We start from the raw sequence: 57671 nt of genomic DNA on the forward strand, positions 1-57671 counted from the left end.
GCGGCGGCAGCGTAAGATGAGAAGAAGGGGCAGGTCAGGGGCCTGTCCAGCGCGGGCCTCCATGGCGTGGGAGAGCCAGGGCTTGAGCAGGCGGGGCAGGGGGACGTCCTCCCAGGCTGCGAGCCCCAGGGCGGCGAGCGCGGCGGGGATGAGGGCCTTGCGAAGCGCGGGCGGCACGGTGAAGCGCCGGGAGGAGGCGGTGCGACGGGGCCGGGTGCGCGTCTTCGGGTTCATGGCAATCCCCTACTGCGACCGGTGTGCCAACGGATTTCCCCTCGGGAGGCCGGCGGGTGTGTCCCTGGGGCCACAGGCGCGAGGGGAAAAGCGTGGCAGGGGCGTGGGCCGCGTGCGACGGTCCGCGCCGCATGCGAATCGCGACCTGGAACGTGAACTCGGTGAGGGCTCGGCAGCAGCGGTTGGTCAACTGGCTGAAGAGCGCCCAACCAGACGTGCTGTGCCTGCAGGAACTCAAGTGCACCGACGCGGACTTCCCCTTCGACGTGGTGAAGGAGGCGGGCTACTTCGCCGCGGTGCACGGGCAGAAGACGTACAACGGCGTGGCCATCCTGGCGAAGACGGAGCCCACGGATGTCATCCGGGGCCTGTCGGACGGGGTGGATGACACGCACGCGCGCTTCATCTCCGCGACGGTGAACGGCATCCGCGTGGTGAGCGCGTACGCGCCCAACGGGCAGCAGGTGGACTCGCCCGCGTACGTCTACAAGCTGGAGTGGTACCGGCGGCTGCGGAACTACCTGGACACGCGCCACAAGCCGGACGACCTGGTGGTGATGGGCGGGGACTGGAACATCGCGCCGGAGCCCCTCGACGTGTACGACGTGGCGCAGTGGGAAGGGCAGACGCTCTTCACGTTGCGCGAGCGGGACGCGCTCCAGCAGGTGTGTGCCTTTGGCCTGACGGACGCGTTCCGCAAGCTGTACCCGGACGTGCAGAAGTTCTCCTGGTGGGACTACCGGATGCTGATGTTCCCCAAGAACAAGGGCGTGCGAATCGACCACCTGTTCCTCACGGCGCCGCTGGTGCCCCGGCTCACGGCGTGTGACGTGGACCGCGAGGAGCGCAAGGGACAGCAGCCGTCGGACCACGCGCCGGTGTGGCTGGAGTTGAAGGACTGAGTAGAGTCGGAGGCATGTCCGTCCTCCGACTTGAATGCACGAAGTGCGACCAGACGTTTACGCCGGGCAAGGTGTGGAACCTGTGCACGGCGTGTCAGGCGCCGCTGTTCGCGCGCTACGACCTGGAGCGCGCGGCGAAGACGTTGCGCAAGGAAGCGCTGCCCGGACGTGAGCGCTCCATGTGGCGCTACCACGAGGTGCTGCCGGTGGATGACCCGGCCCAGCGCCTGACGTTGGGGGAGGGCTTCACGCCGCTGCTCCCCACGCCCCGGTTGGGCTCACGGATGGGGTTGAAGCACGTCCTGGTGAAGGACGAGAGCGGCAACCCGACGGGCTCCTTCAAGGCGCGGGGCCTGTCCGCCGCGGTGTCCATGGCGAAGGCGCTGGGCGCGAAGGCGGTGTGTCTGCCTTCCGCGGGGAACGCGGGCAGCGCGCTGGCGGCGTACGCGGCGCGGGGCGGGCTGGAGGCGCACGTCTTCGTGCCGAAGGACATCGCGTCGCTGTTCCTGATGGAGACGCGGGCCTACGGCGCGCACGTGGAGACGGTGGACGGACTCATCTCCGACGCGGGCCGGGTGTGCGCGGGGCTGGCGAAGGAGCATGGCTGGTACGAGTGCGCCACGCTGAAGGAGCCCTACCGGGTCGAGGGCAAGAAGACGATGGGCTACGAGCTGGCGGAGCAGCTCGGGTGGACGCTGCCGGACGTCATCCTCTACCCGACGGGCGGGGGCACGGGGCTCATCGGGATGTGGAAGGCCTTCGAGGAGATGGAGGCGATGGGGCTGATTGATTCGAAGCGGCCCCGGATGGTGGCGGTGCAGGCGGAAGGTTGCGCGCCCATCGTGAAGGCGCACACGGAAGGCAAGCCGGACGCGCCCATGTGGCAGGGCGCGACGACGCACGCGCACGGCCTGCGGGTGCCCAAGGCGCTGGGGGACTTCCTCATCCTGCGCGCGGTGAAGGACAGCCACGGCACGGCGGTGTCGGTGACGGAGGAGGAGATCGTCCAGGGCACGAAGGACGCCGCCGCGGCGGAAGGGCTGTTCATGGCGCCGGAGGGTGGCGCGTGCGTGGCGGCGCTCAAGAAGCTTCAGGCCGCCGGGGACGTGAAGCCGGAGGAGACGGTGGTCGTGTTCAACACGGGCACGGGCTTCAAGTACGTGGAGAACATGGCGCCGCTGTGGTGAGCACGGGTTTTGGGATGGCTGGGATTCAAGAATGAGAATCCAAGAACCTGGTTGGCGCGCCGCGAAAGAGTTCATGTGTCGCAAGGTGTTGGCGCATTGTGTTGTTTGAAATCCGGATGTGTTGCTTGTCTTTGTGAAGGCGACCCGTACGATGCGTGACATGAACTTCGTTCAGATTGAGATGAGCAACGAGCGGTTGGCCGAGGACGTGAAGTACTCGGTGCTGTCCAACAAGCTGGCCCGGACGGTGACCGTCGTGGGCGGCACCCGGAGCTTCAACGTGGAGCACGGTATCAAGGACGTGAAGTCCTTCGTGGTGACCTTCCAGACGGAGAAGCTGGATGAGATCAAGACCATGATGGCGGACCCGTCGTTGAAGGCCGCGTCGATGTCGGCCTGGGAAATGAAGGACTGAGGGGCACGGTGAGCAATCCCCTGGGACCGCCGCCGCGACCGCCCGGAATGCCTCCTCCGCCGGAAGTCCCGGAGGAAGAGCCGGTGGGGTCGGCGCACATGCGGTTGGATGGCACGCTGGAGCTCCGGATGTCCGCGCGGGGCCCCGGCGCCATCGCGGGCGAGGCGCTGTTCATCCTCAAGCCGGATCATCCCCGCTACGACGGCGTACGAGACCACCTGGGACCGATTGAGCCCGGTGGCTACGCGAGGGTGATGCCGTTTCCCCCGGGCGTGTTCTGACTGGGGATTGATATGAAGACGCTCGCTGCGAGCAAGCGTCTTCGTATGGTTCGTGCTGCTGACGTCCTTGCTTGGGGGCTGCGCATCCGCCCCCTTGCCCGCCCTGGAGGATTGGGGCGCGGCGGAGGATGACGCCTGCGAGGGGCATGACCGGTGCGTGGCACTGGTCTGTGCCGACGACCTCTGTGGGCTCTATCGCTGCGAGGACACCGGTGTGTTGCTGGCGCGAGGAGGCATCCGGCCTCCCGTGTCGTCAGCGGCACCCGGTTCAGGTCCCCGGCGCAACTGGGGCAGTGCCCAGTCGCTTCCGGGTGACCGCGAAGCCATCTTCGTCATCCGCTGGTACAACCATCCCGCGCCTCCTCCTCCACCGGATGGCAGGAGGCCCTCCGGATCGGGGTGGGTTCGGCATCACCTCTATCCGCAGGCCGAGGACCTCGCGTTGTTCTTCCGACGACAGGGGAAAATCAACGTGCATGACTTCACGATGATCATTCCTCGCGCGGAGCACGTGCGGCTGCACGGCGTCGGAGGACGCGGTGGTCCCTGGAATCAGGCGTGGCGAGATTTCGCTCGCAACAACATCAATGCGACCCCGAAGGAAATACAGGATCAACTGGCTCGGATGATCGTTGACTTCAACATCATGGGTCCCATTGTTTCCTACTATCAGCTTCGCTAGTCGCCGGGAGGGACCGTGAGGTTCTTTGAAGTGCATCCAGCGGAAGGTCCTCGCTTCACTGGCTTCATCAATGGTGTGCACCGGTGGGGATTGCCCGGAGGACTGTGTCCCGTGTGCGGGGCCAGTCCCGGTGGACTAGGGGAGGCCTATCCCTCCGTGGATCTCTCGGGTTGGGCCCACCGGCAAGAGCTCGTGGAAGCAAGGCAGGAACCGCTCGAGGAGTACGAGCGACTGCGGGAGTTGCTCCGGCCCCAGGTGCCCTTCGAGGCGCCATTGCGTCCAGGGGCTGAATTCGGGCCCCTTACAGGAAAGGCCTCGGGCAAATGGAGCGCACTCGACCTCCCGAGTCCCTGGACCCTGGTGATGCGGAGCGAGATCGTGGATGTGCTGCGTGAGGAAGGCATCGCCCTTCGCGCGAGCAAGATGGACCTGCGCTTTCGGAGCAAGGTCGAGGTGGAGCTGCGGGAGGTCGAGATCCATTGCCGAGGCCGACTGCACGACAGCTGCTTCCCGGGCGGACGGGAACGGCCCTGCGAACGGTGCGGGCGGCAAGGAGGGAGTTACCCAGACGCACCCATCCTCGACGGGAGCGCCCTGACCGGCGACCTGGACCTGTTTCGCCTTTGCGACTACACGACCATCATCATCGCCACGGAGCGCTTCGTGGACGCCGTGAACCGCTTCGGATTCGAAGGCGTCGTGTTCAAGGAGATACCCGTCCTCTGATCTACGGAGCCACGTCCAGTCGCGTCCAGTCCGCGGCGACCTGGAGCTCCAGCACACCGTCTTCAAAACGGTGTGATTGAGCTCCGGTCACCTTCCGCACCGACGTCAACCCATACACCCGGAGGGTCTCCTCCGTCCGCGCCCGCGCGATCGTCCCTGTCTCGCTCCGCTCCAACTGAAACACCCCCGCCGTGACTCCGCCGCGCAGCTCCGTGAGCCGTGACTCTCCGTAGCCGTCTCCCGCGTCCTCGTAGAGCCGGCCGTGGATCTCCGGCGCCGCGTGCACGTGCCACTCCAGGTGCTTCCAGTTCGCGTCCGTGGTGTGCATCGCGGGCCGTGTCAGCGCCACCGCGCCTCCCGCGCGCAGCCACACCGGCACCGTGTCCAGCGGCCCGTCCGCGATGACGTGCTGTCCTCCCTCGCGCACCTTCCCTGTCCACTCCAGTCCTGGCCACTCCAGCCATGCACCCGCTGGCAGGTACGCCAGTCGCTTCGTCTGCCCGGGCCGCACCACCGGCGCCACCAGCAGGTCCCTTCCGAACAGGAACTGATCGAACGCGCCCGCCGCCTCCGCGTCCCCGGGCGCCTCCATCAACAGCGGCCTCAGCGGCGCGATCCCCGTCTCCGACGCTTCGTGCATCAGCGTGTACAGCGTGGGCAGGAGCCGGTACCGCCGCTCCAGCGCCGCTCGCGCCAGCGTCAGGTAGGGCTCTCCGAACCGCCACGGCTCCTGCGGTGACGTTCCCTTGCCCGCGTGGTTGCGCATCAGAGGGTAGAACGTGCCCGTCTGCATCCACCGCACCAGCAGTTCACCGTTCGCCCGGCCGATGAAGCCCGGGATGTCCACCCCCGTAAGCGCCACCGCCGCCAGGCCCAATCCCATCAACATGGGCAGCGACGTCTCCAGCTGCGTCCAGTGGCTGGAGTTGTCCCCCGTCCACACCGCCGAGTAGCGCTGGATGCCAGCGAAGCCCGCCCGCGTCAGCAGGAACGGCCGGGCCTCTGGACGCAGCTCTCGCAAGCCTTCGAACGCGCCCTTCGCCATGCCCAGCGCGTAGACGTTGTGCACCTCCAGGTGCCGCTTCTCCCCGTGACGCGCGTCGTACGGCAGCGTCTTGCCCTCCACCTGGCCAATGCCTTCCGCGCGCTCGCTCGTCAGCGTGAGGATGCCCACGTCCGGCTGCACCCCGAAACACGACGGCTCGTTCATGTCGTTCCAGAACCCCGCCACGCCCATCGCCACGAAGTCACGATGCAGGCCTCCCCACCAGCGCTGCACCTCCGGCCGCGTCAGGTCCGGGAACACCGCGGGCTTGGGCCACACCTCGCCCACCAGCACGCCGCCCCGGTCGTAGCGCACCAGGTAGTCGCGCGCCTTCGCGTCCTCGTACACGTTCCAGCCCGGCTCCAGCTTCAAGGCCGGGTCGATGATGGGCACCAACCGCACGCCCTGCGCCGCCGCCTCGCGCACCAGGCCGGCCGGGTCCGGGTAGCGCGCGCTGTCCCAGGTCCAGACCTTGTACCCATCCATGTAGTCGATATCGAGATACACGCAGTCCAGCGGCAGGTTCCGCTGCCGGTAGCCCTGGATGACGCCCCGGATGTCTTGCGCGTTCTCGTAGCCCCAGCGGCTCTGCTGCGCGCCCAGGCTCCACAGCGGGGGCAGGGGAGGCCGCCCCGTCAGCGCCGCGTACCTTCGCACCACGTCCGCGGGCAGGGGCCCCGCGAAGAGGTAGCAGTCCAGCTCCGGCCCCCACGACTCCCACGCCACCCGCGACGCGTCCGCCAGCGCCACGTCCACCTCCGAGCGCCAGGACTCGTCCAGGAAGAACCCCCACGCCACGCCGTCGCGCAGGCCCAAGAAGAACGGGATGGACTGGTAGAGCGGATCCGTGTCCGGGTGGTGCGGCACCACGTCCGTGTTCCAGAACGTGAAGTGCATGCCGCGCTTGTCCAGCGGCCCCACCTTCTCGCCGAACCCCAGGTAGCGCTCGCCTTCCGGCGCCCGCAGCTTCAGCCGCGCGCGGTGCCGGCTCATCGGATACGCGGCCTGCACCTCACCGGACACATCCACGCAACGCGCCAGCTCCCGCCCCTTCGCGTCCTGGAAGCGCCACGTCCCCGACTCCGTGTCCACCTCCAGTGACACGCCCTCAGCCGTCACCCGCGCGCGCTCGCCGTCGCGCTCGACCTTCAAGGGGTGGCCTCCTTCGGCGATGACGGACCAGGACCGCTTGCCGGGCAGCTCGGGATGGAGGAAGCCGATCTCCGACGACACCGGCGCGTGCCTCAGCCGCAGCACTCCGGGCAGCGGACACGACACCTCCAGGACGGCATGCCGGCCGGACAGGCGCAGCCGGTGGGGTTCGACGTGGGCGTCAGTGACGTGCATGCCTCGCAATCTAGGAAGCGCGCGCGGCCCGCACCCGCCTTTCCTCCCGGGCCCGTGCGATGCTGTGCACTGCCATGACGCCGCCCCCTGAACCGCTGCCGTTCCCGGACAGCCTCTGCCACCGCTGCGCCGCGCCACCCCGCTACGTCCAGACGCGGACCTCCACCTTCATCATGTGTCCGCTCCTGCCCCAGAAGTACGCGCCCCAGCCCGTGCGCGCGTGCTCTCTCTTCCGTCCCAGCGAGCCCGGCGCCACACCGGCGTAGTCCCCGAGCAGGCAGCGGGGCGGCAAGGCCATTCCCCGCGAGGCATCCGTACCTTTGTCACAAGCAAAGGAGCCTTCATGGCCAGCCGTCGGAAGACCCACGCCGCCGCCACGCCCGCGAAACGCGCCGCGCGCAAGAGCCACGCTTCCGCCAGCGCCAGCGGCCGGTATACGAACCCCGCGCTGCGCGAGCGCCTCAAGAAACGCATCATGAAGAGCGACAAGGGCGGCCGCGCCGGCCAATGGAGCGCGCGCAAGGCCCAGCTCCTCGCCGCTGAATACAAGAAGGCCGGCGGTGGCTACCGGGGGGCTCGTGGCACCTCGCAGCGCCACCTGTCGTCATGGACGAAGGAGAAGTGGGGCACCCAGGACGGCGGTACCCGCGCCCGCCACGGCCGCACCACCGCGCGCTACCTGCCCAAGGAGGCCTGGGCCCACCTGAGCCCGGCCCAGAAGAAGGCCACCGAGCGACGCAAGCGCACCGGCTCCCGGGCCGGCCGCCAGTTCGTCGCCAACACGCCCGCCGCACGCCGGGCGAGGAGGCAGGCCACGAAGCGCTAGCCCGCGCCTCCTGGCCCTCCCTTCATTCCGGAGGCGTGCGACAGGTCCCGCCAGGCCGGCTCGCGCTCGTGGCATAGAGTGCGGACCTCCTGGAGGCGGGAAGCTCACACGCTCCGGGAGACGGAGAGGACGTCATGGACTGCGACTGGCTCATCATCGGCTCGGGGTTTGGCGGCAGCGTCAGCGCGTTGCGGCTCGTCGAGAAGGGCTATCGCGTGGTGATGCTGGAGAAGGGCCGGCGCCTCCAGGGCCAGGACTTCCCCAAGTCCAACTGGAACCTGAAGCGCTGGCTGTGGATGCCGCGGCTCGGGTGGCGTGGCCTCTTCAAGATGACCTTCTTCCGCCACGTCACAGTGCTGTCCGGCGTCGGCGTGGGCGGCGGCTCGCTCGTCTACGCCAACACGTTGCCCATCCCGCGGGACGACTTCTTCGACGCCGCCTCCTGGGGCCACCTGGCGCCGTGGAAGGAGGAGCTCGCGCCGCACTATGTGACCGCGCGCCGCATGCTGGGCGCCACCGTCAACCCGCTCAACACGTTCCCCGACCAGGTCCTGCGTGAAGTGGGCGAGGACCTGGGCCGCCCCGACTTCCAGTCCACCACCGTGGCCGTCTACTTCGGCGAGCCCGGCGTCACCGTGAAGGACCCGTATTTCGGCGGCGAGGGCCCGGATCGCACCGGCTGCAACGCGTGCGGCGGCTGCATGCTGGGCTGCCGCAACAACGCCAAGAACACGCTCGACAAGAACTACCTCTACTTCGCGGAGAAGAAGGGCCTCACCCTCCATGCGGACACGGAGGTGACGTGGGTGCGCCCCCTGCCCGGCGGCGACGGTTACGAGGTGACGGCGAAGCAGGGCACCGGCTTCTTCAAGAAGACGCGCCGCTTCACCGCGAAGCACGTCATCTTCGCGGGTGGCGTGCTGGGCACCCTGGACCTGCTGCTCAAGCTCAAGGACGCGCCAGACGGTCTGCCCAGGCTCTCCGAGCGCGTGGGCGACGGCGTGCGCACCAACTCCGAGGCGCTCATCGGCGTCATCAGCGGCAAGAAGCAGAAGGACCGCGACCTGTCCCGGGGCATCGCCATCGGGTCCATCCTCCACACCGACGAGCACTCGCACCTGGAGCCCGTGCGCTACCCGGCGGGCTCAGGCTTCTTCCGCCTGCTCATGGCCCCCCACGTCCCCGGCGCCACCGCGTGGTCGCGCGTGGCCCGGCTGGTGGGGCTGCTCGCGCGCCGTCCCGTGCGCTTCCTCCAGGCCTTCTTCGTCCCGGACTTCGCGCGCCGCTCGATGATCCTCCTGTACATGCGCACCATGGAGGGCCACCTGCGCATGCGCCGCGGCCGCGCGCTCACCACCGGCTTCCGCTCCGGCCTCACCACTGGCCTGCAGGAAGGTCCCGCGCCCACCGCGAACATGCCGGAGGCCTTCGACCTGGCGAAGCGCGTGTCCGACAAGCTGGATGGCTACCCCATGACCATGGTCAGCGAAACGCTCATGGGCATCCCGACAACCGCGCACATCCTGGGCGGCGCGTGCATGGGGGACTCGCCAACGACAGGCGCCATCGACGCACGCCACCGCTTGTATGGCTATGAAGGGCTGTACGTAGTGGATGGCGGGGCCATCTCCGCCAACCCAGGCGTGAATCCCTCACTCACCATCGCCGCGCTCGCCGAGCGCGCCATGACCTTCATCCCCGCCGCCCGGGAGCTGCCCCGGGGCGACACGGACGCCACGCTCGAAACACCCTCGCGCGCCCACGCCGCCATCTCCTGACACGCGCCCGCGGGGCGTGTACGCGAATGCCCCCTGTGCCCCCTTGGGACCTGGGGGCGGGCACCATTGGTCAGACGTGAGCGCAGGACTCGTCCTCCGGTCCTGATTTCGGCGTGTCCGGTGGACGCGGGAATGCCCCGCTTGTCATTGTTGGCTGCGAATGCACGGGCTGGCGCCACCCTGGCGCTGTCCCTCTCCGTCGGTATTGGAGCCGACAGTGTTCAGGCACCGGCACTTCACGTGCCCCCAGGCAGCATGGCTGGCCTGGAGAGTTCCGTGTAGTTCATATTTTACATGATTATCCGTTTTTGCCACCAGTCCGGTCAGGTGAAGAGATGACTCCGTTCATGTCAGCCTTTTCCATTCATGTTCCGGTGAATGTCTCTCCAGGCCTGGAGGACCGGGCCGCGGCGCTGCTGGCATTGCAGTTGCGTGAGTCGCGCAAGCGGGTGGATGGCCTGTTCACCTGGCTGATGTTGGGGCAGTGGACGGCGGCGGTGCTGGTGGCGGTGTTCGTGTCTCCTTATGGGTGGGAGGGCAAGGTGCGCGCGTTGCACCTGCACGTGCAGACGGCGGTGCTGCTGGGCGCGGCGCTGAGCGTGTTCCCGGTGATGCTCACGCGGCTGCACGCGGGGGAGACGGCGACGCGCCACGTGGTGGCAATCAGTCAGATGCTCTGGTCCGCGCTGCTCATCCACCTGACGGGGGGCCGCATCGAGACGCACTTCCACATCTTCGGCTCGCTGGCGGTGCTGTCGTTCTACCGCGACCCGAAGGTGCTGCTCACCGCCAGCCTGGCCATCGTCGTGGACCACTGCATGCGGGGCGCGCTGTGGCCGGAGTCCGTCTACGGACAGCTGCACCCGGAGTGGTGGCGCTTCCTGGAGCATGCGTTCTGGGTGGCCGCCATCGACGTGGTGCTGGTCGTCGCCTGCCGGGACGCGCTGCGCGAGCTGGGAGAGCGGGCCGGGCGCCAGGCCCTGGCGGAGGCCACCATCGAGGAGGAGTTGGCGCTGCGCGTGGGGCAACTGGACGCCGCCGTGCGCGAGGTGCACGCCGTCCGCGGCCACGTGGAGCAGATGGAGCGGCTGGCGTCGCTGGGGCAGCTCACCGCCAGCGTCAGCCACGAGCTGCGCAACCCGCTGGCGGCCGCGCGCACCGCGCATGCGTTCGTCCAGCGCCGGCTGCGCAGGGTGGAGACCTCCCCCACGGATCCGCGCGTCGCGCGCTTCCTGGACATCATCGACCGGGAGCTGCAGGCGTGCTCGGTCATCATCTCCGACCTGCTGGACTACGCGAAGGGCCGGCCTCCGCGCCGCACGCCCTGTCCGCTCAAGCCATTGGTGGAAGAGGCCATCAGCGTGGTGCCGCGCCGCGAGGGCGTGCGCGTGAACAACCAGGTGCCGGACGGGCTGCCGGTGCCGCACCTGGACCGCGAGCAGTTCCGCCAGGTGCTGGTCAACCTCATCCAGAACGCGGTGGAGTCCATTCCGGCGGAGCGCTCCGGGACGGTCTGCGTGCACGCCGATGCGTTGGGGGATGGCGGCTGGAGCCTGCGCGTGATGGACGACGGGCCGGGCATCCCCGCGTCGCTCCTGGAGCGCATCTTCGAGCCCATGTTCACCACCAAGCTGCGCGGCACCGGGCTGGGGCTCGCCATCGTGAAGCGGCTGGTGCAGGGACATGGCGCGCGCATCCAGGCGGAGAGCGACTTCGGCCATGGCTCGCGCTTCACCGTCCTCTTCCCTGAGGCGTCTCTTCCCTGAGGCGTACGCGCCGGCTGCCGCGGCGCATCCCTGAAGAGAGCAGCAGCACGTTGGCGATTCGCATGTGGGTCGTGGGCTCACGCGATAACGGAGGCAGGCATGCAGGCACAGGCGAAGCCGTACCCGGAGGCGGGTGCGGTGGATGCGGACTGGGCAGTGCGGCGCATGGCGGCGACGGAGCTGGACACCGCCCGGGGGATGTTCTTTCTGGGGGTGCTGGAGACGGTGCGCACCGGCGCGGGTGAGGAGGCGGTGGCCGCCTGCCGGGCGGTCACCGACGAGCGCCGCTTCGTGGGTTTCTTCAACTACCCGGTGGCCACCTTCCTCAAGCTGGCGCAGGTGGCGGCGCGGCAGTTGTCACCCCGGTGGGGCGGGGTCGACGAGGCGCTGCGGCAGATGGGGATGCAGGCCACGCGAAGCTTCCTGGAGTCCGCGGTGGGGCGCACGTTCCTGCTCCTCGCCGCGGGTGACCCTCGCAAGCTCGTGACGAACCTGCCGTCCGGCTACCAGATGGCGGTGAGCTACGGGGAGCGCACCGTCGACTGGAAGGGAGAGGGGGACGCGCTGTTCGTCATGCGGCGTGACTTCATGCCACCGGCGTATCACGAGGGGGTGCTGCGCGAGGTGCTCGCCATGGTGGGGACTCGGAACCCGCGGGTCCACGGGCGCAAGCTGGGCCTGCTGGACACCGAGTACCACATCACCTGGGAGGTGCCCGTCGTGCTGCCCACGGAACCCCCCAAGGCGTCCCGCTGGCGGGTGTTCCAGTAGGGCGCGCGGGGGACCGGGAGTTGGGGCCCGGTCCCCCAGGCGTCGCGCTCTGGATGGCGCGGGAACTTGCGCCCCCGGTGCGGGGGGGCACGATGGCGGGGCTCTCCTCGCACCGGGAGGTCTCTTCCTCGTGAGCAGCAGTGACAATCAGGAACGGACGGAGCGCTGGCGGCGGCTCCTGTCGGACACCCGCGTCGGGTCGGGACCTCGCTCCTCGCAGGCGGAGGATGCGCACCGGCAGCTCGACGAGCGCAACGACTACTCGCGGGACTACGACCGCATCGTCTTCTCCAGCGAGTTCCGCTGCCTGCACGACAAGACGCAGGTGTTCCCGCTGTCGACGAGCGACTACACGCGCACGCGCCTCACGCACAGCATCGAGGCGTCCTGCGTGGGCCGCTCGCTGGGCCATCAGGCCGGGCTGCGGTTGAAGCTGCAGGGCGTGGAGTTGGACCCATCGCACCTGGGCACCATCGTGGCGGCGGCGTGCCTGGCGCACGACATCGGCAACCCGCCGTTCGGCCACTCGGGAGAGGCGGCCATCCAGCACTGGGTGGGCCAGCGGCTCGCGCAGCCAGGGGCGGGGACGAAGAGCCCGTTCGCCACGGAGGCCGAGTGGCGCGACCTGTGCGACTTCGAGGGCAACGCGCAGGGCTTCCGCATCCTCAACCGGCTCCAATCGCGTGAGCGCCGGGGCGGGCTTCGCTACACCGCCGCGACGTTGGGGGCCATGAGCAAGTACCCGCGTCCGTCGGTGCTGCCCGGCTCGCGGCAGAAGACGAAGGGCGTCGTGTCGGAGAAGAAGTTCGGTTACTTCCAGGACGACGTCGACCTGGCGCTGGAGGCGTACCGCGCCACGGGCCTGCGCGAGCGCGAGCCCGGCGTGTTCAGCCGCCACCCGCTGGCCTTCCTCGTCGAAGCGGCGGACGACATCTGCTACGCGGTCATCGACCTGGAGGACTCCGCGAAGCTGGGGCTCGTGTCCATGGAGCGCGCGTGCCAGCTCTTGGAGTCGGTGCTGCCGGAGCCCACGGTCCGCAAGCCGCCCCGGCACCTGGAGACGCGGATGGCGCAGGCGCGGGCCCGGGCCATCGGGAAGCTCATCCCCAAGTGCGTGGAGGCCTTCGTGGAGCACGCGCACGACCTGGAGGCGGGGCGGACGGAGACGTCGCTCACCGGGCTCAAGCCCGACGTGCGCGCGCAGCTGGAGGAGATCACCGACTTCACCCGCGAGCACGGCTACTGGAGCGAGCGCGTGCTCCAGATTGAGAGCGCGGGCTTCAAGACGCTGGGCGGCCTGCTGGACATGTTCGCCCTGTCGGTGGTGGCGGAGTCCCCCAACGCGGAGGAGAAGAAGCTGCGGCAGCTCCTACCCATGGAGTGCTTCCAGCGCCCGGAGTTCGCGGCGGCGGATGAAGCGGCGCCGAGGCCGCCGCGCAGGGACGAGGCCATCCAGCGGCTCACGCCGTACCAGCGGCTCTTGTGCGTGACGGACTACATCACCGGCCTGTCGGACAGCCGCGCGGTGGAGCTGTACCAGCGCCTGTCCGGCATCCAGCTGCCCACGTAGGCCCTCGGGCGTCCGGAACGTGCGGCGCCGGCCGCCGGGCGCTACGCTTCATCCCCATGTGTGGCCGAGTCACCGTCCGGACCTCCCCCGCGCAGCTCGTCGCCGAGCTGGAGCTCGCGGGCGCGCGCGCGACGCTGGAGCGCGAGCGTTTCAACCTCTGTCCCACGCAGCTGTTGCCCGTGGTGCCCAACGACGGCGCCCGGCTGCTGGACGTGTTCCGCTGGGGGCTCATCCCGTCCTGGGCGAAGGAAGCGTCCATCGGGAACAAGCTCATCAACGCGCGCGGTGAGACGGTGGCGGAGAAGCCCAGCTTCCGCTCGGCGCTGAAGCGCAGGCGGTGCCTGGTGGTGGTGGACGGCTGGTACGAGTGGAAGCAGTCCACGAAGCCCAAGACGCCGTACTTCTTCCACCACCGCGACGGGAAGCCGCTGGCGCTGGCGGGCCTCTGGGAGGAGTGGACGGCGCCGGACACGGGCGAGGTGCTGCGCACCTGCACCATCATCACCACGAGCCCCAACGCGTTGATGGCGCCCATCCACGACCGGATGCCCGTCATCCTGTCGCCGGAAGGTCAGGCCGTGTGGCTGCGCCCGGAGCCGCAGGAGGCTTCCGTCCTGCTGCCGCTGCTCGTCCCCGCGACGGACGCGCCGCTGGACGTCCACGAGGTGGCGCGCGGGGTGAACTCGCCCGCCAACGACAGCCCGGAGTGCGTGGCCCGCGTCGCGGCCTGAGCCGCGCTTTCTATTCTCCCGTGGGCGCGCAGTAGGGCGCCACCGCCTCCTTGAACAGCTCCATGTGCAGGGGCTTCTGCAAGGTCCCGACGACGCCGGCCATGTGCTCCGTCTGGAAGCTGGCGGTGAGCACGAAGACGGGCAGCCCACACAGCGTCGCGTCGTCGTTCATCCGGCGGAGGAAGCCGTGTCCGTCCATCACCGGCATCATCAAATCCAGCAGGACGATGCAGGGCTTTCGGCAGGACGCCAGCGCCAGTAATCCCTCCTCACCATTGGTCGCCGTCAGCACGGAGTAGCCTTCGAATTCGAGGTAACGGGCCATCACTTCCAGCTCCGGCTCGTCATCGATGAGGAGGATCAAGGGCGGGGTTGTCGCGTCGGGCACGGCTCTCTCTTCCGTGTGGTCAAAGGAAAGCTAGGTCGCCCGAACACCGCACTGCCCAGGGCCCACCATTGATTCCGGGCCGGCGGTTCCATCCACGGCCAGTGAGGCAGGGGGCTGGCTGGCCGTCTGCCCTGAAACAGTGGCGCGGCGGCCCGGGACACTTCCTGGGTGCTCTGGAAAAAGCCCTCTAGGATTCGCGTCATGACGTCCTCCGACAGGGTCGCGCCAGGCAGGCGCCGGCGCATCGCCGTGGCTTCCCTGACGGGGCTCGCTGTACTGGCCGGTGCCGGCCTGCTGGCAGCGGAGGCGTGGTTCCAGGGGAGGTTCGAAACCCCGCTGCGTCTGCACCGCGAAGCGCTGGCCGCGAACGTGGACGCCTACTGCGCCGAAGAGGCCATGCTGGGCGCCGACCCCTGGTTCCACGAAGGCCGGACGGAAGGGGACGCGGGCCTGCTGCTCAACGCCTGGCTGCCCTGGTCGCGCGACCTGAAGCGGCCCCCTCCGGAAGGCTCGCCGCTCGTCCTTCCCGAGTCGCTTCGCGAAGAGGCCCTGGACCTGAAGCAGGGCCGGTGGCTCACCACGAAGGTCGACGTGTCCCGCCTGGACTTCGACTGGATGGTCCGGCTGCTGGCCTATGACCGGTGGGACCTGTTCAACGGCAGCCCGCTGAGCGCCGAGGGCCGCTTCAACTGGGCCGCCGGTGAGGTCCCCGACCTCTTCCTCCTCCAGCGCTGGGCGAAGTTCCGCATGCTCCATGGCCTGAGGACCGGCCACCCGCTGGAGGCCGCGCAGCAGGTGCGCCACCTGGCGTGGCTGAGCCTGCGCACGGACTCGCTCGTGGGCGGCTCGCTCGCCGTCAACCTGCTCGACATCGAGCGGCTCGCGCACGACGCCATGCCTTCGCCCCCGGCGGACTGGACGCCCATGCCCGCCGAGCAGACGGCCCGGATGAACGCCCTGCTCCAAGCGGCTCCCCAGTTCGCGGGACTCGCCGCGCCCCCGGACGTGGCCCGGAAGGCCCGCGGCTGCGCGACGGAGGCGAACCGGTGCATCGGCTTGACGGAGACCGCCTTCCACGCGCGGCTGCTGGAGTCCTTCGCGGCCCCCTCCCTGGAAGAGGCCACCGCCGCGCTCGACCGCGACCTGGCGGACGCCGGCTGCCCCACGCTCGCAGCGCATGAGGTGCGCACGCGAGGTGTGACGTTGGAGGACCCTGCATCAGAAATGTCCTCCCTGGCCTCCTCCGTGGCATGGATCCCCTGGACCCCCGGCCAATGGGCCCGCTCACGCATCGCCCGGGGCGTCCTCGCCAGCACCCTGGGTGACCTCACGCCGCTGCATGGAAACAGACCGAAACATCCCGCCCCCCTGCATGGCCAGGCAGGCCTTCCAACCCCCTGAATCGCCGTCCCGGGAGCACCGGGAAAAGGCCTGCGCCTGCCCACCTCCACGGTTTTCCGTGGATGACATGGAACTGGCGCCTCGACTGACCTACAGTTCTTGAACGGAGGGGGAAGTTTGCCCGAACTGCCACCCAGCGCGTATCCGGCCTTGTTCGAGCACACGCGTGACGGCGTGCTCGTCCTGGACCCGACCCTGCGGGTCGTGGCCGTGAACCGCGCCGCGGAGGCGCTGCTGGGCCCTCGCGACCTGTGGGTGGGGCGGTCCGTGGAGGGCGTGCTGCCGGGTTGGACGCCCCCCCAGGTCTCTTCTCCGGGTGACGCTGCCCTGGAAACAGAGCTCCCGGTGGGCCCGGTGCGCTCCGTGCGGGTGCAGGCGGTGCCGCAGGACGGCGGCTGGCTGCTGCTGCTGAGGGGCCTGGACGCGGCCCTGGCGGCCGAGTCCATCCTCCGGCAGCAGAAGGAGTTCTTCGAGGCGGTGGTGCGCCACAGCCCGGTGGCCATCGTCACCATCAGCCGCGCCTTCGAGGTGCTGTCCTGGAACCCCGCCGCGGAGCGGCTCTTCGGGTATGCGCCGCAGGAGGCGCTGGGCCGCAACATCCTCAAGCTCGTGGCCAACGTGGACGACATCCGTCCGCAGGCCGAGGAGACGTCGCGCGAGGTGCTGAGCAAGGACCGCGTGCACGTCGTCACCAAGCGCGTGCGCAAGGACGGCACGGTGGTGGACGTGGAGCTGCGCGCCATGCCGGTGACGGTGGCGGGCCAGTCCATGGGCTTCATCGCCATCTACCATGACGTCACCGACCTCCAGCGGGCGCGCCAGTCCGCCGAGGACGCCAACCAGGCCAAGAGCCTGTTCCTGGCCACCGTGAGCCACGAAATCCGCACGCCGATGAACGCCATCATCGGCATGGCGGGGCTGCTGATGGACACGGCGCTCACGCCCGAGCAGCGCGACTTCGCGTCCACCATCCGCCAGAGCGGGGACGCGCTGTTGGGGCTGCTCAACGACATGCTGGACTTCTCCAAGATCGAAGCCGGCCGGGTCGAACTGGAGCAGCAGCCCTTCAACCTGCGCCAGTGCGTGGAGTCCGTGTTGGATCTGCTCGCCATGCGCGCGAGCGAGAAGTCCCTGGACCTGGGCTACCACGTCACGGACGAGACGCCCGTCAGCGTGGTGGGCGACGGCGCGCGCCTGCGGCAGGTGCTGCTCAACCTGGTGGGTAACGCGGTGAAGTTCACCGAGCGCGGCGGGGTGTCCATCTCCGTGGACACGCCGCGCCAGCCGCTCGCGCCGGGCGGCCTCTTCGAATTGCACTTCTCGGTGCAGGACACCGGCCTGGGCATCACCGAGGCCGCGCGCGCGGGCCTCTTCCAGCCCTTCAACCAGCTGGACGAATCCGTGTCGCGCCGCTTCGGAGGCACGGGGCTGGGGCTGGCCATCAGCAAGCGGCTGGTGGAGGCGATGGGCGGGCGGCTGTGGATGGAGAGCGAGGGCGTGCCGGGCAAGGGCGCCACGTTCCACTTCACCTTCCAGGCGCGCGAGGCCCCGCGCGGCGCGGAGGCCCTGCGTCCGGACGCGCTGAAGCTGCACGGCCGGCGCGTGCTGGTGGTGGACGACAACGCCATCAACCGCAAGCTGCTGGGCCGCCAGCTGGCCGCGTGGGGCATGGCCATCGTGGAGGTGGGCTCCGGCGCGGAGGCGCTGTCCAAGCTGGAGTCCGGGGCCCGCTTCGACCTGGCCATCCTGGACCACCGCATGCCGCTGATGGACGGCCCCACGCTGGCGGCGCACATCCGCCAGCAGCGCGACGCGCGCGAGCTGCCCCTGCTGCTGCTCACCTCGTTTGATCAGCGCGACGCGCAGCCGCCCGGCCTCTTCACGGCGGTGCTGCCCCGGCCGGTGAAGGCGTCGCAGCTGCATGACGCGCTGATGACGTGCCTGGCCCAGGACCTCATCTCCGCCCGGCCCATGCCCGTCACGCCCGCGCCCGCCACGCGCGAGCGCTCCGTGTTCAACTCGCGCCCCGGCGAGCAGATGCCGCTGCGCATCCTGCTGGTGGAGGACAACCCCACCAACCAGAAGCTGGCGCTGCTGGTGCTGGACCGGCTGGGCTACCCGGCGGACACCGCGAACAACGGCCGCGAGGGGCTGAACCTCCTGGCGCGAAAGCGCTACGACGTCGTGCTGATGGACGTGCAGATGCCGGAGCTGGACGGCCTGGCGACGACGCGCCAGCTGCGCAGGGACATGCCCCTCAGCGAACAGCCGTGGGTCATCGCCATGACGGCCAACGCGATGACGGCGGACCGCCGCGAGTGCCTGGAGGCGGGCATGGACGACTTCCTCAGCAAGCCCATCCGCGTGGAGGAGCTCATCTCCGCGCTGCGCCGCGCCTGGGAGCGCCTGCAGCGCGAGCCCGGGGCCGCCCCCTCCACCCGTGCACCCGCGGGCCCGCGCATGGGCGCCCCGCGCATCCGGGGCCTGGAGTCGGGCGCCTTGGAGCGGCTGTGGCAGTCCCTGGACGGGCAGGTGGAGCGGATGCTCCCGGAGCTCGTGGACACCGCGTTGGAGAGCATGCCCCGGCTGATGGAGGACGCGCGGGGTGCGCTCGCGCGCGGCGAGCTGGAGAACCTGGCGCGCGCCGCGCACACCCTCAAGTCCAACGCGGCCTACTTCGGCGCGGCCATGCTGGAGTCGCTGTGCTGGGACATCGAGCAGCGCGCGGACGCCCGGGTGCTGGACGGGATGGAGCCGCTCGTCGCCCACTGCCAGAAGGCGCTGGACGAAAGCCGCCAGCTCCTGGATCAGCTCAAGGGCACCGTGGTGTCCAGGCCCAAGGCCTGACGCCTTCTAGGCCTGTTGGGGCGCGTTGGGGTCGCTGATGGTGAGCGGCTGCCGCTGGCCATCCTTCGCGACGAGGCTCGCGGTGAGGGAGAAGTCCGGCCCCATGCGCAACTCCAGCGTGGTGGGGCCCGGGTGGGCCACGCGCCAGTCCGGCTCGATGCGCACGGTGCCCAGGAGCTCGCGCTCCACGGTGGTGCGGTCCAGCGCTTCAAACAGCGCCACCGGCACGGGGCCCGGCCAGGGCGGCAGCTCCAGGTCCACGGAGCGAGTGCCGGGCACGGGCGTGTTGGCGGGGAGCACCTCGTGCTGGCCGCCGCCGGGCACCATGGCGCCAATGGGCATGGGCACCACGTCCGACAGGCCGCTGATGCCGCGCGCCAGGTTGCGCCCCAGGATGGCCGCGCCCACGGCCACGCCCAATTCCGGGTGCACTTCTTTTTCCGACGACAGCTTCTTGAAGTGGGCCAGGCGCTTGCGGATGGCGGGCATGCGCGTCTGGCCGCCCACCATCACCAGCTCGTCGATGGCGTCCGGCTTCAGGCCCGCCTTCTCCAGCACGTCGTCGCACGCGGCGGCGGTGCGCTCGATGAGCTGGAACACCATGGCCTCCATCCGCTCGCGGGTGAGCGTGACGTTGAAGTCCACGAAGGCGCCGTCCTTCTGCGTGATGCAGGGGATGCGGATGGGGACGGACGCGCCGCTGGAGAGCGCCATCTTCGCGGACTCGGCGGCGAACACCAGGCGCTGCATCACGACCTTGTTGCCGCGCAGGTCGATGCCGTGCTGCTTCTGGAAGTCGTCCACCAGCGCTTCCACGATGGCTTCATCGAAGTTGGCGCCGCCCAGGAACGCGTCGCCGCCGGTGGCCAGCACCTTCACCACGCGGTTCTGCACGGACATGAGGGTGACGTCGAAGGTGCCGCCGCCCAGGTCGAACACCATCACCGTCTGCTCGGGGTTGCGCAGGTTGGCGTAGTAGAGCGCCGCGGCGGTGGGCTCGTTGACGATGGCGCGCACGCGCAGGCCCGCCTTCTCCGCGGCGCGGCGGATGGCCTCCCGCTGGCGGATGGTGGCGTGCGCGGGCACGGTGAGCACGCACTCCTTGAACGGGGCCCCGGCCGCGTGCGTGGCCAGCGTGTTGAGGTGCTTGAGGATGAAGTGCGCCACGTCGATGAGCGGCGTCACCTTCCCGTACACCTCCACGGCGGTGTAACCGTCCGGGCCCTCCACCAGCTCGAAGGCGAAGCGGTTGCGGTGGCGCGCCACGTACTCGGACTGGAAGCGGCGGCCCAGGAAGCGCTTGGCGCCGAAGATGGTGTGGCGCGGGTCGTCGATGATCTGCCGCCGCGCCGCGGGGCCGACGATGGCCTTGTCGCCCGCGTGGAACCACGCGATGGAGGGCAGCGTGAGGCTCTTGTCCGCGATGGGCACCACGCGCAGCTTGTTCGCCTTGTCGAAGAAGGCCGCCGCGGTGTTGGTGGTCCCGAAGTCAATGCCGAGGATGGGGGCGGCGCTCGTGCTCATGTGGGGCCTCCATCCTCGCACGTCCCGCCGCGCCGGGGCACCCGGCACGGCATGGACCCGGGGGCAGGGCCACTACGAGTGTTCCAGGACGACGCCCTCCACCACCTGGGCCACCTCCACGCACCGGTCCAGGGCGGTCTCCAGCAGATCGTAGACCCCCTTCCACTTCATGACGGTGAAGGGCGGCAGGTCGCCGCGGTAGAGGCGACCCAGGCCCGTGCCCAGCACCGCGTCCGCTTGGCCGCGCAGCCGCCGGAGCGCTTCACACCCCGTGAGGATGCGTTCGGGCTGCTTGATGGCGCGCAGGCACGTCACCACGTCGCGGACCTGTTCGGCGCACAGCACGAGCAGCCGGGCCAGCTCCGTGGCCTCTGGCAGGCACTCCGGTAGTTCGTACGCGTGCAGGCGGGAGGCGGCCGCGTGCGCAAGGTCCAGCACCTCGTTGATGCGGGACACGAGCGCGTGGATGTGGATGCGCTCGAAGGGCGTGATGAACTCGCGGTGGAGCCGGGTGAAGGCGGCCTTCGCCACCGCGTCGCCCCGGTGCTCCACGGCCTGGAGCGCCCGGACCCGGTTGCCCACGTCCCGGTAGTCGCTGAGGAGCGCGTGCAACATGCGCGTGCCCTCCAGCGTGGTGGTGCACTGCGCGTCGAAGTCGTCGAAGAAGCCGTCCGACCTTGGCATCAGTCGCTGCAACATGGGGACTCCAGGCGCGGGTGGGGAGATGGGGGGCTACTCGGGGTCGATGGAGGCGGAGCGCACGCCGGGCAGCGTGCCGCGCAGCTTCTCCAAGAGGAGGAAGGTGTCGGTGCGCTCCGGCACGGCCAGCTCCACCACGGCGGTGCCGCCCGGGGTGGCGTTGGCCTGCTCCAGGGTGAGCACGCGCGAGTCGGGGTGCAGCTGGCGCAAGGGAGGCAGGGCGGCGCCCAGGTCCTCCACGTCCAGGGAGAGCTTCAGCCGCTGCGGGTGGCGCTGGAGGGTGGAGTCCAGCGCGAGCAGCACGGCGCCGAAGAACAGCGTGGCGCACACGGCGATGGGGAAGGCGCCCAGGCCGCAGGCCATGCCCACGCCAATCATCACGAACATCACCGCCGCGTCGCGCGAGTCCTTGATGCCGGAGCGGAAGCGGATGAAGCCGCCCAGGCCCACCAGCCCGAAGGCGCGCGACATGCTGTCGCCAATCACCGTGCTCATCACCGCCCCGGCGATGGCGATGAGCAACTGCGTGTGCATGGTCTCCTGCGCCATCACCGGCGCGCGAGGCATCCACCGGCGCCAGGGCCGGAAGGCCAGGAGCGACCCCAGCACCAGCGCGAAGCCCAGCCGCTCCAGCACATCCAGGAGCGGCAACCCGTGCACGGACGCCTGCGCGCCCGCGGTGAAGACCTCATGCGACGCCATGGCGATGCTCCTCTTCCATCTGCGAGGCCGTCCGCGCCGCCTGGCGCAGGAGGGCGAAGTCGTGGGGGTGTCGTTCCAGCAATTCCAGCGTGAGGGCCTGGCCCCGCGCCGTCGTGGCGAGCAGGCCCAGGCTCTTCACGGTGGCGGAGGGCCACGTGTCCGCGAGCACCGTGCGCAGCCTCCACGCGGCGGGCACGTCCATGTCGGTGAGCGAGTCCAGCACCTCCTCGCACGTCACGCCGAAGGTCTCGCGCAGCTTCCACGCGGCGGGCACGTCCAGTCCGGTGAGCGAGCCGATGACCGCCTTGGGCGCGCGCGCCGCGTGTTGTTCACGCAGGGCCCAGGCGCGAGGGCTGTCCAGTCCCTCCAGCGAGCGCAGCACGGCGTCTGGTGCCACGGCCATCGCGCGCTCGCGCCACTCCCAGGCCCGCTCGCTGTCCACGCCCCGGAGTGAGCGGCACAGCGCGCGCGCCACGCCCTCGTCCGCGAAGGCCGCGTCGCCGCCGCGAGAGGACAGCCACCGCCAGCGCTCGTCCCAGGCCCGGGCGCTGTCCAGGCCGGAGAGCGACACCATCACCGGCTCCGGCGCGAAGCGTGCCAGCCGGTCGCGCATGAGCCAGGCGCGCTCGGAGTCCAGGCCCGTGAGCGACGTGGCCACGGCCTCCGGTGCGCGGGTCTCCCACCGCTCTCGCAGGTGCCAGGCCTCGGGTGCATCGCTGGCGGCGTCGGTGAGGGACGCGAGCACCTGTTCGGGCGCGGCGGCCTCCAGGCGGTGGCGCCACTCCCAGGCCTCGGGGTGGGTGAGGCCGGCGAGTCCGTGCGCGATGAGCTCCGGGCACCGCTCCGCCAGCAGCGCGCGGCGCGCCTCGACGTCCTGGCCCTCCATGCCCGCGAGGAACCACGCGGCGAGGCCCGGCTCGTCCACGGTCCAGCCGTCCAGCCGGGAGAGGAACCGGCCGCGCGCCTCCGGCAGCGAGCGCACGGGGGCGGTGGGGCGCGTCAGGCCCGGGGAGTGGAGCGGCGCCTCACCGCGGCGCACGCGCAGCACGTCCTCCACCAGCCGCGTCACCTGCTCGTCCAGGGGGACGTCGGTGTTCTCGATGATGCTCCAGCGTTCCGGGCTCGCGGCGGCCAGGGCGCGGTAGCCGGCGCGCAGGCGGGCCTGGAGTCCGGCGCCGGTGAGCCCCTTTCGCGACGGCGTGGAGCGGTCCTTCGCCAGCAGCTTGGATGCGCGGCGGCGGGCGCGGGCGATGGCGGGGTCCACGTCGATGAGGAAGACGCGGTCCGGCTGGAGGCCGCGCTGGCAGGTGTCCAGCACGGACCGCACCTCCGCCTCTGTCATGCCGCGGCCGAAGCGGGCCAGGACCTCGGCGGTGTAGAGGAAGCGGTCGGCGATGACGACGTCGTGCTCCGCCAGCGCCGGCCGCGTCACCTCCTCCAGCAGCTGCGCCTCGCGCGCCGCGTACAGCAGCAGCTCCGCCACGGGGGTGAGCGCCAGGTGCAGCGGGTCGCGCGTGAAGCGCCGCAGCCCCTCCGACACGGGCGAGGCCAGCCGGCCGTCCTCGCGCACGTGGCGCACGGTGAGCCCGGCCCGGCGCAGCTCGCGCGCCACGCGGTTGGACAGCGTCGTCTTGCCCGACCCGTCGATTCCCTCGAACACGATGAACATCAGAAGGAGACCTCCATCTGCAGCAGCACGGCCTTGCGCGAGGCCAGGTTGTCCTCCAGGGACGTGACGACGGCGGGCACGGCGTCGCCGGCCTCGCGCACCTCCGCCTGCGCCTGGAGGCGCCAGTGGCGGAACTGGCCGACGTTCAGGCCCGCGGCGCCCTCCCACACCAGGTCCTGGTGGAGCGTGCGGTCGGGGTCCAGCGCGGACAGCATCACGAAGGGCTCCACGAACAGCGCGCCCCGCGCCCCGCCGCCGATTCGCCAGCCGGTCAGCGCCCGCGCGGTGAGGAAGGGGCCCTCCAGGCCGGTGAGCAGCTCGGTGCGGCCCACCAGCACCTCGCCCCAGGTGCGCAGCGCGCCGCGTCCCACGGGCAGCTCGTGCTGGACGTCCAGCCCCGCCGTCCAACCCGTGTGCGAGCCTCCGTCGATGGAGCCCGCGGGCTGGAGGAGCGCGGACGCGCCCAGCTCCACGGTGCCCAGCGTGAGCGTGCCGCGGAAGGCGGGCACCACGCCCAGGCCCTTGGATAGGTCCACCTTTCCGGTGTCATTGCCCGTCTGCCACACGCCCGCGCGCAGCTTCAGGTCCACCGCGCAGTCCTTGCACTTCCACTCCAACTGGGCGCCGGGCCTGCGGCCGGTGAGCACCAGCGCGTCGCGCAGCACGTCCCGCAGGAGGCCCCGGCGCGCGAGCGGCAGCGACCGGGACGACTCCAACTCGATGAGCGAAAGGGGGACCTTGAACTGGCCCGCCCGGATGGCGAAGCCGTGGGGCAGGTCCAGCCACGCGTAGGCGTCCTTGAGGCCGTCCTGCACGTCGAACTCGACCACCGCCTTGAGCTTCTTCTTGAAGCGGTAGGTGGCCTCCAGCCGCGTCGCCGGCAATGACAGCCGTCCGGACCAGACCTTGTCCGGGCGCGAGTCCACCGTCTCCCGCACCGACAGCCGGCCGCCCACTTCGATGACGCCGGCGCCCGCCGGAAAACTCATGGTGGGCGGCGGTACGTCCGAGCCCGTGACGTCGTCCGGCGGAGGCGGCAAGGGTTCGGCGGCGGGAGGTGGCTCCGGCAGCGACGGCGCGGAGGGCGTGGCGGATGCGTCGCCAGGAGCGGCGGGCGTCGTGCCCGTCGGAGGGGCCGCGCCGGCCTCTTGCGCGTTCGCGGATGCGCAGAGCAACAGTGAGGTCAGCAGCAGCCCGCGCGCGGGCATGGCACGGCCAGAAGGGGGGTGGAGAATCGGTGGCACGGGAGGGGGATTCCTTCGGGGGGATTCACTTCGTGGGACGCGCGTCCTCCAGGAGCGCGCGCATGCCCTGCTCGAACTTCGAGGCGGCTGTCTCATGCGACGACAGCCCCCACAGCGCTTCCTCCAGCCAGGAGGGAGCATCGCGCTTCCACTTCACCTCCACGACCGTCGCGGGCGGCGCCCGGCCCACGAGCCGCGTGGGGACCGCGAGCGCGCCGTCCGAGGACGTGTCCGGCGGCCGCGCGAACACCAGGCCTTCATCCAGCGTGATGCGCACGTCGCAGGACACCGTGGCCAGCGTGGTGCGCCGGTACCATGCGGTAACCCAAGGGCGCACCGGCGTGAGGCTCGCCTGTCGCAGCAGCCGCGCGGCGGCGCCGTCCACCGGCAGGGGCTGGCCGTTGAGCACCTCGCGGGCTTCCGCTTCCGTGATGGGCAGCCGGACCTTGGTGCGCCGCTCGCCGTGGTTGCGCTTCAGCTCCAGGAAGCGCTTCCCGGTCAGCACCGGCGCCTCCGCGAGGTGGGCCGCGCCCGCGTACTCCCGCAGACGCAGCCGCTCCGCCTGGCCCGAATGACAGGTGCCCAGGAAGTCCAGGCCGTCGGTGTCCAGGTAGGTCGTGCGCGTGTAGGCCACGGGCAGGCCCGGATCGTAGAGGTGGCGGGACGTCCAGCACTGGACGGAGCCCAGGAAGGACGCCAGCGCCTCGCGCGACGGTTGGAAGCGCCGCTCCCGGTCCTGCTCCGCGCAAGGCGCGGGCCTGTCCTCGTCCTGCACCCGGGCCGTCGCGGTCATGGGCTCGTACCGAAGATCGCGTGCACCTCGGCCTGCCGCTTCGTCGCGAAGTCCACCAGTCCGTTGGCCCCGGTGAGCGCGTCCTGGAACGCCTGCGGGCTGCTCAGGAACGTGAAGCCCGCCTGCTCCGCGTTCTCACCCACCACCCACGGGGTGATGAGCGCGTGCTCCTCGCGGAAGCGCGCCTCCAGCGGGCCGGGGGCGAGCAGGCCATCCACCGCCTCCAGTGCGTACTTCTCGTAGACGGGCCGGTAGACGGGGTCGTCCATCAGGTAGCGGATGAGCGGCCAGGTCGCGTCCACCGACTCCTGCGACAGCGACGTGGCGCGCATGCCGTCCTGGAACGACCGGTCATGGTCCCACGTCACCCAGTGCAGCCGGCCGTTCTCTCCGGGGTGCGAGTACAGGAGGTAGTTGTGGGCCATGCCGCCGTACGCATCCCAGTTCTCGATGACGGTGTTGTAGGCCAGCCACTTGAGGAAGCCGTCCACGTCCAGCGTGGCCTCCAGCCGCGAGCGCCACGCGACGGAGTCCGCGCGGTCCGAGTTGAGCTGCGTGATGAGCGCCTGCACGCTGCCCCAGCCCGCCTTCTCCGCCGCCTTGTTGTCCGGCTCGAAGGAGGCCTCGTCGAAGCTCTGGAGCCGCGCGCCGGTGCCGTCCGCCTCGTAGAGCGGGCCGCTGTCGTCACCGAAGGAGCGCGCGAGCAGCGGATCGCCGGGGTCCTCCGCCAGCGTGTAGAGCCCCCAGTACCGGGGCCCATCGCCATGGTCCAGGTAGACGGCGGCGAAGGCGGTGTAGCTGGCCGGGACGCCCGCCTCGCGGAACAGGTCCGTGGCCACCTTGTTGCGGATGAGCGACGCGTCCGCCACCGCGTTGGACAGCGACAGCTTGCCGAAGCCGTAGAAGTGCTGGCCCTCGATCTCCGGGTGCTCGTCCTCGAACTTGTCGAAGTTGAAGCGCAGCGGCATCTTGCCCACGCCGCTGCTCCACGCCTGGGACAGCGACGAGTTTCCCTTGTAGCGAAGCCCCACGTAGTTCCACGCCTTGCCCTCGAACTTCACCGTCGCGGGCACGTACACCGGCGTGTTGGGGATGAGGTCGCCACCGCCACCGCCCGGAAACCCGCCACCGTCGGGAGTCCCGCCGGGGCCGCCGGGGCCGCCACCGCCCATCGTCGGCAGGCACGCGAGCGCGCCGCCCATGGGGGACGTGCCGCAGGTGCTGGTGAAGGTGTTGCCATTGAAGGTCGCGGTGCAGGCCTCACCGGACTGCTTGCCCACGCAGGCCGCCTCGAACTCCGCGGGGAAGCCGCCGCCCCCTCCCGGGAACCCGCCGCCGTCGGGAGCCCCACCGGGCCCGCCAATTCCACCTCCCGCGCCGAACTCGCCGAGCATGGACGTCATGTCGTCCTGCATCGCCGTCCAGTTCTCCGGCGTGACGACGATGTCCAGGCGCTGCACCTTCCCCTGGGGGAAGACGACGTCATAGGCCGGTGGAGCGTTCTTCCCGTGCGAGGCGTCGGTCCAGGTGTCGGGGCGGTCGGTGCCACAGGCTCCGAGGGCGAACGCCAATAACGCGAAGGCGCCGGACAGGCGCGGACGAGGCAAGGCCATGGGGGTCCCTTTTCGGGTGTGGGGGAGCACGGCCACGGTGGAGAGGGGGCTCCGCCGTGGCACTGCGATTCCGGACCTTGAAGGGACGACGTGACTTCTTCGTTACACGGCTGTGACGGATTGTTTCCGGGAAGGTGACTTGTGTTCCGGCGCTCAGGGCCTGGGCGGCGTGTTGTAGCCGGCGTCGCCGTAGGGCTTCAGGCGCTCCAGCCACATCTCCTCCAGCACCTTCAACTCCTCCACGGGCGGAGGGCCGCCGGGCTCCTCGCGAGGTGGGAGCTTGTCCAGCACCTCGAAGGAGAAGGCCGCTTCGCCGTGGCGCTCCCAGTCCGCCTGCAACTCGGGGACGCGATGCATGCGCTGGGCGAACTCGAACCGGATACGGTTGAACATCGCGGTCAGGTTGAGGGCATGGCCCACGAACAGCTTGCCGTTGGCGTGGCAGCGGATGGCGTAGATGCCCATGGGCACCTCCGCTTCCTTGTACGCGCGCTTGCGTTCCGCGCGGGCCGCGCGCGAGTCGTCACCGGACGCCATGGTGACCTCCGAAGCCCAGCGAGACGAGCTTCGCCTCCAGCCGCTCCTTCGCGGCAAGGTCGCGCGGGCGCACCCAGTCGCGGCCCATCCGTTCCCAGTCCGCGTCGCGCGAGTCGATGCCCAGCGCCTGGAGGAAGTCGGCCTCGCAGATGAAGCACTGGTCGCGGAAGGGGAAGAGGAAGCCGCCCTGCGCGTCCAACGAACGCGAGGCCTCCTCGTAGGTGGAGAACCACCGGTTGAGGAACGGGCTCTGGCCCTTCTGGAAGAAGGCGCGCGTGTCCAGCGCCCGCGCACCGCCCGCCAGGGCCTGCTTCAGCTCCGTCCAGGTGGTGTGCCCCGCTTCGCGCGCGACGACGGCGAGCCCGTGCTTGTGCTGCACGGCGTCCCGGCGCGCGAGCACCTCGCCCAGGGACAGGGCCGCGAAGAAGGGCAGGGCGCGCATCCGTTCCGCGGCGCGCGTGGCGCGGGCGGTGTCGGACGAGTCCAGGTCCTTGAGGAGCAGGGACGCGCGGACCTTGTATTCATGAAGCGTGACGGGGAGGGTGCTGCCGGTTCCCATGACGAATCCTCCGGTGCTGGCCCTCACCCGTTGGGGGACCGTGGAAGGACTTCATCGGGGCTCTGGCGACAGCGGGTGAAGCGAGGGTGACGTCGTCTTTCCGGGCGGCGGGCACCCCTCGGCACCCGTGGGACGAATAGAGCAGACGCGTCCCACGGCCGTCAAACGCGGCCACGGGCGTGCGGCCAGGGGGCCGCGTGCCAGGTATGTTCTGGCGGTGATGTCCGAACGCGCACGAACAGCCCCTTCCGCGAACGAACTTGCTGCCTCCGAACAGGAGGCCGTGCGGATCCTGGAGGGCGGTGCGGAGATCATCTCCGGGGCGATGCGTCCCCATGCGGAGCTGGAGGCCATGCTGTCGGCCCGTGGCTGGAAGCGCCGCGTCCTGAATCAGTTGGAGCAGGTGTCCGCGTTCGTGGCTGGGTCCGAAGGGGCGCGGGAAGCACTGGCGCGTGTGCACCGCCGCGCGGCGGTGGAGGCGTGGACCGCGGACATGCCCGTCCTGCGGCAGGCACGGGCGCTGTCCACGCAGCGCGAGCGACTCACCCGGCTCGCGCGACAACGGTTGGACACGTTGACGGTCGCGCCTCCGGACGTGACCCTCGAGGAGGCGCTGACGCGGTTGGAGGCATTGCTTCGCCAGCCTGTCAGCCAGGCGCTGAAAGAGGGCGAGGTGCTCGTCTTCGAGTCCGACCACGGCCGTTCGAAGCAGCCGGGCCCAGGCGTGGGCGGCTCGAACGTGCCCACTCCCTATCTCCTGATGCTGCCGTTGGTCATCTTGACCTTCATCCTTCTCATGGCCTCTGGGGCCCGGGAGCTGGGGGCGGCCTTTCTGGGGCTCTTCATTGGAGGTTCCCTGCTGTGGCCCCTGCTGCGCTCCGGCAGGGTGCGGATCACCAGCGAGCGGCTCCTCTGGTCGCCCGTGTTCGGTGAGGCGCAAGCGGTGCGTCTGGACTCGATCGCGGATGACGGCGTCCACCTGGATCGGAGCCAGTTCGACCTGGAGGTGAAGGGCGACCGCCGGCTGCGCGCGCGCAGCGTTCCGAATCCCCTGAGACTGATGCTCACGCTGGAACTGCATCGTCAGCCGCCGCTCCTCGGCGCGGCGCGGTCGGGCGTTCAACTGGAGGACGTCGCCCTCTTCCCCGCGAAGATGGGGGACGCCGAGGGGGTCTGCGTCCTGCGTCCCCACGCGTTGGCGTTCATCCCCGACAGGCGCGGCCCTCAGGCGCTTCAGGCCGTCACCGGAAAGCCCACGTCGCTGAATGGGTTCGAGGCGGACTGGGTGTTGGAGGCGTTGCGCTGGCTGCCCGCGGCGGAGTTCGACGCCAGTGTCTCACGCGTGGTGAAGGCCACGGGGGGCCTTGCCTGGGCCGCGGGAGATGCGCATTTCGTTCCGGGCCTGCCGGTATGGCTGGCGATCCGGATCAGGCGCGGTGAGCAGGTGCTGCTCGGGCGGGCGGAGTGGCTCTATATCGCCGCCGCCGAGAGGCTTCTTCAGGGATGGCGCAAGCGCCCCGAGCTTCCGCCCCCAGCGTAGGGAGCGGTCGATGCGGGCACTTACGACTCGGACTGACCGCGGCGCAGGCCCAGGGCCTTCATTTTTTTATAGAAGTGACCCCGCTCCAGGTCGAGGATCCGAGCCGCCTCCGTCACGTTGTCATGCGTGTGGGCGAGCACTCGTTGAATGATCTCCCGCTCCGCGTCCTCCACCTGCTCGCGGAAGGTCTGATCCACGCGAGGCTTCCAACCCCCCGGGCTCGCGGTGGCGGGCTCGGGCGCGGCGAGCGCGGTGGGCGGGGGCGCCGCGACGGGAGGCACGTCACCGCCCACGGTGGGCTCGGGCATGGGGGGCAGGGGACGGCCCCGGGGCAAGAGCTCCAGCGCGTCCGTGCGCGAGACGACCGGCCCCTCGCAGAGGATGGCCAGCCGCTCCACCAGGTTGCGCAGCTCACGCACGTTGCCCGGGTAGTCATACGCGCTCATCACCGCGAGCGCGTCCGGCGACAGTGCCAGGGGCCGCCGCCCGTTCTTCGAGCACGCCTCGCGCAGGAAGGTGTCGATGAGGTCCGGCAGGTCCTCGCGGCGCTCACGCAGCGGCGGCGAGTGAATCTGCACGACGTTGATCCGGTAGTAGAGGTCCTCGCGGAAGCGCCCCGCGGCGATCTCCTTCTCCAGATTCTTGTTCGTCGCGGCGATGACGCGCACGTCCACCTTGAGCGTCTCCGCGCCGCCCACGCGCTCCAGTTCACCCTCCTGGAGCACGCGCAGCAGCTTGGACTGCATGGCGGCCGGCATGTCGCCAATCTCGTCCAGGAAGAGGGTGCCCTCGTGCGCCAGCTCGAACTTGCCGCGCCGCACGCTCACCGCGCCGGTGAAGGCGCCCTTCTCGTGGCCGAACAGCTCGCTCTCGATGAGGTCGTGCGGCACCGCGGCGCAGTTGAGCTTCACGAACGGCCCGCCCTTGCGCCGGGAGTTCTGATGCAGCGCCCGCGCGATGAGCTCCTTGCCGGTGCCGTTCTCCCCGGTGATCAGCACGCGCCCCTCGCTGGGCGCCGTGCGCTGGATGAGGGAGAAGATGCGCTGCATCGCGGGCCCGCCGCCCACCATGTCGAAGCGGCCCAGCTGCGCGCGCAGCTCCTCCAGCTCCTCCATCGCGGCCTGGTGCTTGAGCGCGTTGCGCAGCGCCACCAGCAGCCGGTCGCGCGCCAGCGGCTTCTCCAGGAAGTCGCGCGCCCCCAGCTGCGTCGCCTTCACCGCCGTGTCGATGGTGCCGTGGCCGGACATCATGATGACGGGCAGGTCCGGCTTGAGGGCCGTGAGCTTCGCCAGCACCGTGAGGCCGTCCATGTCCGGCATCTTCACGTCCATCAACACCGCGTCCACCGGCCGCGCGCTCACCACGTCCAGCGCTACCTGCCCGCTGCTGGCCAGCTCCGTGCGGTAGCCGGCCAGCTGCAACGACTGGCTCAGGGTGAGGAGGATGTTCTTTTCGTCATCAACGATGAGGACCGCAGCGGGCATGGGCAAACCGTTCACACTCTCACGGAAATAATCGGGGCATCAAGGGTCTCGTGTTGCCCCCAGGGCCGAGGAAAAGACAAATCTTTTGACTCTCCCCGGTGGGTCCGACTACACGCGAGAGCCTTGGCCCGCTCCCTGTGGGCCTCTCTTTTCCCGTGGTTGCTGTCGGAGGAATGATGCGTCGGATTTCGCTTTGGGCCGGGTTGGCCCTCGCCGTGGCCGTGCTGACCGGGTGCCCGCCCACCTACCCCAAGTGCAACAACGACGAGCAGTGCCAGGAGAAGGGCGAGGTCTGCGTCCAGGGCCAGTGCCAGGAGTGCGCGACGGACGCGAACTGCCGCGAAGGCTTCACCTGCCAGGCCAACAAGTGCGCGCCCAAGCCGCCCGAGTGCACCACGGACGCGGCCTGTGGCACCGGCCGCATCTGCGAGGCCGGCAAGTGCGCCGAGGCCCAGTGCAAGGACGACTCCGCGTGCAACGGTGGCAAGTGCCAGGCCGGCCGCTGCCAGGCGCCCCGCGACACCTGCACCGCCAGCACCGACTGCGGTGAGGGCCAGGAGTGCCAGTCCGGCAAGTGCGTGACGGCGGACGCCTCCTCGCGCTGCGACTACTCGGCGGTTCGCTTCGGCTTCAACGAGTCCACCCTGGACTCCAGCGCGCAGTCCCGCCTGGGCGACCTGGCGGCCTGCATCAAGGCCAGCCAGGGCAAGATCACCCTGGGCGGCCACGCGGACGAGCGCGGCACGGAGGAGTACAACCTCCAGCTGTCCAACCGCCGCGCCGCGGCCGTGAAGCGCTACCTGGTCGACCTGGGCGTGCCGTCCAACCGGCTGTCCACGGTGGGCTATGGTGAGACCCGCCCGGTGTCCAGCGCGGCCACCGAGGAAGGCTGGGCGGAGAACCGCCGCGTGGAGTTCCAGCGCTAGTTCTGGGGTAGGCTCTGGCGCGCATGGCCGCCCTAGAGTCGGAAACGCGTCAGTCCTACCTTGTCTTCGCGTGTGGAAGCAGTTGGTACGCGGTGCCTGCGGAAGCCGCGGCGGAGGTCGTTACCTTCCCCGAGCTGACGCGGGTACCGGGTTCCCCGCCCCACCTGCTGGGTGTGTTCGCGCACCGGGGTGAAGTCATCCCCGTCGTGGACATGAGCCTGCTGGTGGGCGGGGTTACCGCCGGGTCCCGCCGCGCCGTCCTGGTGCGGCTGTCCCGAGGCACCCTCGCCCTCACCGCCAGCAGCGTCGCCGGTGTGTCCGCGCTGATGGGACCGCTGGAGCCCCTGGGCCCCTCGGGCGTGCACGTCCACCTGCGCGGCCCCGTGAAGAGCGGCTCGCGCGACGTGGCCGTCATCGACCCGGAAGGCCTCTTCGACCACCTCAGCCAGGGCGGCTAGCCTCATGCTTCCCGCGGGCCGGGTCGAGGGGACGCTCCTGTGCCACGTGGGGCCGCACCGCATCGCCTTCGAGGCGGGCGAGGTGGCCTCCATCGCCGCGCCGGACGCGGGCACCGTGTCCGCCCACCGGGCCTTCCTGGGGGCCGGGGGCGCCCAGCGCGTGCTGGTGACGGCCACCGGAGGGACGGTGGGCGTGGACGGGCTGGAGATCGACTCGGAGGTGCTGTCCGTGCTGCCGCCCTCGCCGGTGGTGGCGGGGTCCTCCGGAGGCAGCCTGCGCGGCTTCGTCATCACGCGCGGGGTGCTCTGGCCGCTGTTGAGCCTGGACGCCTTCCAACGCTACCTGCGCGGGCTGGACGGGGAGGGCGCATGATGGCGCCGCTGGAAGTGCGCGCCCTGGGCCGCTGGACGACGCGGCCCCGCATCCCGGGCAGTTGCCTGGGCGTGGGCATCGCGTTCCTCCACATCCACCTGTCGCACACGCTGCCGGAGACCGGGCGCACGCCGCTGACGTGGCTGATGTTGGGCGCGCTCGTGCTCTTCATCAGCGTGGGGTACGCGCGCGACACGCGGGCCCTGCGCACGCTCTTCGCGCTGGGCGAGGGCCGGCTGCCCGCCACGTCCGAGCACCTGCTGGTGGCGGTCCAGGAGGTGGCGGCGATTCCTGGCCGCAGCTTCTGGTTCGTGATGCAGGGCTGGCTGGGCGGCACGCTGACGGTGGCCCTGGCCTTCCCCACCCTGGCGGACGTGCCGTGGACGGAGGGCGTGCGGGTGATGGTGCTGGGGCTGTCCATCGGGCCCCTGAGCGCCATGCTCACCTACCTGATGGTCGTGCGCCGCGCGCGGGCCACGTTGGACCGGCTGGTGTCGCTGGGGCCGGCGCCGCTGGAGGTGCTGGCCGCGCTGCCACCCCGGCGCATGCACATCCGCCGCAGGCTGGTGGTCTTCACCGCCATCGCGGTCCTGAGCCCGTCGCTCTTCATCCTGGACGTGGCCTTCACGCGCACGGTGACGGTGGTGGACGCGTGGACCCAGGCCACCACGCCGGAGGCGCGCATGGAGGTGATGGCGCGGGCGCGCGAAGGAGGCGGGCCGCCCCTGGGGCTCATCGCGGGGATCGTCACGCTGCTCATCCTGGGCACCGCGGCGCTCGCGGGCACGGCGCTGTCGGAGCCCCTGCGCGCCATCACCGAGGACGCGACGCGCATCGCTCGCGGCGAGGTGCGGCCCCCGCGCGTCATCCACGCGGAGGACGAGGTGTGGGCCACCTCCGCGGCCTTCACCCAGATGCAGGTGCAGCTGGTGCAGGCCCTGTCGCAGCTCAAGCGGGCGGGCATTCAAATCTCCTCCACCACCGAGCAGCTGGTGGCCACCAGCACGGAGCAGGAGGTGGGCGCGGACGAGCAGGCCGGGGCGCTCAACGCCACCAGCGCCACCACGGAGGAGCTGGCCCGGTCCGCGCAGCAGATCGCCGACAACGCGGAGTCCGTGTCCACCATCGCGGAGACGACCTTCGGCGCGGCGCAGTCCGGCCAGCGCGGCGCCACCGCCTTCCTGGGCGCCATGCAGCGCATGAAGGAGGACAACGAGGCCATCGCGGAGGCGGTCGTCCGCCTCAACAAGCGCGTGCAGCAGATTGGCAAGGTGGTGGAGTTCATCAACGAGATCGCCGACAAGTCGGACCTGCTGGCGCTCAACGCGGAGCTGGAGGGCACCAAGGCGGGCGAGGTAGGCCGGGGCTTCTCGCTGGTGGCGGCGGAGATGCGCCGGCTGGCGGAGAACGTCATCCGCTCCACGAAGGAGATCGAGGGCCTCATCGGGGAGATCCGCGACGCGACGAACGGCGCGGTGATGGCCACGGAGGCGGGCCTGAAGACGACGGAGCTGGGCACGCTGCTGGCGGCGCAGGTGGACGACAGCCTGGGCCTCATCCTGGAGCTGGCGCGGCAGACGTCGCACGCGGTGCGCAGCATCTCGCTGGCGACGCTGCAGCAGCAGACGGGCACGGATCAGCTCGCGGCGGCCATGGGGGACATCCTCCGCGTCACCGAGCAGAACGCCGCGGCCACCAAGCAGATGGTGGCGGCCAACGCGGACCTGTCCGCCCTGGCGGCGGACCTCCAGCACGTGGTGCGGCGCTTCCATGTCGAGCCGGCTGGTGGTGAATCCACCGGAGCTTCCGGCGGGGCTCCTGGCGTGCCGGGAGGCGGGTGACATGGACCACTCCTCGCGCTCGGACTCCCGGCGGGCCGCCTTCAGTCAGCAGCTGATGTTCCCCGTGCCGCTGGCGAACCTGGTGGGCTCCACGCTGGGGCTGCACTTCGCGTCGCTCGTGGTGGGCAGTCCGCTGTCCCAGAAGCTGGGGTCGCTCGTCGTCCTGGTGGTGGGCGTGAGCGCGCTGCACATGCTCCTGGGCGTGGGCGTGTCCCTGCGCCGCTTCCCCCGGCTGCGGGCCCTGGAGCGCGGAGTGCTGCCGCCCACGCCGGAGCACCTGGCGACGGCGGTGGGCGAGGTGGCGCGCGCGCCGGGTGAGGCGTTCTTCCGCTCGCTGGGATTGTGGGCGCTGACCAACGGCGTTGTGGCGATGGCGCTCTGGTCGGCCATGGACCTGCCTGGGCACGTGACCCTGCGGGTCGCGGGGCTGGGTGCGCTGTTCGGCCCGCTCTCGTCGCTGCTCGTGTATGGGCTCGTCACGTTGAGGGCGCGGCGCGGCGTGCTGTGGGTGGCGGAGCAGGGGCTGACGCACGCGCAGGTCATCGCCGCGCTGCCCCGGCGCTCGCGCATCCGCGCGCGGCTGGTGGCCTTCACCGCCATCTGCGTGGTGACGCCCGCGGTGATGTGCGCGCAGGTCGTCACGGCGCTGACGGACCGGCTCTTCAACCGGCTGGTGGACGGGGGCAGCCCGGCCGCGCAGGGCGTGCTGGTGGACGCGTTCACGTCCAGCGCGCTCCTGTGCGCGGTGGTGTTCGGCCTGGCGCTGGCCACGGCGTACCTGGGCGGAACGCTGCTGGGGCGGCCCATGCGGGAGCTGTCCGGCGAGGCGCGCCGCATCGCCGCGGGCGACCTGGCCAGTCCCCGGCTGGTGCCCGCGGAGGACGAGGTGTGGGCGGTGTCCGCGGCCTTCACCACGATGCGTACGCACCTGGCGGACGTGCTCGCGGAGCTTCAGCGCGCGGGCTCGCAGATTTCGGCCACCACGGAGGAGATCCTCAGCACCTCCGGGCGCTACGAGGCCGGCGCCGCGGAGCAGGCCAGCAGTCTGGATGAGACGAGCGCCACCACGGAGGAACTGGCGCGCTCGGCGAAGCAGATCGCGGACAACGCGAGCTCGGTGGCGGAGATCGCCCAGCGCACGTTGGCGGCGGCCCAGGGTGGGCAGCGCAGCGCGGAGTCCTTCCTGGGGGCCATGTCGCGCATGCGCCAGGACAACCACGCCATCGGCTCGGCGGTGGGGCGGCTGGACAAGCGCGTGCAGCAGATCGGGAAGATCGTCGAGTTCATCAACGGCGTCGCGGACAAGTCGGACCTGCTGGCGCTCAACGCGGAGCTGGAGGGCACCAAGGCGGGCGAGGTGGGGCGGGGCTTCTCGCTGGTGGCGGCGGAGATGCGCCGGCTGGCGGAGAACGTGCTGGAGTCCACGAAGGAGATTGAAGGGCTCATCGAGGAGGTTCGCGAGGCCTCCGCCGCCGCGGTGATGGTGACGGGCGGCGGCGTGCGCGCGGTGGAGACGGGGACGGGGCTGGCGGAGCAGGTGTCCGAGTCGCTTCGCCAGATTGTCGACCTGGCGGGGCGGACGTCGGACTCGGTGCGGATCATCTCCCGGTCCACGCAGCAGCAGCAGGCGGGCACGGATCAGCTCGCGGAGACGATGGCGGACATCCTGCGCATCACCCAGCAGAGCCTCAACGCGACGAAGCAGGTGGGCGCGGCGAACGGGGACCTCCTGGGGCTGGCGCAGGACCTGCGCGGCGTGGTGGAGCGCTTCCAGATCCACCAGGCGACCCTGCGCAAGGGGGGCGGCGGGTGAACCCCAGCGAACGGCTCCTCAAGCAGTTTCGCGACCTGGTCACGGTCCGTCTGGAGCGCATCAACCGCTCCCTGATGGAGCTGGAGTCCGGGGGCAACCTGGAGGCCGGGCAGCGGGTGCTGCGCGAGCTGCACGGGCTCAAGGGCGAGGCCCGGATGATGGGCTTCGGCGAAATCAACACGCTCGCGCACGAGATGGAGGAACTGGTCCGGTGCGCGGAGCCGCAGCGCTACCGGCTGTCGTCGGAGTCCACCGACGCGCTGCTCGCCACGGCGGACACGGTGCTCGCGCTGTCGGGTGCGCTCCAGGCGGGAGAGCCGCTGCTGGCGGTGGAGACGCTGGTGGCGACGCTGCAGCAGCGGGTCATCGTGGAGTCCGCACGTCCGGTAGAGGGTGGCCGGGCTTCGAAGTCAGAGGGCGCGTCGCACCTCATCGTGTCGGACCGCCGGGAACCGTCCGGGGCCGTGGTCGTGCCCGCGCACTGGGGAACGCCCGCGCCACGCCCGGACGCACTGGCGGGAGGCGCAGCGCCGGGAGCCGCCGCATCGCAGTTCCTCGCCACGGCCCTCCGGGCGGAGACGTCCGGGAGTCCGGCGGGAGCGCACGGGGAGGCGCCGGTCTCGGGCCACTCGCACCTCGTGGCCCCGGTGACGGGAAGCCCGGGAGGCGCGCACCTCGTGGCGCCCGCTCCCGGAAGCGTGGGGACGCACCTGGGCGGCGCCGCCAGCACTTCGGGGAGCGCGCACCTCGTCGGCCCCGCGACGGGCACGGCCTCGAATCCAGCCGTGTCGCCCGGCACGCGGATGGTCGACACCGCCCGTTCGCGCCCGCCCGCCGCGTCGAAGCACGGAACCGCCACGGTGCGCACCGGCGACGTCCGCATGGACACGGCCGTGCGCATCGGCGTGGCCAGCCTGGACATGCTCACCAGCGCGGTCACCAACCTGGGCCAGGTGGCCCGCCGCCGCGAACTGGCCACCGCTCGCCGCCTGGAGCTGGTGCGCGAATTGAGCGAGCTGGCCCGGTCCGCGGAGGACCTGGGTCCCGCGGGCATCGCGCTCGCGGAGCGCCTGGGCCGCGCCAAGGAGCTGGCCGCCACCCTGCACCGCGAGGCCAAGCTGCTCGCCAACGCGGAGCTGCGCGACCTGGATCAGGTGTCGGAGGAGATCCAGGGCCTGCGCATGCTGCCCCTCTCCGTCCTCTTCGAACCCTACCCCCGCATGGTCCGCGACCTGGCGCGGGAGCTGGGCAAGGAGGTGGAGCTCGTCGTGGACGGCGAGGACACCCGCGCGGACCGCTCCGTCGTGGAGGCCCTGCGCGAACCGCTCATGCACCTGGTCCGCAACGCGCTGGACCACGGCCTGGAGACGCGCGTGGACCGCGTCGCCTCCGGCAAGCACCCCCGGGGCTGCCTCACCCTGCGCGCCGCCCGCGAGGGCAGCCGCATCATCCTGCGCGTGGAGGACGACGGCGCGGGCATGGATCCCGCGCTCCTGCGGCGCGTGGCCGTGCGTCGGGGCGTGCTGGACGAGCCCGCCGCCAACGCCCTGTCCGACGCCGCCGCGCGCGACCTCGTCTTCCTGCCCGGCTTCACCTCGCGCGACGTGGTCACCGACCTGTCGGGTCGGGGCGTGGGGCTGGATGCAGTGCGTACGTCCCTCCAGGCCCTGGGCGGCGACGTGGGCGTGGAGTCCGCGCCCGGCTGGGGCACCATCTTCACCCTGCGCGTCCCGGTGTCCCTCACCGTGGCGCCCCTGCTCTTCGTCCAGGTCTTCGACGAGACGCTCGCCTTGAGCGCCGTCCACGTCTCCCGCGCCCTCAAGGTGGACGCCTCGGAGGTGGGAGAGGTCGCCGGCCGGCCCATCCTCCGGATGGAGGGACGCGTGCTGCCCTTCGCCTCGCTGGCGTCGCTCCTGGGGCTGGCCACCGAGCGCCCCGCCCGGGAGGGAGAGCTGGTGCTGGTGGTCAAGGGCCAGGGCATGGAGGCCGCACTGGCGGTGGACCGCGTGCTGGAGGAGCGCGTCCAGGCCATCCTCCCCTTGAAGGGCATCCTCGCGCGCTACCCGCACCTCACCGGGGCCACGTCGCTCGCGGACGGGAGGCTGGCCATGGTGCTGTCCGCGGCGGCGTTGGCGGCGGCCGTGCATGGCACCGCGCCCCTGAAGCTCGCCCGGCCCCCGGTACGCGCGCCCTCGCCTCGCCGCCGGCGCATCCTGGTGGTGGACGACTCGCCCCTCACCCGGGAGCTGGTGGCCAACCTGCTGGAGGCGGTGGGGTACGACACCCTCCGGGCAGCGGACGGCCCCTCGGCGCTGGAGCAGCTGGGGCAGGAGGGGCCTCCGGTGGAGCTGGTCGTCACCGACCTGGAGATGCCGGAGATGGACGGCGTGGAGCTCACCCGGCGCCTGAAGACGGACCTGGCCCGGCGCGGGCTGCCCGTCGTCATCCTCACCACCCGGGGAGGGGAGGCGGACCGGGCGCGTGGGTTGGCGGCCGGGGCGGACGGCTACATCACCAAGGGCGACCTCGTCCGCCAGGACCTGGTGGACGTCGTGGGGCGGCTCCTGGCCTGAAGTCCTCAGAGGCTCGGAAGATGCTCGGAGCGGCTCGGAGCCGCCCGGAGAGCCGCCGGGAGAAGCCCGGGGGCCCATCGCATTGCTATACTCCCGCGGCGCGTACGGGGTATTGAACGGACATGGGCAAGAAAGTGACGGTGCTGGTGGTGGATGACTCGGTCATCTGCCGTCAGCTCATCAGCGCGGCGTTGAGCGACGACCCGGACATCCAGGTCGTTGGCACCGCCGCGAACGGCCAGGAGGCCGTTGCCCTCACGAAGGAGCTGCGCCCCCACGTCATCACCATGGACGTGGACATGCCCGTCATGGACGGGCTCACGGCCGTGGAGCACATCATGGCCGAGTGCCCCACGCCCATCCTGGTGCTGACGGGTGATCCGCGCTCGCAGGCCCCCGCGCTGACGTACCGCGCGCTGGAGCTGGGCGCGCTGGCACTGCAGATCAAGCCTTCCATCGACGCGGTGCCGGAAGCGTGGAACCTCACCAAGGAGGTGAAGCTCATCTCCTCCGTGCGCGTCATCCGCCATGTGCGCGGCCAGAAGCGCGGCCCGCCGGGGACGCCGCACACTCCGGTCGCGGTGCTGCCCGCGGCCTCCATGGGCATCGTCGCGGTGGCCGCCAGCACGGGCGGCCCGCAGGTGCTCTACCGGATGCTGTCGGAGCTGCCGGCGGACTTCCCGGCGCCCATCGTCATCGTCCAGCACATCAACGCCGCCTTCTCGGAGTCCCTGGCCAGCTGGCTCGCCAACGCGAGCAAGCTCAAGGTCCGGCTGGCGGTGGACGGGGACACGCTGCAGCCGGGGCTGGTGCTGGTGGCGCCGCCGGATCAGCACATGGTGGTGCCCGTGCGAGGCCGCGTGGCGCTCAAGCCCGGCGTGGAGCGCGACGGGCACATGCCCAGCGGGACCGTGCTGTTGGAGAGCGTGGCCAAGGTCTACGCCCGGCGCGCGGTGGGCGTGGTGCTCACCGGCATGGGCGCGGACGGAGCGGACGGGCTCCTGGCCATCAAGCAGGGCGGTGGGCTGGCGCTGGCGCAGAACGAGGAGTCCTGCGTGGTGTTCGGCATGCCGGGCGCGGCAGTGGAGCGCAAGGCGGTGGACCACCTCATCCACGGCGATGACGTCGCGGCCACCCTGGCGCGCCTGGCGCGCGGAGAGTCGCTGGCCGCAAGCCGCTGACCTCGCGCGCCATGACGTCCTCCTCCGAGCGCTGGACTCCCGTCCACGCCTGGCTCCAGGCCCATACGGGCATGGCGCTGAGCGGGGCCCAGCAGCGGCGGCTGGACGCGCGGCTGGACTCGCTGGGACATGGGCAGAGCGCGACGCGACTGGTGGCGCACCTGCGCACTCCCACGGGCGCGGCGGACCTGGCGCGGCTGGTGGACGCGGTGGCGGTGCACACTTCGGAGGTGTTCCGGGACGAGGTGCAGCTGTCCGCCTTCCGCGAGCACGTGCTGTCGCCCCGGGTGCAGCGCTCCAAGACGCCGCTGCACGTGTGGAGCGCGGGCTGCGCGGCGGGCGAGGAGGTCGCCACGCTGCTCCTCCTGATGGCGCAGGAGGGAGCGGATCCCTCCAGCCGCGTGCTGGGCACGGACATCTCCGAACAGGTGCTGACCCGTGCGCGGGAATTGAGCTTCCTCGCGGATGCGCTCCGGCGCGTGCCGGAAGCCTCGCGCTCCCGCTACTTCGAGCCGAAGGGCCGGCGCCACGCGCTGGTGGCGTCGCTGCGCACGCAGGCGGAGTTCCGGCGCCACAACCTGATGGAGGCTCCGTATCCGGAGGCTCTGGGGGGCGGCGGGTTCGACATCATCTTCTGCCGCAACGTCCTCATCTACTTCACCCCGGAGGCCTTCCAGCGCACGGTGCGGAGCCTGAGCGAGCGGCTCGCGCCCGGCGGAGTGCTGGTGCTGTCCGCCGCGGAGCCCCTGCTCCAGGTCCCCCCGGAGCTGAGGCTGTTGCCCAGTGAGCACGCGTTCTTCTACGTGCGCGAGGACGCGGCGCCCGTGGAGCCTGCCCGGCCGAAGCGGGACTCCGGCCGGTTCCCGAGCATCGCCACCGGGCCCGCCGCGCCGAAGCCGGAAGCTCCGGTGGTTCCGGACGATGCAGCGATGGCGCAGGCGGACTGGCTCTTCTCGTGCGTGCTGGACGGGGCCTCCACGGGCGTCCCGGACGAGAAGTCCGAGCGCGACCTGCGCCGGTGCCTGGACCTGGATCCGGACCACGTCGCCGCCCGCTACCTGCTGGGGCTCCTCTTGGAGCAGTGCGGCCAGCCCGGCGCCGCCCTGGAGGCCTACCGCCGGGCCCTGCGGGCGGTGGAGTCCGGGCGGGCGCGGCCGGTGCCCTTCTTCCTCAACCTGCCCCGGCTCCGGGTGGCCTGCGCCCGGGCGGTGGAGCGGCTGGAGGCGGAAGGGGCGCGCTGAAGGGCAGGGGGGCGGCCGGGCGCGATGGAAACAGAAGCGGCGCGCGGGGCGCTTTGGACCTAGGATGCGCGGCCCATGCGCAGGCTCGTGCTCTTCGCCCTGTTGACCGCCGCCGTTCCCGGCTGTTTCTACCCCGCCGACCGCGGCCGTGCCCTGGAAGCCAAGGTGGACCGGCTGGGCGCGGACAACGCCAGGCTGGCCACGGAGCTGAAGGAGGCGCGCGACCAGCTCGCCGTCACCCAGCCGAAGCTCGACGAGAAGATCGCCCAGGTGACGCAAGCCCTGCAGAGCCTGGACACCGCCGCGCGCCGCAAGGACGCGGACATCGGCGTGCAGTTCCAGAAGACGGTGGAGGACCTGGCGCAGCTGCGCGGCCAGGTGGAGACGTACCTCTACAAGATTGGTGAGCTGGAGGCCGCGCTCGGCAAGAGCACGGAGGAGACCAACCAGCGGTTGCTTGCGCTCCAGGGCACGGAGGCGGTGAAGGAGGCCGAGGCCAAGAGGAAGGCCGAGGAGCTCCAGCGCCCCACGACCGCGAAGGACTTCATCGCGCTCGCGCATGACAAGGCGAAGGCCGGCGACACGCTGATCGCGCGCCAGCTCTACAACGAGTTCGTGAAGAAGTGGCCCAAGGACGCGCTCGTGGGCGAGGCCCACTTCGGTCTGGGAGAGACGTACTTCACCGAGTCCAAGTGCCGCGAGGCCCTCTTCGAGTACGGCAAGGTGGTGCAGGACCACACGAAGACGCCGTCCGCCCCGGACGCGTACCTGCGCTCCTCCGACTGCTTCCTGAAGCTGAAGATGAAGGAGGAGTCGAAGCTGGCGCTGGAGGAGCTGGTGAAGAGCTACCCCAAGTCGGACGCGGCCAAGACGGCGAAGACGAAGCTGGCGGAGCTGGACAAGAAGCCCGCGCCTGCCCCCGCGCCGAAGAAGGCGAAGAAGTGATGAGCCCCCGTGCCCCCCGGCTCGCCGCCCTGGCGCTCCTGTTGCTCCTGCCGCTGGTGGCGGGGGCCGCGCCGAAGAAGCTCGTGCTGCTCTTCACCGGAGACAACGGGGGCGAAATCGCCCCCTGTGGTTGACGACACAACCCGTCTGGCGGTCTGGCCAGACGAAAGACGGTCCTGACGGAGGAGCGCGCGAAGGGCGTGCCGGTGCTCGCACTGGACGCGGGCAACGCGCTCTTCAAGACCCTGGCGGATGGCCAGGAGGCGAAGCCTCGCGCGGAGCTGCTCCTGGAGCAGCTGGACGCGCAGGGCTACGCGGCCATGGCCGTGGGCCAGCGCGACCTCGTGCTGGGCGTGGACTTCCTGAAGAAGAAGACGAAGGGCGCGAAGCTGAAGCTCGTGTCCGCGAACCTCGTGGACGCGAAGGGACAGCTGCTCTTCCCCGCGTCGGTGGTGACGACGGTGGGCGGGCTGAAGGTGGGCATCATCGGCGTGTCGCCGGCGTCCGCGGACCCCAAGGCTCCGGCCGGCGGCTCCGAGGGCACGGCCTTCCTGCCCGAGGGTGTCCGGGGCCTGCCGGTGGGCCCGGCGGTGACCTCCGAGGTGAAGCGCCTGCGCCAGAAGGAGCAGGTGTCGCTGGTGGTGTTGCTCGCGGCGGTGCCCTACGCGGAGGCCGTGAAGCTGGCCCAGGGCGCAGAGGGCGTGGACTTCGTGCTGCAGTCGCACGACGGCCGGGGAGTGGGCATGGCGCAGCGCCAGGGCGTGTCCACGCTGGTACCGCCGGGAGAGCGGGGCCGCCAGGTCGCGAAGCTGGAGCTGTCCGTGGAGGGCGCCGGTCCCTTCGCGGACCTGTCCGAGGCGAACCGCGCCCGGGAGAGCCAGCGCATGGTGGAGGCGAACATCGCGCGGGTGCGGGAGCGCCTGAAGGCGGAGAAGAACGAGGACGCGCGCCGCTCGCTCCAGGAGACGCTGACCTCCTTCGAAGCGCGTCGTGACGCCCTGGCCCGCACGGCGGCGGCGCAGGGCCCGACGACGGGGCGCACGTACTTGCTGACGCACCTGCAGCTGGGGGCGGACGTGGCGTCGGATGCCGCCGTCCAGAAGCAGGTGGAGCGCGTCGAGCCGCCCGGCTCCGCGGGTCACTGAGCTTCCTTGCTCGCGGCCAACCCCGTCCATCCTGGGACGGGGCTGAAACACCTGTTTCATCCCCTGTCGCGAGATGTGCCACGCCCGTTCCAGCCCTGCTGGAGAGCAGGCGGGCCCGGGGGCGTGGAACGCATGGCAGGTCGCTCTTCGACCGAATAATGTGATCAACAGGTTTCTGGCCTCCCCCACGCTGCTCTCGCGACGAGTGGCAGGCCGCGCGTGATCGACATTTGCCGGCACTGACCCGAGGGCCCTGCGTCCAGATTTCCGGGCGTCCCTCCGGGCCGTGTCGCGTCCAGAGTTCGGAGTCATTTCGATGAGCAGCAGCGGTGATTTGTCGAAGCGGATCGCGAATCTGTCGCCGGAGAAGCGCGCGGAGCTGCTGAAGAAGATGGCCGCGCAGAAGCAGGCGGCGGGGACTCCGGCGCGGGCGGCGTTCCCGCTGAGGGACCGGTCGAAGCCGGCGGAGCTGTCCTTCGCGCAGCAGCGGCTGTGGTTCATGGACCAGCTGGCGCCGGGAAGCCCTCTCTACAACGTGCCCGTGGCGGTGCGGCTGGAGGGCGCGGTGGACGTGCCCGTGCTGGAGCGCTCGCTGCTTGAGGTGGTGCGTCGTCACGAGTCGCTGCGCACGACCTTCCAGGGCGGGGACAGCGGGCCGGTGCAGCACTTCGCGGAAGCGCCCGTGTTGGAGCTGGAGCGCACGGACGTGAGCGCGTTCGCGGCGGAAGCGCGGGAGGCCGAAGCCTGGCGCCGGGTGCGGGAAGGGGCGCTGCGTCCCTTCGATTTGGCCACGGGCCCGCTGATGCGCGCGCTGCTGGTGAAGCTGGGGGACGCGGACCACCTGATGCTGGTGGCGATGCACCACATCGTGTCGGACGGGTGGTCGCTGGGCGTGCTCGTGCGCGAGGTGGCGGTGCTCTACGCCATGTTCCTGCAGGGCCAGCCGTCGCCGTTGCCGGAGCTGGCCGTGCAGTACGCGGACTACGCGGCCTGGCAGCGGGAGACGTTGCAGGGCGCGGCGTTGGAGCGGCAGCTGGCGTACTGGCGTGAGCAGTTGTCGGGAGCACCGCCCGCGCTGGAGCTGACGACGGATAAGCCCCGGCCCGCGACGCGTGGCTTCCGGGGCGCGCGTACGCCCATCCAGTGGCCGCGTGATCTGACGGACTCGCTCCGGGCGCTGGCTCAGCGGGAGGGCGCGACGCTGTTCATGGTGCTCCTGGCCGGGTGGCAGTCGCTGCTGTCGCGCTACTCCGGGCAGGACGACGTGAGCGTGGGCTCTCCCATGGCGGGCCGGACCCGCTCGGAGCTCGAAGGCCTCATCGGCATGTTCGTCAACACGCTGGTGCTGCGCGCACGCCTCACGCCGGAGCTGTCGTTCCAGGGGCTGGTGCGCCAGCTGCGCGAGACGATGGTGGGCGCGACAGACCACCAGGACGTACCGTTCGAGAAACTGGTGGAGGCGCTGCAGCCGGAGCGCGACTCGGGGCGCACGCCGTTCTTCCAGGCGATGTTCGCACTGCAGAACGCGCCGCGAGGCCCGGTCGCCGTGCAGGGCCTGAAGCTGAACGCGATGGAGGTGGACACCCAGACCGCCAAGTTCGACCTGCTCCTCCAGCTCACGGAGGCGGAAGGGAACCTGAGCGGCTACGTGGAGTTCGACACCGACCTCTTCCACGCCGCCACCGTCGCGAGGATGGTGGAGCACCTGCGCGGCCTGCTGGAGTCCGCCGTGGCCCGCCCGGCGATGCCCGTGGCCCGGCTGCCCATGGTGAAGGCCGCCGAGCGCCGCGTGCTGGCCGAGGACTGGAACCGGACGCAGGCGGCGTATCCGAGGGAGAGGCCGGTGCACGCGCTCTTCGCGGAGCAGGCGCGCAAGTCACCGGACCGGGTGGCGGTGGTGCAGGGCGTGGATGGCCGGACGCTGACGTACGGCGAGCTGGACGCGAAGGCGAACCAGCTGGCGCACCACCTGCGCGGGCTCGGAGTGAAGCGTGGCACGCGGGTGGGCGTGTACGTGGATCGCTCGTGGGAGATGGTGGTCGGGCTGCTCGGCATCCTGAAGGCTGGGGGCGCGTACGTGCCGGTGGACCGCAACTATCCGGCGGAGCGCATCGCGCTGCTGCTGGAGGACGCGGGCGTCGAAGTGACGCTGACGCAGCAGTCGCTGGTGGAGAAGCTGCCGGCCGGAGCGGGCACGCTGCTCTGCGTGGACGCGGCGTGGGAGTCCATCCGTCGTGAACCGGAGACGGCACCGGACGTGGAGGTGGGCGGAGAAGACCTCGCGTACATCATCTTCACGTCGGGCAGCACGGGCCGGCCGAAGGGCGTGTGCGTTCCCCACCGGGGCATCACCCGCCTGGTGCTGGGCAACGACTTCATGCGCTTCGGACCGGATGCCATCTGGTCGCAGACGGGGCCGGTGGCCTTCGACGCGTCGACGCTGGAGCTGTGGGGCGCGCTGCTGCACGGAGCGAAGCTGGTGCTGGCGCCGCCGCACGCCCTGACGCTGGAGGAGTTGAGCGCGCTGGTGAGGCAGGAGCGCGTCAGCGTCCTGTGGCTGACGACGGCGCTGTACGAGCAGATGGCGCTGCATCAGGGCGACGCGCTGGCGGGCGTGTCGCAGGTGCTGACGGGCGGTGACGTGATGCCGCTCCCTCGCGCAAGGGAGCACCTGGCGCGGCTGCCGGAAGGCGCGGTGCTGGTGAATGCGTACGGCCCCACGGAGAACACGACGTTCTCCACCACGCACACGATGACGGGTCGGTCGGTGCTCGATGGGGCGGTGTCCATCGGCAAGCCGATTGGAAACTCGACGACGTACGTGCTGGACGCGCACGGAGACGTGGCGGGCGTGGGTGTCCCGGGTGAGCTGCACGTGGGCGGCGAAGGCCTCGCGTGGGGCTACCTCAACCGCGCGGACCTCACGGCGGAGCGCTTCGTCCCCCATCCCTTCAGCACGGAGCCCGGCGCGCGGCTGTACCGCACGGGCGACAAGGCCCGGTGGAGGGAGGACGGCACGCTGGAGTTCCTGGGGCGCACCGACTTCCAGGTCAAGGTGCGTGGCTTCCGCATCGAGCTGGGCGAAATCGAAGCCGCGCTCCTCCAGCATCCGGACGTGGCGGAGGCCACGGTGGTGGCGCGGGGGCAGGGCGCGGACAAGCAGTTGGTGGGGTACGCGGTCGCGAAGCCGGAGCGGACGCTCGACGCGGCGGAGCTCAAGGCGCACCTGCGGCAGCGGCTGCCGGAGTACATGGTGCCCACGGCCCTGATGTCGCTGGACGCGCTGCCCCTCAGTGCGAACGGCAAGGTGGATCGCAAGGCGCTGCCCGAGCCGGAGGCCCCGCGCTCGGAGAAGGTCTTCGAGGCGCCCCGCACGGAGACCGAAGCGAAGCTGGCGGCCATCTGGGCGCAGGTGCTGCGCGTGCCCCGGGTGGGCGTGACGGACAACTTCTTCGAACTGGGCGGCCACTCGCTGCTGGCGACGCAGGTGGCCTCTCGGATCCGAGCCGGGTTCGGAGTGGAGCTGCCGCTGCGGGAGCTGTTCGAGTCCGCCACCCTGGAGGCCCTGGCGCTCCGCCTGGAGCGAGCCACCCGCTCCGTCGCCCCGCCGCTGGTGCCCGTCTCGCGAGAGCAGCCCCTGCCGTTGTCGTTCGCGCAGCAGCGCCTGTGGTTCATCGACCAGATGGAGCCGGGCAGCCCGGTCTACAACGTTCCGCTGGCGGTCCGTCTGGAGGGGGCGCTGGACGTCGCGGCGCTCCAGAGCGCGCTGGATGCACTGGTGCGCCGTCACGAAGCGCTCCGCACGACGTTCACGTCGCACGAAGGCACGCCGGTTCAGGTGGTGCATCCGCCATCGGCGATGCCGCTGGATGTAGAGGACCTGCGCGGCGTCGAAGCGGGCGAGCGGGAACAGGAGGCACGCCGCCGGGTGATGGCGCAGGGGCTGCGGTCCTTCGACCTGTCGCGAGGGCCGCTGGTCCGAGCACAGTTGGTGCGGCTGGAGGAGCACGACCACCTGCTCGCGCTCACGATGCACCACGCCATCTCGGATGGTTGGTCGTTGGGCGTGCTCGTGCGGGAGATTGGCGCGCTGTACGCGGCGTTCGTGCAGGGCCAGCCCTCCTCGCTGCCGGAGTTGCCGCTCCAGTACGCGGACTACGCGGCCTGGCAGCGCGGCTGGCTTCAGGGAGACGCGCTCGAACGCGAGGTGTCCTTCTGGAAGGGCCGGCTCGCGGGAGCGCCCTCCGCCCTGGAGTTGCCCACGGACCGTCCGCGTCCGGCGGTGCGGGGCAACGCGGGCACGATGCACTTCTTCCAGTGGTCCCCCTCGATGACGCAGCGCCTGCGAGCGCTGGCGCAGCGTGAGGGCGCATCGCTGTACATGGTGCTGCTGGCGGGCTGGCAGGTGCTGCTGTCGCGCTACTCAGGGCAGACGGACATCAGCGTGGGTTCGCCCATCGCGGGCCGCACGCGGGCGGAGCTGGAAGGGCTCATCGGCTTCTTCGTCAACACGCTGGTGCTGCGCGCGCGGGTGGACGGGGAGACGTCCTTCCGTGAGTTGCTGAAGCAGGTGCGAGGCACGGTGCTGGAGGCCTACGAGCATCAGGACGTGCCCTTCGAGAAGCTGGTGGAGGCGCTGCATCCGGAGCGCAGCCTGAGTCACACGCCGCTGTTCCAGACGCTGCTGGCGCTCCAGAACGTGCCGCAGGGCGACCTGGGGCTGCCGGGCATGGCGCTCAAGCCGGTGATGATGGAGAGCCGCACGTCGAAGTTCGACCTGAGCGTCTTCTTCGTGGAGGAGGGCGAAGGGCTGAGGGGCTCGGTCGAATACAGCACCGAGCTGTACGACGCCGCGACGGTGCGCCGGATGGTGGAGCATCTGCGGGTCCTGCTGGATGCGGCGCTGTCGCGTCCGGAGGCCGCCGTGTCCCGCCTGCCGATGGTGGGCGCGGAGGAGCGGCATCGGATCCTCGACGGTGGCAACCGCATGGCGGCGGAGGCCGTGGGTACCACGCCGGTGCACGCGCTGTTCTCCGAGCAGGCCCGGAGGACGCCGGACGCCGTGGCGATCCAGGTGCATGACGGGCGGACGCTGACGTACGGCGAGCTGGACGCGAAGGCGAACCAGTTGGCGCATCACCTGCGGAGCCAGGGAGTGAAGCGCGGCACGCGAGTGGGCGTGTACGTGGAGCGCTCGCTGGAGATGGTGGCGGGGCTGCTGGCCATCCTGAAGGCGGGAGGCGCGTACGTGCCGGTGGACCGCAACTACCCAGCGGAGCGCATCGCGCTGCTGTTGGGAGATGCGGGCGTAGGCGTGACGCTGACGCAGCGGTCGCTGGTGGAGAAGCTGCCGGCGAGCGCGGGAACGCCGCTGCTGCTGGACACGGTGTGGGTCGAAGCGGCCCGGCACCCGGAGACGGCGCCGCGGGTGGAGGTCAGCGCCGAAGACCTGGCGTACGTGATGTTCACGTCGGGAAGCACGGGCCGGCCGAAGGGCGTGAGCGTGCCGCACCGGGGCATCACGCGGCTGGTGGTGGGCAACGACTTCCTGCGCTTCGGGCCGGAGGAGGTCTGGCTGCAACTGGCGCCGGTGGCCTTCGACGCGTCGACGCTGGAACTCTGGGGCGCGCTGCTGCACGGAGCGAAGTTGGTGCTGGCGCCGCCGCACGCGTTGGCACTGGAGGAGTTGGGCGCGCTGCTGCGCAAGGAGCGCATCAGCACGCTGTGGCTGACCGCCGCGCTGTACGAACAGATGGCGCTGCACCAGGTGGACGCGCTGGCCGAGGTCTCGCGAGTGCTCGCGGGCGGCGACGTGCTGCCAGCCCAGCGAGTGCGCGAGCACCTGAAGCGCCTGCCACGAGGCGCGGTGCTGGTGAACGGGTACGGCCCGACGGAGAACACGACGTTCTCCGCGACGCACGCGCTCACACGCGACACGGAACTCACCGCTTCGGTGCCCATCGGCAAACCGATTGGGAACTCGACGGCCTACGTGCTGGAGCCGCACGGTGATGTGGCCGGAGTAGGCGTACCGGGTGAGCTGTTCGTGGGTGGCGAAGGCCTGGCGTGGGGCTACCTCAACCGTACGGACCTGACGGCGGAGCGCTTCGTTCCGAACGCGTTCAGCACGGAGCCCGGCGCGCGGCTGTACCGGACGGGAGACAAGGCGCGCTGGAAGGAAGACGGGACGCTGGAGTTCCTGGGGCGCACCGACTTCCAGGTGAAGGTGCGTGGCTTCCGCATCGAGCTGGGCGAGGTGGAAGCGGCCCTCCTTCAGCAGCCGGCCGTGGCGGAAGCCGCGGCGGTGGTACGCGACGTTGGCGGGGACAAGCGGCTTGTCGCGTGGCTCGTGGCGAAGCCGGGGCAGAACATCGACCCGAAGGCCGTGGAAGCGGAGCTGCGGCAGCGGTTGCCGGAGTACATGGTGCCGTCGGCGATGGGCGTGTTGGAAGCGCTGCCGCTCACGGCCAACGGCAAGGTGGACCGCAAGGCGCTCATGGCGCTGGAAGCGCAGGAGGCAGGCACCGCCTTCGAAGCGCCCCGCACGGAGGTGGAGAAGAAGCTGGCGGCCATCTGGGCGGAGGTCCTGCGGGTTCCCTGGGTGGGGCTGAGGGACAACTTCTTCTCGCTCGGTGGTCACTCGCTGCTGGCGACGCAGGTGGTGTCACGGATCCGCTCGGAGTTCGGAGTGGAGATCTCATTGCGGGTCCTCTTCGAGGCACCCGTGCTCGAAGTCCTGGCCGAGCGGCTGGGAACGGCCGCGAGTCACCAGTCCACGGCGCTGAAGTCCGCCGCGAGTGATGAAGCGCCGCCCCTGTCGTTCGCGCAGCAGCGCCTGTGGTTCATCGACCAGATGGAGCCGGGAAGCGCGATCTACAACGTGCCCGTCGCGGTCCGGCTGCGGGGCGCCTTGAAGCGGGGAGCGCTCGTACGAGCCCTGGACGAAATCGTCCGGCGCCACGAATCCCTCCGCACGACGTTCGAGCTGCACGAGGGCCAGCCCGTCCAGCGCATCCATCCCCACGCGCGCCTGCCGGTGGCGGACGTCGACCTGGAGGGAATCGACAGCGAGCAGCGGGAGTCGGAGGTCCGGCGCCGGCTCGGAGTGGAGTTGGCGGAGCCCTTCGACCTGCAAAAGGGGCCGCTCATCCGGGCGAGCCTGCTGAGGCTGGGAGCCGCCGAGCACGTGCTGTTCATCACGATGCACCACATCGTGTCGGATGGCTGGTCGCTGGGAGTGCTGATCCGCGAAGTGGGAGCGTTGTACGCGGCCTTCACGGAAGGGCGTCCGTCGCCGCTGCCAGAGCTGTCGTTGCAGTACGCGGGCTACGCGGCGTGGCAGCGCGGTTGGTTGCAGGGAGAGACGCTCCAGAGGGAGGTGGACTTCTGGAGGGGGAAGCTCGCCGGGACGCCGCCCGTCCTGGAGTTGCCCACGGACCATCCGCGGCCGGCGGTGCGAGGCAACGCGGGAGCGGTTCATTCCTTCGTGCTGCCGTCGTCGCTGGAGCAGGGACTGAAGGCGCTGGCGCAACGCGAAGGTGCATCGCTGTACATGGTGCTGCTGGCGGCGTGGCAGATGCTGCTGTCTCGCTACAGCGGGCAGACGGACATCAGCGTGGGTTCGCCCATCGCGGGGCGCACGCGTGCGGAGCTGGAAGGGCTCATCGGCTTCTTCGTCAACACGCTGGTGCTGCATGCGCGGGTGGACGGTGAGAAGTCGTTCCGTGAGCTGCTGACGCAGGTGCGGGGCACGGTGCTGGAGGCCTACGAGCACCAGGACGTGCCGTTCGAGAAGCTGGTGGAGGCGCTGCAGCCGGAGCGCAGCCTGAGTCACACGCCGCTGTTCCAGTCACTGCTGGCCTTGCAGAACACGCCCGAGGGAGAGGCGCGGCTGCCCGGGCTGACGATGAAGCCCTTGGAGCTGGAGATCCGCACGTCGAAGTTCGACGTGAGCATCTTCTTCACGGAGACGCCGCAGGGCTTGAGTGGAGCGGTGGAGTACAGCACCGAGTTGTTCGAAGCAGCGACAGTGCGCCGGATGGTGGAGCACCTGCGCGTGCTGCTGGAAGGAGTGGTGGCGAAGCCGGAAGAGGCAGTGGGCCGGCTGTCCATGCTGACGGACGCGGAGCGCCAGCAGGTGCTGCTGACGTGGAACCCCACGGCCACGCAGTCCCCCCGTGACATGTCGGTGCACGCCCGCTTCGAGGCGCAGGCGAAGCGGACGCCAGACGCGGTGGCGCTGAAGCTCGCGGAAGGGGGCGGCGCGCTGACGTACGGCGAACTGGACGCGAAGGCGAACCAGCTGGCGCATCACCTGCGGAGCCAGGGAGTGAAGCGCGGCACGCGAGTGGGCGTGTACGTAGAGCGCTCGCTGGAGATGGTGGCGGGGCTGCTGGCCATCCTGAAGGCCGGGGGCGTGTATGTCCCGGTGGACCGCAACTACCCGGCGGAGCGCATCGCGCTGCTGTTGGGAGATGCGGGCGTGGGCGTGACGCTGACGCAGCGGTCGCTGGTGGAGAAGCTGCCGGCGAGCGCGGGCACGCCGCTGCTGCTGGACACTGCATGGAGCGAAACCGCGCATCTGCCGACCTCGGCGCCGCAGGGAGCAGTGAGCGCGGACGACCTGGCGTACGTGATGTTCACGTCGGGAAGCACCGGCCGCCCGAAGGGCGTGAGCGTGCCGCACCGGGGCATCACGCGGCTGGTGGTGGGCAACGACTTCCTGCGCTTCGGGCCGGAGGAGGTCTGGCTGCAACTGGCGCCGGTGGCCTTCGACGCCTCGACGCTGGAACTCTGGGGCGCGCTGCTGCACGGAGCGAAGCTGGTGCTGGCGCCGCCGCACGCGCAGACGCTGGAGGAGCTGGGCGCGCTGCTGCGCAAGGAGCGCATCAGCACGCTGTGGCTGACCGCCGCGCTGTACGAACAGATGGCGCTGCATCAGGTGGACGCGCTGGCGGAAGTGTCGCAGGTCCTCGCGGGCGGCGACGTATTGCCGGCGCAGCGAGTGCGCGAGCACTTGAAGCACTTGCCGGAAGGCGCGGTGCTGGTGAACGGGTACGGCCCGACGGAGAACACGACGTTCTCCGCGACGCACGCGCTCACGCGTGACTCGGCCGTCATGGCTTCAGTGCCCATCGGCAAGCCGATTGGAAACTCGACGGCGTACGTGTTGGACGGGTACGGCGGCGTGGCCGGAGTGGGCGTGCCGGGAGAGCTGTACGTCGGCGGCGAAGGCCTGGCGTGGGGCTACCTCAACCGTACGGACCTGACGGCGGAGCGCTTCGTTCCGAACGTGTTCAGCACGGAGCCCGGTGCCCGGCTGTACCGGACGGGAGACAAGGCGCGCTGGAAGGAAGACGGGACGCTGGAGTTCCTGGGGCGCACCGACTTCCAGGTGAAGGTGCGCGGCTTCCGCATCGAGTTGGGCGAGGTGGAAGCGGCCCTCCTCCAGCATCCGGACGTGGCGGAAGCCGTGGCGGTGGTGCGCGACGTCGGCGGAGACAAGCGGCTCGTCGCGTGGCTCGTGGCGAAGCCGGGACAGAACATCGACCCAAAGGCAGTGGACGCGGAGCTGCGGCAGCGATTGCCGGAGTACATGGTGCCGTCGGCGATGGGCGTGTTGGACGCGCTGCCGCTCACGGCCAACGGCAAGGTGGACCGCAAGGCGCTGCCTGAAATCGAAGCGGCTGCTTCGGAGCACGATTACGAAGCGCCTCGCACGGAGTCGGAGCGGAAGCTGGCGGCCATCTGGGCGGAAGTGCTGCGCGTCCCGCGTGTCGGGGTGCGGGACAACTTCTTCGCGCTGGGTGGGCACTCGCTGCTGGCGACCCAGGTGGTGTCGCGGATCCGGAAGGAGCTGGGCGCGGAGCTGCCACTGCGGACGTTGTTCGAGGCTCCGACGCTTGAAGCCCTGGCCCGACGGCTGGAGACGGCCGAGCGTCCGCTGCCCGTGGCGCTGGAGTCGATCGCGAACGCTGGGCCGTCGCCGCTGTCGTTCGCGCAGCAGCGCCTGTGGTTCATCGACCAGTTGGAGCCGGGCTCGGCGCTCTACAACGTGCCCGTCGCGGTGCGCCTGGAAGGCGAGCTGGACGTGGGAGCCCTGGACTGGGTCCTGCGTGAAATCGTCCGGCGCCACGAATCCCTCCGAACGACGTTCGAACTGCACGGGGGCCAGCCCGTGCAGCGCATCCATGCCGACGAAGTGCGCCTCTCCATGGTGCAGATCGACCTGGGGGCATTGGACGGCGAGCAGCGGGAGGCGGAAGTCCGGCGCCGGCTCGGATTGGAGCTGGCGGAGCCCTTCGACCTGTACAGGGGGCCGCTCATCCGGGCGAGCCTGTTGAAGCTGGGAGCCACCGAGCACGTGATGCTCATCACGATGCACCACATCGTGTCGGATGGCTGGTCGCTGGGAGTGCTGATCCGCGAAGTGGGAGCGTTGTACGCGGCCTTCACGGAAGGGCGTCCGTCGCCGCTGCCGGAGCTGTCGCTGCAGTACGCGGGATACGCGGCGTGGCAGCGCGGCTGGTTGCAGGGAAAGACGCTCCAGAAGGAAGTGGACTTCTGGAGGGGGAAGCTCGCCGGGACGCCGCCGGTCCTGGAGTTGCCGACGGACCGTCCGCGTCCCGCGGTGCGAGGCAACGCGGGTGCGATCCATCCCTTCGTGCTGCCGTCATCGCTGGAGCAGGGGCTGAAGGCGCTGGCGCAGCGCGAGAGTGCATCGCTGTACATGGTGCTGCTGGCCGCATGGCAGGCGCTGCTGTCCCGCTACTCAGGGCAGACGGACATCAGCGTGGGTTCGCCCATCGCGGGGCGGACGAGAGCCGAGCTGGAAGGGCTCATTGGCTTCTTCGTCAACACGCTGGTGCTGCGCGCCCAGGTGGACGGAGAGAAATCCTTCCGCGAGCTGCTGACGCAGGTGAAAGGCACGGTGCTGGAGGCGTACGAGCACCAGGACGTGCCGTTCGAGAAGCTGGTGGAAGCGCTGCAGCCGGAGCGCAGCCTGAGCCACACGCCGCTGTTCCAGTCCCTGCTGGCATTGCAGAACACGCCCGATGGGGAGGCGCGCCTGCCTGGGCTGACGATGAAGCCGCTGGAGCTGGAGCTCCGTACGTCGAAGTTCGACGTGAGCATCTTCTTCACGGAGACGGCGCAGGGCTTGAGCGGAGCGGTGGAGTACAGCACCGACTTGTTCGAATCGGCGACGGTGCGCCGGATGGTGGAGCACCTGCGCGTGCTGCTGGAAGGCGTGGTGGCGAAGCCGGAGGAGGCAGTGGGCCGGCTGCCCATGCTGACGGACGCGGAGCGCCAGCAGGTGCTGGTGACGTGGAATCAGCAGCAGGCAGAGTACGACCGCGACGCGACGATTCCCCAGCTCTTCGAGGCACAAGCGAAGCGCACGCCGGATGCCGTGGCCGTGGTGAGCGGCAAGCAGCGGCTGACGTACCGGGAGGTGGAGGCGAAGGCGAACCAGCTGGCGCACCGGCTGCGCAAGCTGGGAGTGGGCCCGGAGTCGCGAGTGGGCCTGTGCGTGGAGCGCACAGCCGACGTGGTGGTGGGCACGCTGGGCATCCTGAAGGCGGGCGGCGCGTACGTGCCGTTGGATCCGAGCTACCCGAAGGAGCGCCTGGGTTGGCTGCTGGAGGACGCGCAGGGCCCGGCACTGGTGGCGCATTCGCACCTCTTGGAGTCGTTGCCCGCTTTCAGCGCGAAGGCGGTGTGCCTGGACCGTGAAGAGGAGTGGGCGGAAGAGTCCTGCTGCCCGCTGACGCCGGAGGTGCGCCCGGAGAACGTGGCGTACCTCATCTACACGTCCGGAAGCACGGGCCGTCCGAAGGGCGTGGCGGTGACGCACCGGAACGCAGTGGCCTTCCTGGCGTGGGCAACGGAGACGTTCACGGAGGAGGAGACGAAGGCGGTGCTCGCGGCGACGAGCCTGAACTTCGACCTCTCGGTGTTCGAACTCTTCGCGCCGCTGGTGAGAGGCGGCAGTGTGGTGGTGGTGCGCAATGCCCTGCACCTGGCGGAGGAGAAGCCGGAGGCGGACGTCACGCTCATCAACACGGTGCCGTCGGCGATGGCGCAGTTGGTGCGGCTGAACGCCGTGCCGCCGTCGGTGCGCGTAGTGAATCTCGCTGGCGAAGCGCTGCCCGAGACGCTGGCGAAGGCCGTGTACGCGGTGCCGACGGTGCAGAAGCTGTACAACCTGTACGGCCCGTCGGAAGACACGACGTACTCGACGTGGTCGCTGGTGGGGCGGAATGAGGTGCCGAACATCGGCCGGCCGCTCACCAACACGCGGGCCTACGTGCTGGACAAGTACCTGCAGCCGGTACCGGTGGGCGTGGCGGGAGAGCTGTTTCTGGCGGGCGAAGGCCAGGCACGGGGCTACCTGCTGAGGCCGGAGCTGACGGCGGAGAAGTTCCTGCCGGAGGTGTACGGCCCCGAAGGCAGCCGGATGTACCGCACGGGAGACCGGGTGCGGTACCGCGCGGACGGAGTGCTGGAGTACCTGGGCCGGGTGGACTTCCAGGTGAAGGTGCGAGGCTTCCGCATCGAGCTGGGCGAAGTCGAAGCAGCCCTGCGCCAGCAGGAGGCGGTGAAGGACGCAGTGGTGGTGGCGAAGGGGGAGGGCGCGGAGAAGCGGCTCGTGGCGTACGTAGCGCCGAAGGCCGGCGCTACGCTGGAAGCGGAGTCGCTCAAGGCGAGCCTGCGCCAACGGCTGCCGGAGTACATGGTGCCCGGGGCGGTGGTGGTGCTGGAGGCACTGCCGCTCAACTCCAACGGCAAGGTGGACCGCAAGGCGCTACCGGATCCGGAGGCGCCAGCAGCCATCATCACCTACGCAGCCCCGCGCACGGAGACGGAAGCGAAGCTGGCGGCCATCTGGGCGGAGGTGCTGCGCGTCCCTCGGGTCGGCGTGAAGGACGACTTCTTCGCGCTCGGCGGCCACTCGCTGCTCGCGACACAAGTCGTGTCGCGGGTTCGCGCGGAGACGGGCGCGGAGCTGCCGCTGCGTGCGCTGTTCGAAGCGCGCACGGTCGAGTCACTCGCTCGTCAGCTGGGGCAGACCGCGTTCTCTGGCAAGAACACGATGGAGCGCAGGCTGGGGGATGCGGCCCGGCCGCTGTCGTTCGCGCAGCAGCGGTTGTGGTTCATCGACCAGCTGGAGTCGGGGACGGCGCTCTACAACGTGCCCGTCGCGGTGCGGCTGGAGGGAGCGCTGCGTCAGGACGTCCTGGAGCGTGCGCTGCGCGAAGTGGTGCGGCGCCATGAAGCGCTGCGGACGACGTTCGCGGAGAAGGACGGTCAGTCCCTCCAGGTCATCCACTCGGACATGACCCTGCACCTGGAGCGGGTGGAGGTGTCCTCGGGGGATGCGCGGCAGCGGATCGAGCAGGAGATGTTGAAGCCGTTCGACCTGTCGCGCGGTCCGCTGATCCGGGCACTCCTGCTGACGCTGGGAAGCTCGGAGCACGTGTTGGTCGTCACGATGCATCACATCGTGTCGGACGGCTGGTCGCTGGGCGTGCTGATCCGGGAGGTGGGCGCGCTGTACGCGGCCTTCGCGGAAGGTCGTCCCTCGCCGCTGCCAGAGCTCCCCGTGCAGTACGCGGACTACGCAGCCTGGCAGCGCGATGGGTTGCAGGGCGCGACGCTCCAGCGGGAGGTGGACTACTGGAAGCGGAAGCTCGTTGGCGCGCCGCCGGTGCTGGAGCTGCCCACGGACCATCCCCGTCCGCCGGTGCGTGGCAGCGCGGGAGCGACGTACTCCTTCCCCCTGTCCCGGTCGCTGACGGGGGACCTCAAGGCGCTGGCCCAGCGGGAAGGTGCGTCGCTGTACATGGCGCTGCTGGCGGGTTGGCAGGTCCTGCTGTCGAGGTACTCGGGGCAGGACGACATCAGCGTGGGTTC

General features: G+C 70.5%; 40 protein-coding genes and 1 pseudogene (1 of these 41 running past the window's edge). 28 read left to right on the forward strand and 13 right to left on the reverse strand.

Translation table 11 applies throughout. The features are described from left to right. A pseudogene (locus D7X99_RS43770) lies at nt 1–234 on the reverse strand (hypothetical protein); the annotation flags it as partial. A 131-nt stretch (nt 235–365) separates the two neighbouring features. Between D7X99_RS43770 and xth the strand changes: the two are divergent. From xth to D7X99_RS19895, 6 genes are all read left to right on the forward strand, one after another. Then, the gene (gene xth, locus D7X99_RS19870) at nt 366–1136 is read left to right on the forward strand and encodes an exodeoxyribonuclease III (protein WP_121779150.1); all 771 of its coding nucleotides are present in this window, start codon (nt 366–368) and stop codon (nt 1134–1136) included. Nucleotides 1137–1150: 14 nt separating this feature from the next. Next, nucleotides 1151–2323 carry a threonine synthase gene (locus D7X99_RS19875; protein WP_121779151.1) on the forward strand — a complete coding sequence of 391 codons (1173 nt, stop codon included), beginning with the start codon at nt 1151–1153 and terminating at the stop codon, nt 2321–2323. A gap of 160 nt (nt 2324–2483) precedes the next feature. Then, complete coding sequence (locus D7X99_RS19880) at nt 2484–2738, forward strand: hypothetical protein (RefSeq protein ID WP_147476194.1); 255 nt, start codon at nt 2484–2486, stop codon at nt 2736–2738. 8 nt (nt 2739–2746) lie between these two features. Next, nucleotides 2747–3019 (forward strand): hypothetical protein, encoded by a 273-nt coding sequence (locus D7X99_RS19885; protein ID WP_147476195.1) that lies wholly within the window; start codon nt 2747–2749, stop codon nt 3017–3019. Nucleotides 3020–3071: 52 nt separating this feature from the next. After that, nucleotides 3072–3701 (forward strand): TIGR02269 family lipoprotein, encoded by a 630-nt coding sequence (locus D7X99_RS19890; RefSeq protein ID WP_233613545.1) that lies wholly within the window; start codon nt 3072–3074, stop codon nt 3699–3701. 30 nt (nt 3702–3731) lie between these two features. Continuing rightward, a complete protein-coding gene (locus D7X99_RS19895) occupies nt 3732–4427 on the forward strand; it encodes a double-CXXCG motif protein (protein WP_255429455.1) in 696 nt (231 codons plus the stop codon). Between the two features lies 1 nt (nt 4428). Here the strand turns inward: D7X99_RS19895 and D7X99_RS19900 are convergent, their stop codons facing one another. Next, a complete protein-coding gene (locus tag D7X99_RS19900) occupies nt 4429–6819 on the reverse strand; it encodes a glycoside hydrolase family 31 protein (RefSeq protein ID WP_121779180.1) in 2391 nt (796 codons plus the stop codon). A gap of 74 nt (nt 6820–6893) precedes the next feature. On the opposite strand from D7X99_RS19900, the gene D7X99_RS19905 reads away from it, so the two are divergent. From D7X99_RS19905 to D7X99_RS19935, 7 genes are all read left to right on the forward strand, one after another. Beyond that, a complete protein-coding gene (locus D7X99_RS19905; protein WP_233613546.1) occupies nt 6894–7085 on the forward strand; it encodes a hypothetical protein in 192 nt (63 codons plus the stop codon). Between the two features lie 77 nt (nt 7086–7162). After that, a complete protein-coding gene (locus D7X99_RS19910) occupies nt 7163–7645 on the forward strand; it encodes a hypothetical protein (RefSeq protein ID WP_121779157.1) in 483 nt (160 codons plus the stop codon). A gap of 134 nt (nt 7646–7779) precedes the next feature. Beyond that, entirely contained in the window at nt 7780–9423 is a 1644-nt protein-coding gene (locus tag D7X99_RS19915; RefSeq protein ID WP_121779158.1) for a GMC oxidoreductase, read from the forward strand. 347 nt (nt 9424–9770) lie between these two features. Then, entirely contained in the window at nt 9771–11189 is a 1419-nt protein-coding gene (locus D7X99_RS19920) for a sensor histidine kinase (protein ID WP_121779181.1), read from the forward strand. 99 nt (nt 11190–11288) lie between these two features. Further along, the gene (locus D7X99_RS19925; RefSeq protein WP_121779159.1) at nt 11289–11960 is read left to right on the forward strand and encodes a DUF2378 family protein; all 672 of its coding nucleotides are present in this window, start codon (nt 11289–11291) and stop codon (nt 11958–11960) included. A 130-nt stretch (nt 11961–12090) separates the two neighbouring features. Next, a complete protein-coding gene (dgt, locus tag D7X99_RS19930) occupies nt 12091–13530 on the forward strand; it encodes a dGTP triphosphohydrolase (protein WP_121779160.1) in 1440 nt (479 codons plus the stop codon). Between the two features lie 56 nt (nt 13531–13586). Continuing rightward, entirely contained in the window at nt 13587–14261 is a 675-nt protein-coding gene (locus D7X99_RS19935; protein WP_121779161.1) for an SOS response-associated peptidase, read from the forward strand. A gap of 10 nt (nt 14262–14271) precedes the next feature. Here D7X99_RS19935 and D7X99_RS19940 read toward each other — a convergent pair whose 3' ends face one another. After that, nucleotides 14272–14649: a two-component system response regulator gene (locus D7X99_RS19940; protein WP_233613547.1), complete on the reverse strand. Its 378-nt coding sequence runs from the start codon at nt 14647–14649 to the stop codon at nt 14272–14274. Between the two features lie 201 nt (nt 14650–14850). On the opposite strand from D7X99_RS19940, the gene D7X99_RS19945 reads away from it, so the two are divergent. Beyond that, nucleotides 14851–16050, forward strand: coding sequence for a hypothetical protein (locus D7X99_RS19945; protein ID WP_121779162.1), 1200 nt, complete (start codon nt 14851–14853; stop codon nt 16048–16050). A gap of 117 nt (nt 16051–16167) precedes the next feature. Then, nucleotides 16168–18897, forward strand: coding sequence for a response regulator (locus D7X99_RS19950; RefSeq protein ID WP_121779163.1), 2730 nt, complete (start codon nt 16168–16170; stop codon nt 18895–18897). A 6-nt stretch (nt 18898–18903) separates the two neighbouring features. On the opposite strand, the gene D7X99_RS19955 is transcribed toward D7X99_RS19950, so the two are convergent. From D7X99_RS19955 to D7X99_RS19995, 9 genes are all read right to left on the reverse strand, one after another. Further along, nucleotides 18904–20421, reverse strand: a complete 1518-nt coding sequence (locus D7X99_RS19955) for an Hsp70 family protein (protein ID WP_121779164.1) — start codon at nt 20419–20421, stop codon at nt 18904–18906. Between the two features lie 72 nt (nt 20422–20493). Then, nucleotides 20494–21120, reverse strand: a complete 627-nt coding sequence (locus tag D7X99_RS19960) for a DUF47 domain-containing protein (RefSeq protein WP_121779165.1) — start codon at nt 21118–21120, stop codon at nt 20494–20496. 33 nt (nt 21121–21153) lie between these two features. Continuing rightward, nucleotides 21154–21822 (reverse strand): DUF4956 domain-containing protein, encoded by a 669-nt coding sequence (locus D7X99_RS19965; protein ID WP_121779166.1) that lies wholly within the window; start codon nt 21820–21822, stop codon nt 21154–21156. Continuing rightward, nucleotides 21809–23491 (reverse strand): dTMP kinase, encoded by a 1683-nt coding sequence (gene tmk, locus D7X99_RS44510; protein WP_121779167.1) that lies wholly within the window; start codon nt 23489–23491, stop codon nt 21809–21811. The genes D7X99_RS19965 and tmk overlap by 14 nt, the downstream gene beginning before the upstream one ends. Beyond that, a complete protein-coding gene (locus D7X99_RS19975) occupies nt 23491–24699 on the reverse strand; it encodes a porin (RefSeq protein ID WP_158627038.1) in 1209 nt (402 codons plus the stop codon). The genes tmk and D7X99_RS19975 overlap by 1 nt, the downstream gene beginning before the upstream one ends. A gap of 61 nt (nt 24700–24760) precedes the next feature. Then, nucleotides 24761–25528, reverse strand: coding sequence for a VTC domain-containing protein (locus D7X99_RS19980; RefSeq protein WP_121779169.1), 768 nt, complete (start codon nt 25526–25528; stop codon nt 24761–24763). Further along, nucleotides 25525–27141: a CotH kinase family protein gene (locus D7X99_RS19985; RefSeq protein WP_121779170.1), complete on the reverse strand. Its 1617-nt coding sequence runs from the start codon at nt 27139–27141 to the stop codon at nt 25525–25527. Before D7X99_RS19985 ends, D7X99_RS19980 begins: the two co-directional genes overlap by 4 nt. A gap of 153 nt (nt 27142–27294) precedes the next feature. Then, a complete protein-coding gene (locus D7X99_RS19990; protein WP_121779171.1) occupies nt 27295–27678 on the reverse strand; it encodes a GIY-YIG nuclease family protein in 384 nt (127 codons plus the stop codon). Next, a complete protein-coding gene (locus tag D7X99_RS19995; RefSeq protein ID WP_121779172.1) occupies nt 27665–28237 on the reverse strand; it encodes a hypothetical protein in 573 nt (190 codons plus the stop codon). The genes D7X99_RS19990 and D7X99_RS19995 overlap by 14 nt, the downstream gene beginning before the upstream one ends. 283 nt (nt 28238–28520) lie before the next feature. Here D7X99_RS19995 and D7X99_RS20000 point away from each other — a divergent pair, with 283 nt between their 5' ends. After that, complete coding sequence (locus D7X99_RS20000; RefSeq protein ID WP_121779173.1) at nt 28521–29777, forward strand: hypothetical protein; 1257 nt, start codon at nt 28521–28523, stop codon at nt 29775–29777. Nucleotides 29778–29797: 20 nt separating this feature from the next. Here D7X99_RS20000 and D7X99_RS20005 read toward each other — a convergent pair whose 3' ends face one another. Next, a complete protein-coding gene (locus D7X99_RS20005) occupies nt 29798–31261 on the reverse strand; it encodes a sigma-54 dependent transcriptional regulator (RefSeq protein ID WP_121779174.1) in 1464 nt (487 codons plus the stop codon). Between the two features lie 176 nt (nt 31262–31437). Here D7X99_RS20005 and D7X99_RS20010 point away from each other — a divergent pair, with 176 nt between their 5' ends. The 12 genes from D7X99_RS20010 to D7X99_RS20060 all read left to right on the forward strand — a co-directional run. Further along, nucleotides 31438–32187: an OmpA family protein gene (locus tag D7X99_RS20010; RefSeq protein ID WP_120576045.1), complete on the forward strand. Its 750-nt coding sequence runs from the start codon at nt 31438–31440 to the stop codon at nt 32185–32187. A gap of 23 nt (nt 32188–32210) precedes the next feature. Further along, a complete protein-coding gene (locus D7X99_RS20015) occupies nt 32211–32645 on the forward strand; it encodes a chemotaxis protein CheW (protein ID WP_120599992.1) in 435 nt (144 codons plus the stop codon). Nucleotides 32646–32649: 4 nt separating this feature from the next. Beyond that, nucleotides 32650–33018: a protein CrdC gene (locus D7X99_RS20020; RefSeq protein ID WP_120563960.1), complete on the forward strand. Its 369-nt coding sequence runs from the start codon at nt 32650–32652 to the stop codon at nt 33016–33018. Then, the gene (locus D7X99_RS20025; RefSeq protein WP_121779175.1) at nt 33015–34859 is read left to right on the forward strand and encodes a methyl-accepting chemotaxis protein; all 1845 of its coding nucleotides are present in this window, start codon (nt 33015–33017) and stop codon (nt 34857–34859) included. The genes D7X99_RS20020 and D7X99_RS20025 overlap by 4 nt, the downstream gene beginning before the upstream one ends. Then, nucleotides 34789–36672: a methyl-accepting chemotaxis protein gene (locus tag D7X99_RS20030; protein ID WP_233613548.1), complete on the forward strand. Its 1884-nt coding sequence runs from the start codon at nt 34789–34791 to the stop codon at nt 36670–36672. The genes D7X99_RS20025 and D7X99_RS20030 overlap by 71 nt, the downstream gene beginning before the upstream one ends. After that, nucleotides 36669–39245, forward strand: a complete 2577-nt coding sequence (locus tag D7X99_RS20035) for a response regulator (protein WP_121779176.1) — start codon at nt 36669–36671, stop codon at nt 39243–39245. The genes D7X99_RS20030 and D7X99_RS20035 overlap by 4 nt, the downstream gene beginning before the upstream one ends. Nucleotides 39246–39367: 122 nt before the next feature. Continuing rightward, nucleotides 39368–40426: a chemotaxis-specific protein-glutamate methyltransferase CheB gene (gene cheB / locus D7X99_RS20040; RefSeq protein ID WP_120595508.1), complete on the forward strand. Its 1059-nt coding sequence runs from the start codon at nt 39368–39370 to the stop codon at nt 40424–40426. A gap of 11 nt (nt 40427–40437) precedes the next feature. After that, nucleotides 40438–41667 carry a protein-glutamate O-methyltransferase CheR gene (locus D7X99_RS20045; RefSeq protein ID WP_121779177.1) on the forward strand — a complete coding sequence of 410 codons (1230 nt, stop codon included), beginning with the start codon at nt 40438–40440 and terminating at the stop codon, nt 41665–41667. A gap of 75 nt (nt 41668–41742) precedes the next feature. Next, nucleotides 41743–42612, forward strand: a complete 870-nt coding sequence (locus D7X99_RS20050) for a tetratricopeptide repeat protein (RefSeq protein WP_121779178.1) — start codon at nt 41743–41745, stop codon at nt 42610–42612. After that, nucleotides 42612–42746, forward strand: coding sequence for a hypothetical protein (locus D7X99_RS44300; RefSeq protein WP_255429453.1), 135 nt, complete (start codon nt 42612–42614; stop codon nt 42744–42746). Before D7X99_RS20050 ends, D7X99_RS44300 begins: the two co-directional genes overlap by 1 nt. 66 nt (nt 42747–42812) lie before the next feature. Then, nucleotides 42813–43757, forward strand: coding sequence for a 5'-nucleotidase (locus D7X99_RS20055; protein ID WP_169830730.1), 945 nt, complete (start codon nt 42813–42815; stop codon nt 43755–43757). 316 nt (nt 43758–44073) lie between these two features. Next, on the forward strand, nt 44074–57671 hold the beginning of the coding sequence (locus D7X99_RS20060) for a non-ribosomal peptide synthetase (protein ID WP_147476196.1). Its footprint extends 15628 nt past the window's final position; only the first 13598 of its 29226 coding nucleotides appear in the window; its start codon is at nt 44074–44076; its stop codon lies beyond the right edge, outside the window.

It is taken from the genome of Corallococcus sp. AB032C (genome assembly GCF_003668935.1).
Classification (GTDB): Bacteria; Myxococcota; Myxococcia; order Myxococcales; family Myxococcaceae; genus Corallococcus; species Corallococcus exiguus.

Bases quoted from the DNA above. Each gene is read 5' to 3' on its own strand.
- D7X99_RS19880 (WP_147476194.1), top strand. From the start codon at position 2,484: ATGAACTTCGTTCAGATTGAGATGAGCAACGAGCGGTTGGCCGAGGAC.
- D7X99_RS20050 (WP_121779178.1), top strand. From the start codon at position 41,743: ATGCGCAGGCTCGTGCTCTTCGCCCTGTTGACCGCCGCCGTTCCCGGC.
- D7X99_RS19915 (WP_121779158.1), top strand. From the start codon at position 7,780: ATGGACTGCGACTGGCTCATCATCGGCTCGGGGTTTGGCGGCAGCGTC.
- D7X99_RS19925 (WP_121779159.1), top strand. From the start codon at position 11,289: ATGCAGGCACAGGCGAAGCCGTACCCGGAGGCGGGTGCGGTGGATGCG.
- D7X99_RS20045 (WP_121779177.1), top strand. From the start codon at position 40,438: ATGACGTCCTCCTCCGAGCGCTGGACTCCCGTCCACGCCTGGCTCCAG.
- D7X99_RS19945 (WP_121779162.1), top strand. From the start codon at position 14,851: ATGACGTCCTCCGACAGGGTCGCGCCAGGCAGGCGCCGGCGCATCGCC.
- D7X99_RS20010 (WP_120576045.1), top strand. From the start codon at position 31,438: ATGCGTCGGATTTCGCTTTGGGCCGGGTTGGCCCTCGCCGTGGCCGTG.
- D7X99_RS19965 (WP_121779166.1), bottom strand. From the start codon at position 21,822: ATGGCGTCGCATGAGGTCTTCACCGCGGGCGCGCAGGCGTCCGTGCAC.
- D7X99_RS20030 (WP_233613548.1), top strand. From the start codon at position 34,789: ATGTCGAGCCGGCTGGTGGTGAATCCACCGGAGCTTCCGGCGGGGCTC.
- D7X99_RS19920 (WP_121779181.1), top strand. From the start codon at position 9,771: ATGTCAGCCTTTTCCATTCATGTTCCGGTGAATGTCTCTCCAGGCCTG.
- D7X99_RS19960 (WP_121779165.1), bottom strand. From the start codon at position 21,120: ATGTTGCAGCGACTGATGCCAAGGTCGGACGGCTTCTTCGACGACTTC.
- D7X99_RS19935 (WP_121779161.1), top strand. From the start codon at position 13,587: ATGTGTGGCCGAGTCACCGTCCGGACCTCCCCCGCGCAGCTCGTCGCC.
- D7X99_RS19900 (WP_121779180.1), bottom strand. From the start codon at position 6,819: ATGCACGTCACTGACGCCCACGTCGAACCCCACCGGCTGCGCCTGTCC.
- D7X99_RS20005 (WP_121779174.1), bottom strand. From the start codon at position 31,261: ATGCCCGCTGCGGTCCTCATCGTTGATGACGAAAAGAACATCCTCCTC.
- D7X99_RS19995 (WP_121779172.1), bottom strand. From the start codon at position 28,237: ATGGGAACCGGCAGCACCCTCCCCGTCACGCTTCATGAATACAAGGTC.
- D7X99_RS19990 (WP_121779171.1), bottom strand. From the start codon at position 27,678: ATGGCGTCCGGTGACGACTCGCGCGCGGCCCGCGCGGAACGCAAGCGC.
- D7X99_RS19875 (WP_121779151.1), top strand. From the start codon at position 1,151: ATGTCCGTCCTCCGACTTGAATGCACGAAGTGCGACCAGACGTTTACG.
- xth (WP_121779150.1), top strand. From the start codon at position 366: ATGCGAATCGCGACCTGGAACGTGAACTCGGTGAGGGCTCGGCAGCAG.
- D7X99_RS19905 (WP_233613546.1), top strand. From the start codon at position 6,894: ATGACGCCGCCCCCTGAACCGCTGCCGTTCCCGGACAGCCTCTGCCAC.
- cheB (WP_120595508.1), top strand. From the start codon at position 39,368: ATGGGCAAGAAAGTGACGGTGCTGGTGGTGGATGACTCGGTCATCTGC.
- D7X99_RS19955 (WP_121779164.1), bottom strand. From the start codon at position 20,421: ATGAGCACGAGCGCCGCCCCCATCCTCGGCATTGACTTCGGGACCACC.
- D7X99_RS44300 (WP_255429453.1), top strand. From the start codon at position 42,612: ATGAGCCCCCGTGCCCCCCGGCTCGCCGCCCTGGCGCTCCTGTTGCTC.
- D7X99_RS19910 (WP_121779157.1), top strand. From the start codon at position 7,163: ATGGCCAGCCGTCGGAAGACCCACGCCGCCGCCACGCCCGCGAAACGC.
- D7X99_RS19975 (WP_158627038.1), bottom strand. From the start codon at position 24,699: ATGCCCGCGCGCGGGCTGCTGCTGACCTCACTGTTGCTCTGCGCATCC.
- D7X99_RS20015 (WP_120599992.1), top strand. From the start codon at position 32,211: ATGGCCGCCCTAGAGTCGGAAACGCGTCAGTCCTACCTTGTCTTCGCG.
- tmk (WP_121779167.1), bottom strand. From the start codon at position 23,491: ATGTTCATCGTGTTCGAGGGAATCGACGGGTCGGGCAAGACGACGCTG.
- D7X99_RS20020 (WP_120563960.1), top strand. From the start codon at position 32,650: ATGCTTCCCGCGGGCCGGGTCGAGGGGACGCTCCTGTGCCACGTGGGG.
- D7X99_RS19980 (WP_121779169.1), bottom strand. From the start codon at position 25,528: ATGACCGCGACGGCCCGGGTGCAGGACGAGGACAGGCCCGCGCCTTGC.
- D7X99_RS20025 (WP_121779175.1), top strand. From the start codon at position 33,015: ATGATGGCGCCGCTGGAAGTGCGCGCCCTGGGCCGCTGGACGACGCGG.
- D7X99_RS19985 (WP_121779170.1), bottom strand. From the start codon at position 27,141: ATGGCCTTGCCTCGTCCGCGCCTGTCCGGCGCCTTCGCGTTATTGGCG.